The following is a 57,671-nucleotide window of genomic DNA, read 5'->3' on the forward strand; positions in this document are numbered from 1 at the left end:
ATTGCATATTTAGAAATTAGTAATAAAGGTGTGTGCAAATTATATTGGAGTTCGGCTTATACAAGTAATTATATATATGGAATAATATCATATGTAATTTAGTGCGTACTTGATTAAAAGTGCGCACAAAAAAATAATAGATATAGAATGCATAAATCTGGTGTGTATATTTTTTCTATATCTATTATTCGTACTGGTAAGATGCAGAAGGAGTATACAAACTACATCTTGTTTAGTATAAGTTTTAAATAAATGATAATTATGACAGAGCAAACTATCATATATAATAAAGGAATGTACCTTAATTATATATTGTGTGAAATGTTAAAAAATATTCATAACTTAGAGAATTAGTCTAAATTATTTTAATACAAAAAAATAAAAGGAATGTGTAACATGATTTATATGAGAAATTAGTTAAGATGATTAATGATAAAAAAGAAATGTAGGAAGCAAGTTTATAAAAAATTGATTCCTACATAACATTAGTAGGTGTATAATTGTGGAACATCCATACAATTATTAAAGTAATTGGATGAATATTATAAGATGAACATTATACTATGAAACTTTAATATGAAAATACTAATATTATTGGGAGAATATTGGTTATATAATTAATGTACTCTGGAGAGGAAAAAAGTTTCTCAGGATATATAATAAAAATAGAATTTATTTTAAAATTATCTTTTTAATATGCATTAACTTAGCTTAAAGTTAACTATGATAGGTTGCAATAGTAACTCCTGATCCTATCCATGCAACCCATCGTATATACAAGAGGAATTTAAAGAACCTCGCAAGTATTTTATGAAAAAAGCAAAAATATTATTCAAAAGCTAGATTTTTATAATCTAGCTTATTTTTATACAAAAAAATAAAAGGAAGGTGTAAAAATGGAAAACATATTAAATTATTTTAAAGTAATTGTAGCAACAATAGGAACAGGATTAACGTGGTTATTTGGGAGTTGGGACACTGCATTAGTAGTTTTAATTGCATTTATGGTACTAGATTATATTACAGGGCTCTTAAGAGCTTGGATAAACAAAGAAGTTTCTAGTGATGTAGGACTTAAGGGAATAGCAAGAAAAACAGTTATATTTATAGTTCTTATAGTAGCAGTATTACTGGATAGATTATTAAATACAGGCACATGGGTATTTAGAACTTTAATTTGTTATTTCTACATAGCTAATGAGGGAATAAGTTTATTAGAGAATTGTGCTGGATTAGGATTACCTATACCAGATAAACTAAAAGATGCATTAGCACAGCTTAAAGATGGAGAAAAGAAGGAATTAAATAAAGGTAATTATGAGGGCCAGTAGGCTCTCTTTTTCATAAAATAAATTTAAAAGAAAGAAGGAATGTAAAATGAGTAATAGTAATTTAGTGAATTTTGTAAAATTATCACCAAACTTTACAAGGAGAACAGGTACTATCAAAAAGATAACTATACACCATATGGCCGGCAATCTTTCAGTAGAGACTTGTGGAAATGTTTTTTCAAATCCGCAAAGAGAGGCTAGCTCTAATTATGGAATAGGTACTGATGGAAGAGTTGGTTTATATGTAGAAGAAAGTAATAGAGCGTGGACAAGTTCAAATTATGAAAATGACAATCAAGCTGTAACTATAGAAGTTGCAAATGATGAAATAGGTGGTAATTGGCATGTTTCTGATATAGCTTTAAATAAGTTAATTGAACTTTGTGTAGATATATGCAGAAGAAATGGAATTAGTAAACTAAGCTTTACTGGAGATAAAAATGGGAATTTAACAATGCACAGATATTTTGCTAATACAAATTGTCCTGGACCTTATTTAGAAAGTAGATTTAATTATATTGCTAATGAGGTAAATAAAATATTGAACTGTAGTACTGGAGAAAGTGCTCCTCCAATATCTAAACCAGAAAAGCCACAAGGAAATAAAGAGTATTTATTTTTAAAAGGACATATGACTAAATGGAATGTATATCCTACTAATGTTGCCCCTGTTATTGGTAATCAATGTGGAACATTAAACCCATCTTTATTCGGTGGAATTGAATATGAAATTTTAGGTAAACCACAAAAAGATGTATATACAATTTCAACTAGAGACTATGGGAGAGTAAATGTATATGTTCCTAAAGATAATGACAGTGAGTTTTACACAAAAGGTGGATCAGAAGAACCTAATATTGAAATTCCAAGTCAATCTAATAAAGAATATTTAAATTTAAAATCTCATGTATCAAGTTGGAGAGTATATCCTACTAATGTTGCTCCAGTTATAGCAAATGCTTGTGGAAGTTTAGCACCTAAAACATATGGTGGCCTAAGCTATGAAATTCTAGGTAACCCACAAACTGATGTGTATACTATTCAAACACAAAGTTTTGGAAGAGTTAATATATACGCTCCAAGAGATAATGATTCATCAATAACAAATAATCCAATATATTAAATTTAAGGCTAGGGTTCCGTAATTGGAGCTCTAGCCTTTTTTGTTTTATGATATTGATTAAAGTAGCAATTAGTGGTATTCACAATTAAATATAAATAATATATAATAAGGTAAAAGTATTAAATAGAAAGAGGTGATATAGTATGTTGAATGCAATTTATGTAGCAAATTATGTTATTAATAAGTGTATTGATTTAGGTAGGCCTGTAACTAATTTGCAGTTACAGAAAATACTATATTATGTTCAAGGAGAGTATATAAAGAAAACTAATGGTGAGCCTTTATTTGAGGAAGAGATCGTAGCATGGCCTTATGGACCTGTTGTTCCAGAAGTTTATTTTGAATTTAATGGATATTCATCTAGTGATATTAATATGAAATGTATAGAGGCAGAGCTGCCAGATAATATAAAAGATATAATTGATCCAGTTATAGAGAGAAAAAGTCTTTTAACAGCATGGAAGCTAGTTGAGGATACTCATAATGAGAGTCCGTGGCGAGAGTCATATGTAGAGGGGAGAAAAAATAAAATAACAATAGACGTTATGAAAAGATATTTTGTAAATGGGTAGAGGATGAGATTTGAGCAAAGATGTACAATTAAAAGAATTAATTTCTAAATTAGCAAATGACAATAAATTAGACAAGCAAAAACTTGAAGAATATAAATTAGAGTTTGAAAAGATATATACTGATAATTATAGGCATGAGTATTCACAAGTGACAAAGGTTCTTTTTTCGATAGGTGATGATGAGGGAAGAGCTTTTTTAGCATCGAAAATTAGAGATATAGGCAATTCAATAGATAATATAAATGTTAAAAAAAGAGTTATTAAACTATGGGATCATGTAAACTTAGAAAATATTAGATTAGAAGAACTTAAAAAAATTTCAGTAGAAGCCAATAAAGCCTTTACAGAAGTTAATGATGTGAAAAATAAATATGCTGAAATAGAAGAGAGATGGGAAGTTATAAATGAACAAGCAGCAAAAGTTGATGATAAATTAAAAGAAATGAATAAAGATATTGATAATAGTACAGCAAAATCAATAACAATATTAGGTATTTTTTCAGGTATTGTAATGGCATTTACTGGAGGTCTATCATTTATTGCAAGTTCATTAGAGAAAGTTAATGAAGTAAGTATATATAGGTTAGTTCTAGTTATTATATTATTATCTATGGCTATTTTTAATATAATATTTATGTTGATGTATACAATTGGAAGATTTACTGGTTCATATCTAGGAGGTAATTGCAATTGTGAAAATGTATTTGAAGGATGTGCTGATAAAAAAATAAAGTGTACAGTGGTTAGGTATCCATTAGCGAGTTATTTTAATATAGCATGCTCTTTAGTAATTATGACATTGATATTTCTTTATACAATAGATAGATTTAATTTAATAACAAAACTAATAAGTTATAATATATTTTTAGGAATAATTTCTTTAACATTAATATTTGGGATATATTTATTAGTATTAGTTTTTATTATATTGAAGCTAAGTAAAATTGAATGTGAATATGAATATTTTGAACCAGCAATAGCTAACATTAAATATATTACACAAAGCTTTAGAGGTGGATATAGAAAGAAGGATAAATATAAGAAATAAAATTAATTGATGATTAAACAAGCTAGATACTTTAATTAGTACCTAGCTTTCTTTTATGCAGAAATTAAAGTTTAACCACGCACTCATCTCTCCCAAGAGCTTTAACTTCTACACAGTTAGATTTTTTATTTAATATCAATATATTTACAAAATATGATATAATTAACGTATAAATTTATATACTTAAATCAAGGAGAGGATTTTTATGGAAAGTGTAACAGGAGTATTAGTGACTATTAAAATATCACCGTTATTTGTTGGAATAGGAATAATCTTTGTTATAGGATTAGGGTTATTATTATATATGAAAAAAAGAAATAAGTAATAGTATTAAATGGTTCGTATTTAGGAGGGGTAATATGAGAAAATGTTTGAGATGTGATGAAGTTATGATTGAAGATTATATGCTTAAAACTGAAAATCTTACTGCCGTAGCATCAGTAGTATTAGGTAAAGGTGGCGGTATTTTTTCATCAAACACTAAAGGAAAGGTAAAGGCTGCTGTGTGTCCAAGGTGTGGAGAAATTTCAATATTTTTTGATGAATTAGATAAAATCAAGTAGTGAGTAACTTTAAATTTTAGAGTTAAAATGTAGTATTAAGTTTATGAGTAAAATAGGAGGTTAATTAATGAAATGTCCATATTGTAATGAAGAAATGCAAACTGGAGCAATACATTTTGATGGTATATATCAACCTAAATGGATACCTAATAAGAAAAATACACTATCAATTTTATATCCATTTGTGAATGGAATTAAGTTAGTTGATGACTTACTAGATAGCAAAATAGAGTGTTATTTATGTACTAATTGCAAAAAATTAATTATAGATTTACCTGAACAATCGTACTAGAAAAAGGCTAGGGTTCCGTAATTGGATCTCTAGCCTTTTTTATTAGGGGGATTATGTATAATAGAAAGACACTTTAGATTATGTGCATAAATAAAGATATTTATACACAAATAAAAAAGAGAGCTAAATACGAAATTAAAGTATTTGGCTCTCTTTTTTATGTAAAGGTTAAAGGTATATTAAGCAGTCATCTCTCCGAAGTTCTTTAACGGCTACATTATTAAATTTTAATAAGTCAATAAACTTATCAATACTATTAAAACAGTTCGTAATTTGTCGGAAAGTGTAATAATACTAGATGCTTTGTCGAAAATATTGATAATAGAATGTATATCGTCTAATATTATAATGCGAATATTTGAAGAAGGGGAGTTGTCGAATGGCAAAGATGACACAATGTAAAAGTTGCTCGAAAGAAATAGCGGCTAAGGCTAAGTTTTGTCCAGGCTGCGGAGCAAAAAATAAAAAACCAATATATAAAAGAGTTTGGTTTTGGATAGTAATGTTTTTTATATTAGTTGGAGCGATAGGAGGAGCTGGTGATAATAATTCTATTGCAACTAGTAGTGGGACTAGTAATTCTAATGTAGAATTAAGTCAAAACCAAAAGCCAGAAGAAAAGGTAGAGGATAAAATAGATGATAACGTTCCAAGCGAATACAAGTCTGCTTTAAAGAAAGCTAAGTCATATTCTAGCACTATGAATATGTCTAAGGCAGGAGTATATGACCAGTTGACATCAGAGTATGGAGAGAAGTTTACTGTTGAAGCCGCTCAATATGCTATAGATAATTTAGAAGTAGATTGGAATGAAAATGCATTAAAGAAAGCAGAGTCATACAGTAAGACTATGGATATGTCTAAAGCAGGTGTATATGATCAATTAATATCAGAATATGGAGAAAAGTTTACGGCTGAAGAAGCACAATATGCTGTAGATAATGTACAAGCCGATTGGAACGAGAACGCTTTAAAAAAGGCAAAATCATATCAAGAGACTATGGCTATGTCTCCAAGTGCAATATACGACCAACTAATTTCAGAATATGGAGAAAAGTTTACAGAGGAAGAAGCACAATATGCTATAGATAACTTAAATTAATAAGTTATAGTATTATATAAAAATTAAATATTAAATAAAAAAGCTCTGTATAAACACAGAGCTTTTTAGATTGTACTCCAAGCTAAAATAGCTTAGGGAGAATTAATGAAGAAAGTAAATAAGAAATACTATTTAGAGTATAGCCTGAAAATAAATAGTGTATTCAAATTAAAAATTATTTATTTACCACGTCAAAAATTCGTCAAAAAAATTATAGTGTTTTATATAGAATTATATATAGTGAAAAATGATTAAAGTTAGTATTAATGCGATTTATAGGCAAATATATTTATAAATTTTTATGATTTTATATTTGCTAGAGAAAACAATATAAAACTTTAGAATAGCTAAGAGTTAAGTGTAAAAAAGCAGCGATGGCTGCTTTTTTTATGAGTAATTATATATAATGTTTATAAATTGTTTAGATAAATTATAAAAGAAAAAAGTCCATTATTAACTTTTACTAAAGATATTGAAAAAATGATAAAAAATATACAAATATACATATTATGTTATATAATAAAGACGAGATATGAGTATAAAAGGTATTAATGAATTTAAAGGAGGACATAGTATGAAGTATGTAATAACAGCATTAATCGCAATATTAATAGTTTTAATTTTTTCTTTTACTTTAACAGCATTTATAAACAAGGGAAAGTCTTTCAAAGAGAAGCTGAAAATAACATTTATGTTTAGTTTAGTAATGTTGCCTATAGTATTATTACTTCCAGTAAGTTTATTTGCTACATTTAAAGCATCAGCAGTAATACTTTCTTTAGAAGTAAGTAATTATCAGCTTTTCTTACTATCAATTTTAGGATTATTTATAATATTTATTTGTGATTTTGTAAGTAAGCAAGCTGTAACAAGTATTGGTTCTAATATGCTTTCTAAAAAGTATGGCGATCAAGATTTATCAGAAGAACAGATGCTAGAGATAATAGGTAAAAAGCAAGCTAATATAAAGATATGCAATATTGTTATAATATTCTTAGCTAGTTTAGTTTTGTATATGGCTAGTATGGCTATTATATCAATTGAGTTTACAGGATTATTCTTAGTTATAATATCAATCATTAATATTTTAAATTATCAAGTATTCTTTAGAAGCAGCTATAAAACCGTTAAATAGAAATTAATTAACAATATGTAATTATAGATAATAATTTGTCTAATAATTGCATATTGTATTTTTTTGAGTTTTAGACAAAATTTCTAATATATTTACCTTATAATTATGGAGTGTGAAAAAAGTCTAAAAAAGTCGCTTAAAAAATTATTAAAAACAGAAAATTTTATTGGAATATATTAGAAAATAATTTATAATAACATTAAGTAGTAATTACCAGTTTGGGAGATAAAGATGAAAAGTATTGATAAAAATTTAAAAACACCACTATATTTGCAATTGGTAAATATATTAATAGAAAAAATAGAAAAGAATATGGAAGAGCATGAACAGATTCTTTCTGAAAGAGAGATATGTGATATATATGATGTTAGCAGGACTACAGTTCGTCAGGCACTAGATCAGCTAGAAAAAGAGGGGTATATATATAAAGTTCATGGGAAAGGTACTTTTGTATCACCTAAAAGGTTAAATCAAGATTTAAGTTCTTTTTATTCATTTACAGAAGAAATGAAGAAGTTAGGAAAGAAGCCTAATTCAGAAGTTATAGGATTTGAAATAGTTAATGTTGATGAAAGGATTAGTCGTATATTTAATTTAAATGATGATGAGCTTGTATATAAAATTACTAGAGTAAGAAAAGCTGATGATATACCGATGATGTATGAAATAACCTACTTACCATATAGCTTGTTTGCTGGATTAAGTAAAGATAAATTAGAAACTATTCCTATGTATGAAATATTGGTAGATGAGTTTAATGCAAAACTTACATCAGCTGAGGAGTATTTTGAGCCTATAATCACTAGAAGATTAGAAAGTATATATTTAGAGATACCTGAAGGGGCTCCAAGCTTAAGAATAGAAAGACTTACTTATGATCACGATGTTTTAATAGAATATACAATAGGGGTAGCTCGTGGAGATAAATTTAAATATAGAGTTCAATTACTAAATAAATAAGAATATAAGTTTTATTTGAATAATAAGATTTATTATATACGTTGCAAAAATTAATAAATATTTATTAATGAGTTACAAAGGAGATGATTAAATAAAATAGTGATTTTATGAAACAACTGGTAATTACCTGTTGAAGAGTGGTATTGAGAAAATAAATATTTAATAAATATGAGAGGTGGTTATATTATGCATCCGATTAAAGAATTAGTTTCAAGGTATAAAAGTGGAGAAAAGGCAGGAATATTTTCAGTATGTTCTTCTAATAAATATGTTATAGAAGCAGCTATGGATAGATTAAGAGATAAAGACATGCATCTGCTGATAGAATCTACAGCAAATCAAGTTGATCAGTTTGGTGGATATACAGGAATGACTCCTAAGGATTTTATGAAATATATTCACAATTTAGCAGAGGAAAATAATTTTCCTGTGGATAGAATTATTTTAGGTGGAGATCATCTAGGACCTTTAACATGGACTAAATTAGGTGAAGAAAAAGCTATGGAGAACTCTAAAACGTTAATTAGAGAATATGTATTAGCTGGATTTACAAAAATTCATATAGATACAAGTATGCCTATAATAGGTGATTTTGAAAATGGGGTGTTTGGAGATGAATTGATATCAGAAAGGGCTGCAACTTTATGTAAGGTAGCAGAAGATGCATTTGTAGAACTTTTAAGTGAAAATCCAGAAAGTGTACATCCTGTTTATGTTATAGGTAGTGAAGTTCCAATACCAGGTGGAGCACAAGCTGAAGAAGAGGAAGAAGGGATACCAGTCACTAAGGTAGAAAATTTAGTGAATACAATAGAGACATTTAAGAATGCTTTCGCAAGACATGGAGTAGCAGATGCTTGGCAATATGTTGTTGGAGTTGTAGTTCAACCAGGAGTTGAATTTGGTAGTGAACAAGTATGGCAATATGATAGAGAAAAGGCTATTAAATTATCAGAAGCTTTAAGAGATTATCCAGAACTAATATTTGAAGCTCACTCAACAGATTATCAAACAGATGAATCTTTAAATGAAATGGTTGAAGATGGATTTATAATTTTAAAAGTTGGACCAGCATTAACTTATGGATTTAGAGAAGCTGCTTTTGAATTAAACTTAATGGAAAATGAACTATTAAAATATAATGCTAATCTTGAACTTTCAAAATTTAGAGAAATATTAGAGTTTAATATGGTAAAAAATAATGGATATTGGAAAAATCACTATTCTGGAACTCAAGAAAAGATTAAGTTTGATAGAATATATGGTTTATCAGATAGATGTAGATATTACTTACCAATAGAAGAAGTTAACTATAGTTTAGAAAAAATGATAGATAACTTAAAACAAGTTGATATTCCATTAACTTTGGTAAGTCAGTATATGCATAATCAATATAAGAAGATTAGAAGTGGGAAAATGGAGCTAACAGTAGAAAATTTACTAAAAGATAGAATTGGTGAATATATAGACGATTATATTTATGCTGTTGAAAATCATAAAGTATTGCAAATGAATTAGTTTATATCTTAAAAAACCTTGATTATCAAGGTTTTTTATTGTTAAGAGAAAGTTATCAGAAAATTTAAAATAGTAGTAAAAATAGGTAAATATTGTATAATAGAGTTATAATAATTTATGAAGGGATGTGATTTTATGTTTCAATTTGAAACTCAGCTAAAAAAACTTAAACATGAAGTATTAACCGAAGTAGCTAAACTTGCCAAAAAAGATGAAATATCTTTAGAAAGTATCGAAAAAGTTCCTTATGAGGTTATAAAAGGCGATAAAGCCCAGTATAGATGTTGTGTTTATAAAGAAAGAGCCATTGTTCTAGAGAGAGCAAAACTTGCAGCTGGTTATTTAGCAAATGGAGACAACTTTGATACAGAACTTATAGACATAAGACCGGATGAACAAATTATATATATTATAGAAGCGGCTTGTGACAGATGTCCAATAGATAAATTTAATGTTACAGATTCTTGTAGAAACTGTCTTGCTCATAGATGCAAAGAAGCTTGCAATTTTGGAGCAATAACTATAGTTGGAGGAAGAGCTTATATAAATCAAGAGCTATGTAAAGAATGTGGTATGTGTAAGAGAGCGTGTCCTTATGATGCTATTTCAGAAGTTATGAGACCATGTAAGAGATCATGTCCTACAGGGGCCTTAGATATAAATGAAGAAGATAGAAGAGCAATGATAAAGGAAGAGATATGTGTTAACTGTGGTTCTTGCATGAGATCATGTCCTTTTGGAGCTATATCAGATAAGAGCTTAATAGTTCCTGTAGCTAAGAGACTTGGAAGACATAGAAAGATGTATGCAGTAGTTGCACCAGCTATTACAGGGCAATTTGGACCTACTATGAATTATGGTAAGATAAGAAATGCATTTAAAGCATTAGGGTTTGAGGATATGGTCGAAGCTGCATTAGGAGCCGATGTTGTAACAGTCCATGAAAGTAATGAATTTGTAGAGAGGATGGAAAGAGGAGATAAGTATATGACTAACTCTTGCTGCCCAGGATTCTTAAGCTTTATAGAAAAGACTAATTCAACTGAAAAGGATAGAATATCAGGAACTGTATCTCCAATGGTAGCTACAGCGAGATATATAAAGAGTAAGGAGCCAGATGCTAAAGTAGTATTCGTTGGACCATGTACTGCTAAAAAAGGAGAAGCTGTTAGGTTAGGAGTAAGTGAAGCAGTAGATTATGTTTTAACTTTTGAAGAATTATTAGCTTTATTTGAAGCCTTTGATGTAAATCCTTTTGAAATGGAAGATGAAAATGTAAATGATGCTTCAATATTTGGAAGAGGTTTTGGTATGGCTGGAGGGCTTACAGCAGCAATAAAGAATTATGTATCTGATAGCGGATGTAAAGTTGAGTTTAAACCAGTTCAAGTTTCAGGATTAGATTGTAAAAAGACTATGAATCTTGCTAAGATGGGCAAACTTCCAGGAAACTTTATAGAAGGTATGATGTGTGAAGGTGGATGTATAAATGGTGCAGGAACAATAGTACCACCACTTAGAGCTAGAGGTGCATTTACTAAGATTAATAATGGAACTACAATAAAAGCTGTTCTTAAAAATAACATATTAAATGATTTTGAAGATATAAATCTTGAAAGAGAGTAATAATATAAGAGGGATTGAAAATTCAGTTCCTCTTATATTTTTGCAATAATTTGAAAAATTAAAAAAATGAGTGAAAAAATGAGTTATAATAAAATAAATAGTTCTAACTGGTAATAATTAACCATATTAAGGTAATAATATAAAAAGTAATTGTTGAAAGATTCAGACTAAAAAGATATATTATAAATATAAAGTATTAGCACTCGTTTATAGTGAGTGCTAAAAACAGAATGATATTTTAGGAGGAAATAAAATGAATATAAAACCATTAGGCGATAGAGTAGTAATTAAAAAGTTAGAAGCTGAAACTACAACAAAGAGTGGAATAGTTTTATCAGGATCAGCTAAAGAAAAACCACAAGAAGCAGAAGTTATGGCTGTAGGCCCTGGCGCTATACATGAAGGTAAGAGAATAGATATGGAAGTTAAAGTTGGAGATAAAGTATTATATTCTAAATATGCAGGAACAGAAGTTAAGGTTGGCGGAGAAGAATATACAATATTAAAACAAGACGATATTTTAGCTATAGTTGAATAAGGAGGTATTTGAGAGATGGCAAAGATGATTCAATTTGGAGAAGAAGCAAGAAGAGCAATGCAAGCTGGTGTTGATAAACTAGCTGATACAGTAAAGGTTACTTTAGGACCTAAAGGTAGAAATGTAATATTAGATAAGAAATTTGGTTCACCACTTATAACTAACGATGGTGTATCAATTGCAAGAGAAATAGAATTAGAAGATCCATATGAAAATATGGGAGCTCAATTAGTTAAAGAAGTTGCAACTAAGACTAATGATGTTGCAGGAGATGGTACTACTACAGCTACTCTTTTAGCTCAAGCTATTATAAGAGAAGGGCTAAAGAACGTAACTGCAGGAGCAAATCCAATATTACTTAGAAATGGTATAAGAAAAGCTGTAGAAGTTGCAGTAGAAGAAATTAAGAATAGTTCTAAGCCTGTAAATGGTAAAGAAGATATTGCTAGAGTTGCTGCTATATCTGCTGCAGATAATGAAATAGGTAAGCTTATAGCAGATGCTATGGAAACAGTAGGTAACGAAGGTGTTATAACTGTTGAAGAATCTAAGTCAATGGGTACTGAGCTAGAAGTAGTTGAAGGTATGCAATTTGATAGAGGATATGTATCAGCTTATATGGTAACTGATACAGAAAAGATGGAAGCTGTTTTAGATAATCCACTTATTTTAATAACTGATAAGAAGATTTCTAACATACAAGAAATACTTCCAATATTAGAGCAAATAGTTCAATCAGGAAGAAAGCTTTTAATTATAGCTGAAGATATTGAAGGGGAAGCTATGACTACTTTAGTAGTTAATAAGCTAAGAGGAACTTTCAACTGTGTAGCTGTTAAAGCACCTGGATTTGGAGATAGAAGAAAAGAAATGCTTCAAGATATAGCTACACTTACTGGTGGAGAAGTTATTTCTGAAGAATTAGGAAGAGACTTAAAGGAAGTTACTTTAGAAATGCTTGGAGAAGCAGAAAGTGTTAAAGTATCAAAAGAAAACACTACTGTAGTTAATGGTAGAGGAAGTAAAGATGCTATAAAAGATAGAGTTAATCAAATAAAAACTCAAATCGAAGAAACAACTTCAGAATTTGATAGAGAAAAATTACAAGAGAGATTAGCTAAGCTTGCTGGTGGAGTTGCTGTAATAAAAGTTGGTGCAGCTACAGAAACTGAATTAAAAGAAAGAAAGCTTAGAATTGAAGATGCTTTAGCAGCTACAAAGGCAGCTGTTGAAGAAGGTATAGTATCAGGTGGAGGAACTGCTTATGTTAGCATAATTAACAAAGTAGCTGAATTAACTTCAGATGTTGCAGATACTCAAGTTGGTATAAATATAATCTTAAGAGCTTTAGAAGAGCCAATGAGACAAATAGCTACAAATGCAGGAGATGAAGCTTCTGTTATAGTAGATAAAGTTAAGAATAGCGAAAATGGAATTGGATACGATGCTTTACATGGTGAATATGTAAATATGATTAAAGCTGGTATAGTTGATCCAACTAAGGTTACAAGATCAGCACTTCAAAATGCTGCGTCAGTAGCATCTACATTCCTAACAACTGAAGCTGCAGTTGTTGATATTCCAGCAAAAGAACCTGCAATGCCAGCACCAGGAATGGGTGGAATGGACGGAATGTACTAAAATTAGTTAATAATTAAAAGTTTATAGTTAAGAGTTTTTAAAGAAACTGCCGTAAAGCAGTTTCTTTTTTTATACTATTTTCCATTTAAAGCCTAAAAAGTGTTAATAAATCCATTGTTTGATATAAAGTTTAATATAAAGTTTAATATAAATAAAATAAACTTAGAAAAGAATTTTTGTAGAAAAAAGTTATCGACAAATAATAATTTTACGTAGAAGTAATGTTTTTTTACGTGTATAATCTTAGGGGAACTTAGGGAAAAAATAACTTTTGTGGAAAAGGTGATAAATTTTGGAGTTATTCTTTGTTGTATTATTTGGATTGTGCATAGGAAGTTTTTTGAATGTTTGTATATATAGAATTGCAAGGGAAGAATCTATATCCTTTCCACCGTCACATTGCACAAAGTGTGGATATGAACTTAAAGTCAAGGATTTAGTTCCAGTTTTAAGTTATGTTTTTTTAGGTGGAAAATGTAGAGCTTGTAAAGAAAAAATAAGTATTAAATATCCATTAGTAGAAATATTAAATGCTTTATTATATGTAGTAATTTACTTGAACTATGGATTGAACTTTGAGTTTTTTAAGTTTATAATTTTTGCTTCATTAATGATAGTAATAGGATTTATTGATTTTGAAACAAAATATGTATTCAATTCAACAGTTGTTTTTGGAGTAGTAAGTGGAATTATATTTCTAATAGCTGAATGGATAATTACTAAAAATATTCCTTGGACCAATCTTGCAGGAGCAGCTATAGGATTTGGTGTCATATGGGCTATAGTTACTTTAACTGGAGGAATGGGTGAAGGTGATATAGATATAGCACTTATATGTGGATTATTTGTAGGTATTAAAGGAATAATAGTTACTATATTTTTAGCTTTCATATTTGGAGGATTAGTAGGGGCAATTATATTAATATTAAAACTGAAAGATAGAAAAGCCGAGATAGCTTTTGGACCATATTTAGCTATAGGGGGAATAATAGCTTCAGCTTATGGAAGTAGATTAATAGAGTATTACTTGGCGTTATTTTAGTAATTAATAATAACAGTTAAATATAAATAGAAGTGAAATAAGTATTTAGGAGGTATTTGATGGCGTTAGGTGAAAAACGTAGGTTAGGTGATATATTAGTTGATGCCGGGAAAATAACAATATATCAATTACAAGAGGCTTTAAAATCTCAAAGAGTTTTAGGGAAGAAGCTTGGAGAGGTATTAGTAGAGAGTAGGATAATTAGTGAAGAAGATATAATTGAAGCTATCGAAACTCAAACAGGAATAGAAAAGATAGATTTGAATAGTATTAAATTTGATAATAAAACGTTAAATTTAGTTACAGAAAATTTATGTAGAAGACATGTATTAATACCTTTTGGTTTTAAGAATAATAAAATTCAAATAGCTATGTTTGATCCATTAAACATATTTGCTATAGATGATGTAAATATATCAACAGGTATAGAACCAGAAATTTATATATCATCAAAAAGTGATATACAAAAATTTATAGACCTTAACTATAGCACAGAGCAAGTTTTTAAGGCAGCTCAAGAGCTTACTAAAGAAACATTAGAATCTAAGAATGCAGTTGATAATATTGAGGAAATTGATGATGTTAAGAATGCTCCAGTTGTTAAAATGATAGATTATATGTTTAAAAACTCTATAGAGATGAGAGCATCAGATATACATATAGAACCTTTTGAAAAGGAAATCAGAATAAGATATAGAATAGATGGTGAACTCCAAACTGTTAATACATTAGGAATAGAGAGTTTAGCTTCATTAGTAGCTAGAATTAAAATACTAGCTGGGCTTAATATAGCTGAAAAGAGAATACCACAAGATGGAAGAATTATTACTAGAGTAGGTAATAATGATGTTGACCTGAGAGTTTCTATTTTACCAGTAGTTAGTGGAGAAAAAATAGTTATAAGAATACTTAATAGAAGTAGTTATAAATTAGGAAAAGAACGTTTAGGTATGAATGAAAATAATCTTAATAAACTTAAGAATATAATTTCTAATCCTCATGGTATTGTTTTAGTTACTGGACCAACAGGAAGTGGTAAATCAACTACACTTTATACTGTGCTAAATGAGTTAAATTCAGATGATGTTAATATTGTTACAATTGAAGATCCTGTTGAGTATACATTGGATGGTATAAATCAAGTTAATGTTAATTCAAAATCAGGTATGACATTTGCCTCAGGACTTAGAAGTATTCTTAGGCAAGACCCAGATATTGTAATGATAGGTGAAATCAGAGATGAAGAGACTGCTCAAATAGCAGTAAAGGCAGCTATAACAGGTCACTTAGTTTTAAGTACATTACATACAAATGATTCAGCATCATCTATAACAAGACTTATTGAGATGGGGATTGAACCATACTTAGTATCAACATCTATATGTGGGGTTATTGCGCAAAGACTTGTAAGAAGAATTTGTCCTTACTGTAAGCAAGCTTATGAAGCTACTGATTATGAAAAGAAGATTTTAATAGGTGATATAAAAGAAAATCTTACTTTACATGAAGGACAAGGTTGCGGACATTGCAATGGGACAGGCTATTTAGATAGAATTGGTGTCTATGAGATTATGGATATAACTAGAAAACATAGGGATTTAATAAATGAAACTAAAAATCCAAATGTTCTTAAAGACTTATCTTTAGAAAATGGAATGACTACACTAGGGCAAGAGTGTAGAGATTTAGTTTTAAAAGGAATAACTACGATAAATGAACTTGCTACGATTACTTTATTAAGTGATATATAAAGGTGGTAATGAATAATGGCAAAGTTTAAATATAGAGCCATGAGTGGTAATGGTAAAAAGATTGAAGGAAATCATGTTGCCAATTCAAGAGATGAAGTTATTCAAATGATAACTTCTAATGGATATTATCCACTTATGATAGAAGAAGTAGTAGAAAGTACTAATATCGAATTAGGATTTGGTGAGAAAGTAACAACTAAAGATATTGCCATATTCTGTAGACAACTATATACAATGATTGATGCAGGAGTATCTATAAATAGATCTTTAAATATTATGGCAAACCAGCTTACTAATAAAAAACTTAGAAAAGTGACAGTTCAAATAGAAGAAGATGTTAAAAAAGGGGAGATGTTATCAGCGGCAATAAAAAAGCATGATGATGTATTTCCACAGCTTCTTATAAGTATGGTTGAGTCAGGAGAAATAAGTGGTAACCTTGATACTATGATGTTAAGAATGTCTACTCACTTTGAAAAAGAAAATAAGTTAAATAATAAAATAAAAACTGCAATGACATATCCAACTGTATTAGGGATTGTAGCAGTATGTGCTGTAATGTTTATTATGACATTTGTAATGCCTACATTTATAGAGATGTTTGAAAGTGAAGGAGTAGTTTTGCCACTTTCAACTCAAATACTAATTAATTTAAGTAGTATATTACAGAAAAATATATTATTCATAATAGTTATAATTATATGCTTCTTTGTAGCATTTAAATTTTACAGTAGAACAAATCATGGAATATATACAATAAGTAAATTGAAATTACATTTACCTATAATAGGAGAATTAAATAAAAAGATAATAGTTTCAAGATTTACAAGAACATTATCTACACTAATTGCCAGTGGGGTATCATTAGTCCACTCGTTACCTGTAGTTGCAGGAGTTCTTGAAAATAAGATTGCAGAAGATGCAATTAATAAAGTAAGAGAAGAAGTTACAAAAGGTGAAGGGTTAAGTGAACCAATAAAAGAAGCAGGAATATTCCCAGAAATGTTATCTTCAATGATAAATATAGGAGAAGAAACGGGACAACTTGATGAAATACTAAACAAAACAGCAGACTTCTATGATGATGAAGTAGAACAAGCAATTCAAACAACAACAGCATTAATAGAGCCATTACTTATAGTTGTAATGGGACTTGTAATAGGATTTATAGTAATTTCAATAATGCTACCAATGTTTGATATGTACACACAAATGTAGATTTTAATTAAAAGTTAAAATAAATAAAAAAATACATAATAGGAGGGTTTTTATAATGATTAAAAACTTAAAAAACAAGAAAAAAGGATTTACTCTTATCGAGTTAATAATTGTTATTGCTATTATAGGCATTTTGGCTGCAATAGCATTACCAAAGTTCGGTGAAGTTAGAAAGAATGCTAATATTAAGGCTGATATAGCAAATGGTAAAACTATTGCGGGAGCTGTAACAACTTTAATGGCAGAAGAAAAAATAATTATTGGAAGTAAGGAGTTTGTAATAGGTAATGGAACAGTAACTGATGGATCAGTTGCACCTGCTACAGGTGAATCAACAACATTACTAGGGTATCTACAATCAGCTCCAACACCAAAAGTAAGTAAGACAAATAATAGATTTGTTGTTAAGGTAACTGCTGATGGAAATGTAACTGTTCATGCGGCACCAGAAGCAACCACAGGAAATGGATTAGATACAAGTAATCAAGTTTATCCAGAGGTAACACCAGCCTCAGGACATCCATATTATCCAAACAATTAATAATATCTAATTATGAAAGTGTAAAAAGTACTTTACACTTTCATATTATTAACATTATCAATACTTAAGATATTCATAATATTAATAATATGAAAGCAATAATTGATTTAAAGACGGTAGGAGAATAGGTATGTGTAAAGATAAAAAAAGGGCATTTACTCTTGTTGAATTAATAATAGTTATAGCTATTATAGGAATACTAGCAGCGATAGCATTGCCTAAGTTTGGAGAAGTAAGAAAAAATGCTAATATCAATGCAGATATAGCTAATGCAAAGATAATAGCTGAGGCAACTAATGTGTTGTTAGCAGAAGATAAAATAACTCCGTTTAATGAAGATGGAGATTATACTGGTAATTTATTTGTTGGAGATAGTGATGGAGATAGTGGAGCCTTGACAAGCTATTTACAATCGGATATCAAAGGTAAATATACAAAGGATGGAGACTTTGTAGTTCAAATTTTTCCTGACTTATCAGTGCAGGTATATATTTATCCTATAGAAGGTAATTCTAATTTAATTAATATATATCCAAGACCAACAAAGGCTCAGCAACCTAATAATCCATATGCAGAATAAAGAGGTGAAAAAATGTCAGAAGAAAAGAAAAAAGTCTTTAATTTTTCTAAGTTGAAAGAAATAGGACAAATGGATATTAAGGATTTAACTAAAGGCTTAAAAGTCAAAAAGGTAGATGTTAAGATTCCTGTTAAAAGAGAAAAGTCTAGAAATGTTATAAGCTTTGATATAGGTGCATCATCTATAAAGATGGTCACAGGAAAGTATAGTAGAGAAAAGTTAGTTATAAATAAATGTATTGATATAATAACTCCAGATGGTGTTATTAATGATGGGAGAATAGTAAACCAAGATACATTAAAAGATATAATTAAGTTTTCTTTAAATGAAAATAAAATAAAAGCTCAAGATGTGATTATAACTACAAATTCATCTCTTGTAATCAACAGAGAAATAGTTATTCCTAAAGTTGAAGCTGATGAGATAGATACTGTTATAAGATATGAGATTCAGCAATACTTACCCATAAATCTAGATGATTATATACTTCAATTTATAATTTTAGAGGAATTAGAAGATGAATCTGGTCAAAAACTTAAGGTTAATGTTATTGCTTATCCGGATAAGATAGCACGAGGATATTATGATTTAATAAATTCTCTAGGGTTAACTCCATATGTATTAGATGTAACTTATAACTCAATTAATAAGATAGCTAATTATTCGGAATTATCAAAGGTAGGAGATAAAGGTACTGTTGCTTTTGTTGATATGGGTGGAAACTCTGTTAATGTAACTGTATTGAAAGATGGTAAATTAGACTTTACAAGAATGATAAAAATTGGTGGAGATAATATCGATTTTGCATTAAGTCAAAAGTTAAATATGTCAGTAAAATCAACAGAATCTATTAAGATTGAAAAGGGAAAGTTACTTGATATAAAAGACGATGATGTTATAAATAATGCATTAAAAATATGCATAGATGAGATAGTGATGGATTTAGAGAGAATAATAAAATTCTATTCGAATAAGTCTGTAGGAAATAAGATAGACAAAATATTTGTTTATGGTGGTACTTCCAATATAAAAGGAATAGATAATTATCTAGAAGAGAAGTTCGATATAAAAACAGAAAAAATAGATAAATTAAACAATATAGAATTTGCATCTAAAGAATTAAAGGAACTTTCTATGGAACAATACTTAAATGCCATTGGTGCAATTATAAGATTATAAGGAGGAGTTATGAGAAGAGATATTAACTTTTTTAGTCCTTATCAAGGAAAGAAAAAAGAACGAAAAAACCAAAATATATATACATACTCCTTATTAGGTTTTATGGCAGTATTTATAGGAGGAACTTTAGCTTTAAATACATTCAACTTATTAAGAGTAGAGAAAAGTATTAAAGGTTATCAAGCTAAATTAAATGATCCAACTATTCAAGAAAAAGTTCAAGAAGCTGATAAAGTAGCAACGGAATTAGATATATTAAGTAGATATGAAAAAGATCTTACTAGTATATATAAAGGTGTTGAAAGTAGAGATGTAGTATCTAATGAGATATTAAATATGATAAGTTCAACTTTGCCTACAGAAGTAAGCTTTAATAGTCTTAATGTAACAAATACAGAAATTACAATACAGGCTACTTCAAGCAATAGAACTGCTATTGCTGAAGTTCAATATAATTTAAAACAGCTTAATAATATCCAAGAAGTATATATTGGAGCTATATCAGGAGATACAAAATATACTTTTGATATAAGATGTACGTTAAAGGATGGTGAATAATATGAAGGTTAGTAAGAAGGAAAAATTTCTATTAGGTATATTACTAACAATATTAATAAGTGTTGTTTACTATCAATTTATTTATACAAGTCAAGTTGAAAAGTTAAATACCAAGAAGCAAGAGCTAGTAGAAATAGAAAATAAATATAATGAAACTATGCAGGTTATAGCAAACTTAGAAAATAAGAAATCACAAATTAAAGTTATAAATTCAAATATATCTGAAAAGTCAGCTATATTTTATCCAACTTTATTACAAGAGAAAATTATATTAGAGATAGATACTTTAATTACAGCAAGTGGATTAAAAGCTAATATATCATTTAGTCCAATAGAAGTTGCTACTATTGAAACATTATCAGCACCAGAAGTTAAGAAGCAAGATAGTTCTCTGCAAGCTATAGCAGATGATTATAACAATAAAGATGGGCAAACTATGGTAGTGGATAACAAAGAAGTAGAAAACAATGTTATATTAAGCAATGGTGAAAATGAGTCACAAGATACAACTACTGAAAGCTCAGAAACTCTATCAGAAGGTGGAGCTACAGCTGAGCAATTAAAGTTAGGAATAAGCTTTAATGGAACTTATGATTCCTTAAAAAGATTTATTGGTTTAATTGAGGAATATGGCAAGAAGATTAATATAACTAACATTGCGATTACTCCAAGTTCTCAAACTGATATTACAGGAAGTATGAACTTAGAATTCTATGGAATTCCAAAGCTTGGAGAAGCGGATATGGAATACTTGAAGTGGGAACTAGATAACACTTATGGAAAAGATACACCTTTTTCAGTAGCAGCAGCAAGTGGTGCATATAACTCAACTATTGAGCAATTAGGTGAAAATGCAGATATTAATGACTTTGTAATGTTATTAAGATCAGCAGCTTCAGATTTACCAACATTAACTTTAGGAAAAGCTAACGATACAGATAGAAAAACATATCTTTATTCTGATAACGTAAAAGTAGAAGAAGTGGAAATAGAATTTAATGAGTTAGATGGAAAGATATATTACAAGTACAAAACTACAGCAGGATATTATCCTAAAGATAATACTTCTACTGGAGAAGAGTTTAATGCAAAGTCAGATAACATAGTATTAAATATATTAAGTGAAGCAAGAGTTGGAACTGAAGATAATTCACAAGTAAAGCTAAAAGTTATCAACAATACAAACAAAAAAGTTGAAGTAGTTGTTGAAAAAGATGATACATCTAATCCTAGAATTGAGATTCAAGCTGAAGGTAACTCAGTTAATGTTACGAAGAAGTAGGTGTTACAAATGAAGATAATAAGATTAAAGAAAAAAGGGATGACATTAATAGAGGCAATCATTAGTGTTGCCCTTTTATCAATTTTAATTGTCCCAGTATCGACAATGGTAATAAATTTTGTTAATACTACTAAAAATGCAGCTATGAAACAGGAGGCTACATTTATAGGGCAAAAACTTTTAGAAGAAATTAAGGCCTATGAGGAAATTAATTTAAAAGGAACTGATAAATTTCAGTTATTAGATGGAGAATTTATAAAAAAAGAAAATGATGTTTCAAAGGGATATGATTATTATGGAAGCTTTAAAAGAAGTGGATTTAATGTTGAAATAAAACTAATTAAAAATAATAGCTTTGACTATGAGGTTATAGATAAAACAAGATATGAATTTAAGATAAATGATAATGAAATAATAAATAACTTAGGTACTGTTTATAATTTAGATCCTTCAAAAGAGTTATATCTAGAAATAAATGGAGAAATAGCAACTGTTTCAAATGAAGAAGTAGGAAATACTCCTGTAACTCAAAGTTTTGAAAATAATAAAGTTATCATAGAGTTAGATAAAGAATTTAGTAAGAATATTAGATTAAATATAAATAATAATTCGGCGACTGATATTAGTGTATATGTAAAAAAGTTTAACACTACATTAGGGGATATAGTATTTAATAAAATTACAGGAATTGGAGGAGTAAAAAGTATTATAAATACTATTGATGAATCAGAAAATGGTAAATTAGATGTAGTTCTAGGGGATTTATATGAAATAAATGTATTAGTTTCAAATGGCGGAGACAAAAAGTTTAGGGGGCAATCAATGTCTAATATTGTTTTTAAAAGATAGGTGGTGGATATAATTGAGCAATAAAAAGAGTGGGTCAAGTTTAATAGTTGTTACTATTGTGATGGGAATATTGTTCACAACGGGAACAGCATTGCTAGGGTTAACTGCTAGTGATTATAAAGTTAGAATAAATGAAAGTAAAAGGGTAGAAAATTTATATGCATCAGACTCAGGATTAGATGTAACATATAATATAATAGCTAAAGCATCCCAAGCTGCAATAAAAAACTCAACAGTAAAGTTAAGTGAGCAAATAAATATTAAGTTAAAAAATGAAGAAGGAGTTAAAAATGAAATTAATGAGAGGTTTAAAGAGAGTTTTATAAACTTCTTAGGAGAAGATGAAACAGGAGTGTTAGGACAAGCTATTATTCATAATCAAATACCAAATTTAAGAGATGATTTAAAAGCTATTGATAGTTGGGAGCAAATAGATAAAAAGTCAACTATAAGTATTGAGGAGTATAGATGTGAAGATAATACAATTACAGTAGTTATAGAGTCGGCATTTAAAACAGAGTCAATAGATAATACAAAATTAAAAAATGAAAAGAAAATTAAAACAACTTACGTTGTTAGTGCACCAGATTATAAAGATAATATTATGACAGAAAGTGAAGTAGTAACTGTTAATATATACCCAGTTTTTAATGAAAAAATAATTACAGCAGATGGAAATCTAAAGATAAATGGGAATATTGATTTTAAAGGTGATATATGGGTAAAGGGTAATGATGATGAGCCTATAGTAGATTTATCATACGATAAGTATAAAGAAGGTATTTTAATTAATAATGGACAAGTTGAACTTGATGGAAATATATATACTTCAAAGACTTTAAATTTAACTGATAAATCTAAGTTGAATCTAAATGAGGACATATATGCTTTTAATACTTATTTAGGAAGAACAGCAAGAGGAACACTTGATGGTACAAATATAAAATTAAAAGCTGATGATATGGTATTAATAAATGATTTAACTCTTAATACAAATTTTAATAATGAAGATAGTTTAGATAAGTCACAAGTTGATTTAAATAACTTTTATGGAATTGATAAGGTTGTTGAAAATCCAACAACGGCTAATATGGCTTTAGAGTCAAGTAGTATTATAGTTAATGATTTTGGAGCAACATTAAATATAAAAGATTCAGCATATATTTCAGGGGTTGCTTATATCGATACCAATAAAGGGGCAGAAAATGGTGATAAATATCAAACAGGAGAGTCTGTGGCAGTTAAAGGAAACTATAAAGCGTACACGGAGGTTCTACCAGGATATGAGGATAAAGTAACTATAAATTATTACAATCCACTACAGCTTATTGAGACAATAGAAAATGATGGGTCGGTTAGCGCAAAAGGAGAGTATTTTATAAAGTATTATGAAAAAAATAGTACTTTAAATTCAGCTGGAATAACTTTACCTAAGAACACATATGCATCAGGTGTTTACGTAAGTAATGGAGAAGTTGGTAAAAATTCTATATCTGCTGAAGATCAAAAATTATTAAATGATAAAAAAGATGATTATGATAAATATGTAGTTCATATGGGACTAAAAGATGAAGAAAATAAAAACGTTATAAATAAAATTAATTGGGCAGAAATTGAAAGGGTTAATACTGAGTTGTTAAACTATCAATATGGAAAAGTAATTTTAAATAATAATGAAAATGAGAAGATTGTTATTAGAAATAACATATATAAAGGTGAAACTTTAGACAAAGTATTAATAGTATCTAAGGGAGATGTGGTTTTAGAAGGAAATATAAATTTAACAGGAAATATAATTTCAGCAAAGAATGTTGAGATTAAAGCTTCTAAAAATGAAAATTTCTTAAATTACAATTATGAAGATACATTGAAGATGATTGCAGCTAATTATGATGCTTTAAAAAATTTATTTGTAGGTGTTACTATAAATAGTCAAACCGTAAATGTAGGGGATAAAGTTGTTATTAATAGTGATTCTAATGGATATGAAGTTAAAAGTTATTTAACTACAAAAAATTGGAGAATATTAAAGTAAAGAGGTGAAGTATTTGAAAACAAAAGCAAGTGGTTTTACAGTTATTGAATTAATAATAACTTTAGCTATTACAGTAATGGTTTTAGGAGTAGCATATACATTTTTCTTTTCAAATAGCAAAACTCTTTCAACAACAGAAATTAAATTACAATTACAAACAGAAGCAGAAGAATTAGAAAAGCTATTAATTAACTTGGGTACTCATGCTAATGGAATAAATAGCATTGATGGTCAACTAGCGGACCATGTGAGTAATAAATATAATTCACTTCCACAAGGGTCAAATGAAAAAGATAAATATAAAAGAGATATTACGGAAATTAGACTTACCTATGATGATGGTAAAAAAGTTGCCTTTAAAATAAATAACAGTAATTTAACTGTATCAATTGAAGATGAAAATGGGCAAATAATTGATGATATAGGAGTTATATCTAGAAATATTGAAGAATTTAAAATAAGACCGTTAGATGTGAGAATGGTAGGGAATTTGGAAGTTGCAACCTATAAAGATGCTCCTGGGTTAGAATTTGATATAACCTTGAGTAAGAAAAAAGGTTACTCTGATGTTGAGTATAACGTAAGTACAATAGTTAAATTTAGAAATAAATAGGGGGTGGGATTTTTGAAAAAGTTAATGAGAAAAACTAGTGTCATATTAAGTTTAATTATTATGATAGGATATATTAATATAAATTATTTAAATGTAAGTGCTGATACTATTTATAACAATGTAAAAAAACCAGACATAAAGGTTGAAGGACCTGAAATATTACCAAGGCAACCTATGGAAGGACAAGAGATAGAAATAAAATATACATTAATTCCTCAACCTTTTCAGCATAATGTACCAAAATCTAAAGAGATTGTATTGGTACTAGATAAGTCAGGAAGTATGAAAAATGATAATAAAATGACAAATTTAAAAATTGCTGCTGAAAAATTTATAGAATCATTAAGTAAAATTGATGAAAAAACAGGAAAACCTAAGGTTAGCGACTTAAAAATTGGTATTATAGCTTATGATAAAAATGGTAAAATAATTCAAGATTTAATTCAAGTAACAACTGCAGACGAAAGTTTAATTAGTAATATAGATAAATTAAAGAAAAAAATTGATGGAATAAATGCAGATGGTGGAACAAACACAGGTGATGATTTAAGAAAAGGAGCATATGTTTTGGATAAGTCAGATCCAAATGCAGATAAAACAATAATATTTATGGGAGATGGAGAACCAACTTATTATACTTATACTGGTTGGCTTCAACAAAAATACTATACTACTTTAGATGACACAAATAAGAGTGTTGGAGGTAGTGGAAGTAGCGATACAAATGGTAAATGTCTTGAATACGCGACAACTATAGGAGGTATTATAAAAAGTGAAAATTATAATGTTTTTTCTATAGGATATGGATTAGGAAATGAGAATAGTTCTGGTAATATAAAAATGAAAGAAATTCATAAATCTATGGGTGGAGCTATTGGTGGAGACAATAATACATTTTTTGCAACTGATTCGGGAGCTATAGAACAAATATTTTCTCAGATAGCAGATACGTTAGCAAAAAGTTATACATTTTCAGATGCTAATCTTGATATAGGCTTAGATGATAAATTTACAGCTGTAGATGGATTTGATATAAATGGTGTGAAAGTTGATCCGATAGTTTATGAACTAAAAGATAATTATTGGTATAAAGCAGAACCTGTTGAAGTTATTTTTAAAGTAAAGACTAATGGTAGTGGCGATATTCTTTTATTTAGTGACAATTATAATAATTCGCTTGAATATAAAGATATTAATGGAAATATAGTTAAAGTTACTATACCGAATCCGATTATTAATATAAAACCATATAATGTGGAAGAGGAGAAAAAATTATTAATATCTACTCCAGAACAAATAAATTGCTTAATAGGTGATAATATATCTTACGATATAAATGTAAAACATCCAAATGTTGATAAAATTATTTATGAGAATGTAAAGTTCGATATAAGTGAAGGGTTACCAACTATATTAGAGTCAAAAAATAATGAACTAGTTAAAGAGTTTGGCAGAATTATCAAAGGTGATGATAAAAAAAGTTCATACAGTTTAAAGGTACTTGATGAAGAAAGTATAACTGTTGACAACGGAATGACATATGAGCTAAAAGGAAAGTATTCTTACTTGGCTAAAGAAAATTCTGCGCAAAAAGAAGTAAATGATGAAATATCAAGTAATATTAATATTAAAAGAGGACAAGTGCGAGTGAAGATAATAGATAGTCAAGGTAATAATATAGACAGTAATGTTACAGTTAAATTAAAGAGTAGAAATATTGATATTAGCTCTACTGATATTGAAGATGGCTATATTATATTTGACACTTTGCCAACAGATAATTACGAGGTGATTTTATCATCAATACCTAATGGATATGAGATGCCAGAAATAAATAATACTATAGTTAGATTAGATTATAGTAATAATAGTATTGGGTGTGAGTTTGTACTTAAAGGAGAAGGTATAACGAGTGTTGATGTTCCTAGTATAACAGCAAATTTAGAAAGTGATAAATATATAGATGTTACCTTAGGTGAAGAGGTAGAATTAGTATATGCTATAGATGCGAAACCGTTTGAATACGATAAAATGTCAAATGAAAGTAAGGATGTTGTTTTGCTTATTGATAAAACTACTGGTAAAAAAGATAATAAATTTAAAGATATTAAAGAATCTATTAAAGATGAGTTAATAGAGGATTTTGTTAGTAATAATAATGTTAAAATGGGGATAGTCTCCTTTGATGGAAGTGGCAATAACGAATCATTAGAATTAACTCCTAATGTTGGATTGTTAGAAAACTTTATAGACGACATAGCCTCTGATGAAAATGCGGAACAGGGAAATATTACAAATGCACTTTTAGAAGCTAATAGGTTATTAAATGAAGGGTATAGTTCCAATAAAAGTATAATAATGATCACTTTTGAAGATATAAAATATTATGAAAGCAAAATAGATGAAGTAATAAAAAATAATTATAATATATTTTCAGTATGTATAAAACAAAATAAACATACAGGAGAAGAAAGTATAAGTAAACTTCACACTTTGCTTAAAGGAGAAAAAGAAAATTATATAATTAGTGAAAATAATGGGAATGATATAAAAGAGGAGGTTATTAAAAGACTAAAATTAAGATTAGAGTCTCAGTTGGTAAATAGATATATAATAAAAGATTTAAAGCTTAAAATTGATTTAGGAAATGATTTAGAATATATACAAAATAAAGACAGTAAAGTTATAGAAATTAATATTCCGGATTTAATATATAATCTTAATAAGTCAGAAAAAATGTATTATCCAGATCCTATAAGTGACATAAAGATAAAAATGAAGCCTAAAAAAATTGGAAATATAGAATTTGGAAAAGAAAGAATTATAACATATATAAATATATATAATGACGTTATAAAGAAAAAAATAGAAGTTCCTAAAATAACTGTTAATGAAAGTATAACTGATTTATATCATGGTTTATATGGTGGAATTAAAGATAGTACTGTTAATATTATGGAGAATGAATCAGGCTTTGAAATGTTACCAGAAAAGAAGGTAACATTTGGGGCTAAATTTTTAGTTGGTGGAAATAGTACTAAGTTTAATTTGAATGTAGACAAAGATTTAGAGAATGTATTATTAGAAAACATAAAGATATATAAAACTGTAAAGAATGGATCGAGTACAACGTTGCAAGAATTAACTAGGGAAAATGGCACTGTTATAAGAGCAACTAATAGAGGTGGAAAGAACTTTGATATATCTATAGATAACATAAAAAATAGTAATAGTACTTCATCAGAAAAAACAGAGATAGTTGTAATATATACAGGTACAACTAATAAGGGGAGCGGGACAATTAAATATAAAAATACTATTGAATTTTCCAATGATAATAAAAAAGACGTAATTATTAAAACAGAAATGAACAATAGCGAGCCTCCGGACTTATTTTAAATCTATAAAATAGTGATGTTAATTTCATGAAAAAACAAATGTTGACAAGCTATAACCTATAAATTATAATAGTAACAATAATAAAATACGAACAATAAAGACTGCTTATATATCCCCCTAATATGGAGGGGAGTATCTACCGGAAACCGTAAAATTCCGACTATAAGTGAAGTTTGATATAGCTTGCTTTGCAAGGATTTTTTAGCACAGGCATATTATCTTCACTTAATGGAGATAGTATGTCTGTTTTTTTATAATAAAATGTTTAAGGGGATGAAGGATTATGGCAAGAATACTAAAAACAGCTTATACATTCGATGATGTATTATTAGTACCAAATAAATCAGAAGTTTTACCTAATCAGGTTAGTTTAAAAACTAAGTTAACTAAGACTATTACTCTTAATATGCCTTTAATGAGTGCTAGTATGGATACAGTTACTGAATCTAAGATGGCAATTGCTATGGCTAGAGAAGGTGGAATCGGAATTATCCATAAGAACATGACTATTGAAGATCAAGCAAGAGAAGTTGATAGAGTTAAGAGACAAGAAAATGGTGTAATAACTGATCCTATCTTCTTAAATGAAGATCATACAGTAAGAGAAGCTTTAGAGTTAATGGCTAGATATAGAATATCAGGTGTTCCTGTTACAAGAGGAACTCAATTAGTTGGAATAATAACTAACAGAGATATAGTATTTGAAACAAATTATGATAGATTAGTTTCTGAAGTTATGACTAAGAGTCCATTAATTACTGCTTGTGAAGGAACAACTTTAGATCAAGCTTTAGAAATATTAAAGACTCATAAAATTGAAAAGTTACCTTTAGTTGATTCTGAAAATAACTTAAAGGGGCTTATAACAATAAAAGATATAGAAAAGGTTAGAGCATTCCCAAATGCGGCTAAGGATTCAAGAGGTAGACTTCTTTGTGGAGCATCTGTTGGAATTACTGCTGATATGATGGATAGAGTTGATGCTTTAGTTAAAGCTCAAGTTGACGTTATTACTTTAGATACAGCTCATGGGCATTCAAAAGGTGTTATTGAAGGTGTTAAGAGAATAAAGGCTAAATATCCTGAACTTCAAATAATAGCTGGTAACATAGCTACAGCAGAAGCTACAAGAGATTTAATTGAAGCTGGTGCTGATTGTGTTAAGGTTGGTATAGGACCTGGTTCAATCTGTACTACAAGAGTAGTTGCAGGTGTTGGTGTTCCTCAATTAACTGCAGTTATGGATTGTGTTGAAGAAGCTGTTAAACATGGCGTGCCAATAATAGCTGATGGTGGATTAAAGTATTCAGGAGATATAGTTAAGGCTTTAGCAGCTGGAGCATCTGTTTGTATGATGGGTTCAATGCTTGCAGGTTGTGAAGAATCTCCAGGTGAAAGTGAAATATATCAAGGAAGACAATACAAAGTTTACAGAGGAATGGGTTCTCTAGGGGCTATGGAGAAAGGTTCATCTGATAGATACTTCCAAAATGGAACTAAGAAGTTCGTTCCAGAAGGAATTGAAGGAAGAGTTGCTTACAAAGGGTACGTAGCAGATACTTTATATCAATTAATAGGTGGAATAAGATCAGGGATGGGTTACCTTGGAGCACCTACATTAGTTGATTTATATGAAAATGCAACATTTGTTATCCAAACCGCATCAGGAATAAGAGAAAGTCATCCGCATGATGTAAAGATAACTAAAGAAGCACCAAACTACAGCGTAAGCGAGTAGAATTTTAGTGACAAGTGACAAGTGACAAGTGACAAGTGATAAGTCTCAAGTTAAAAGTTTATAATTAATACTTAAAATAGAATTTTAGAGATAATTTATATTTAAAATTAATAGATTTGGAATTGGGGAGGAAAGATATATAGACTTATAAATAAGGTTTTTATATTTTTGCTCCCTTTTATTTTAGGAATACGAATTATATTTATTGATTTTAAAATAATATTCATATTTTTGTTGAAAAATGTATAATTTTACGAGATAATAAAGAAAAATACATTAGGGGGATTCTTAATGAATAGAGAATTAGTATTAGTACTTGACTTTGGAGGTCAATACAATCAATTAATAGCAAGAAGAGTAAGAGAATGTAACGTATATTGTGAAGTTCATCCATATAATTTAAGTGTTGAAAAAATAAGAGAAATGAATCCAAAGGGAATAATATTTACTGGTGGACCTAATAGTGTTTATGGCGAGGATTCACCACTTTGTGATAAGGCTATATTTGAATTAGGGATACCTGTACTTGGTATTTGCTATGGATCACAACTTATGTCTCATGTTTTAGGAGGAAGTGTTGCAACTGCTCCTGTAAGTGAATATGGGAAGACAGAAGTTTCAGTAGATAATTCATCTAAATTATTTGATGGAGTACAATCTTCAACTATCTGTTGGATGAGTCATACAGACTATATAGAAAGAGCTCCAGAAAACTTTAAAATAATAGGTCACACTCCAGTATGTCCAGTAGCAGCTATGGAATGTGAAGAAAAGAACCTTTATGCTGTTCAATTCCATCCAGAAGTTATGCACACTCAAGAAGGTACTAAGATGTTATCTAACTTCGTTAAGAATATCTGTAACTGTTCTGGAGATTGGACAATGGATTCTTTCGTTGAAAAGACAATCCAAGAAGTTAGAGAAAAAGTTGGAAATGGTAAAGTATTATGTGCATTATCAGGTGGAGTTGACTCATCTGTTGCTGCAGTACTTTTATCAAAAGCTGTTGGTAAGCAATTAACTTGTGTATTTGTTGACCATGGTCTACTTAGAAAGAATGAAGGCGATGAAGTAGAAGCTATATTTGGACCAGAAGGTCAATATGACCTAAACTTCATAAGAGTAAATGCTCAAGAGAGATTCTATGAAGCTTTAGCTGGAGTAGAAGAGCCAGAAGCTAAGAGAAAAATTATCGGTGAAGAGTTTATAAGAGTGTTTGAAGAAGAAGCTAAGAAGATTGGCACAGTTGATTTCCTTGTTCAAGGTACAATCTACCCAGATATAATTGAAAGTGGACTTGGAGAATCAGCAGTTATTAAGTCTCACCATAATGTTGGAGGACTTCCTGACTACGTTGATTTCAAAGAGATAATCGAACCATTAAGATTATTATTCAAGGATGAGGTTAGAAAAGCTGGATTAGAACTTAACATTCCAGAACATTTAGTGTTCAGACAACCATTCCCAGGACCAGGACTTGGAATAAGAATAATAGGGGAAGTAACAGCTGAAAAAGTTAAAATAGTTCAAGAAGCTGATTATATTTATAGAGAAGAAATAGTTAAAGCGGGAATTGATAAAGAGATTGGTCAATACTTTGCAGCATTAACTAACATGAGATCAGTTGGAGTTATGGGTGATGAGAGAACTTATGACTATGCTATAGCTTTAAGAGCTGTAACAACTAGTGATTTCATGACTGCAGAGTCAGCAGATCTTCCATGGGAAGTACTTGGAAAAGTAACAACAAGAATAGTAAATGAAGTTAAAGGTGTTAACAGAGTAATGTACGATTGTACAGGAAAGCCACCAGCAACTATTGAATTCGAATAAAAAATATTTTACTAAAGAAAAGCCATTGAAATTATTTCAGTGGCTTTTTATTATCTTGAAATGTAGTATTTTGTTGGAAAAGGATATATGGTAATAATTGACATGATATGTCTTGTGTTTTATAGTATAAATGTGGGAAATTTGAGGTATGAGGTGAGAGAATGGATAAAGACGATAAAATAATTGATGTAAATGAGAGTGAAGAATTAGATTTAGCACAAGAGGTACCACAAAATAATATTAATGATGTTGAGAGTGCTAGTAATAATGATGATTGGAAAGTTGTTGAAAAAGCAGAACATAAAGGTTCAGATGTACTTAAGGCAGTTGGAATGGTAGTAGCTATAATTGTTATTTTAGGTGGAATGGCTTGGAGTGGAATGAAGCTTTATGATTTAACTCAAGCACCTTCATATAACAAACCAGAAGGCGAAGTTAATCAAGTTGTAGGAAGCGGTGAAGAGAAGCCTGAAGAAGAGTCTTCAGAAGTTGAAGATACTACAATTAATGTTGATGAGCAAAGAATGGTAGAGATAAATGAGTATGTTCATCATATGGCAAATACTATAATATTAGCTGTTGATGGTAAAATAAATGGGACAAAGCAAATCACTATGGAAACTATAGATGAAGCTTTGGGTATGGTAAAAGATGTTGATTTGTATTTATATAAGGAGATAAGTAAGTGGAAAGAGGGAGATTTCAGTAATGGTGTAGATGTACATAATTATGTATGGAAGAACCTTGATGGAGAAATTGGTAAAGCAAGTAAGTTGGATGAGGAAGCTATACAAGCTGTAAAAACTAATTTAGGGCTATAATATGAATTTATAAAAAAGCTGTTTTTGTAAACAGCTTTTTTGTTATGTTAATAACTAAATTATTTTTACGCATAATATATTTATTGAATATAAAAGTATATATAATTTGCATAGAGTTAATTTACTTTATTAGGTAACAAAATATTAGAAAAAAATATTAGGTTTTAATAATTTATGATATAATTAACATGGTAATTATTCCAGAAAATTTGGAGGTAAAAAAATGAATAAAGGTTTAAACTTAGATTTATCAAAAGTTCAACCATATGCTAATCTTTCAGAATTAGATATGATGGAAGGTATGGTTAAATATGCTCATGATACAGTTCATGAAAAGACAGGAGCAGGTAACGACTTCTTAGGTTGGTTAGACCTACCTGTAAATTATGATAAAGAGGAATTTGCAAGAATTAAAGTTGCTGCTGAGAAAATAAAGTCAAATTCAGATGTTTTAATAGTTATTGGTATCGGTGGATCTTACTTAGGAGCTAGAGCTGCTATAGAAATGTTAACTAACAACTTCTATAATATGTTACCAAGCGATAAGAGAAAGACTCCAAAGGTATTCTTCGTTGGAAATAACATAAGTTCAACATATATAACTGATTTATTTGAAGCTATAGAAGGATTAGATGTTTCAGTTAATGTTATATCTAAATCAGGTACTACTACAGAACCTGCAATAGCGTTCAGAATGTTCAAAGACTTCATGGAAAAGAAATATGGAGTTGATGGAGCTAAGGAAAGAATATTTGCTACAACTGATAAAGCTAAAGGAGCTTTAAAAGGATTAGCAGATACTATGGGTTACGAAACTTTCGTTGTTCCAGATGACGTAGGTGGAAGATTCTCAGTTTTAACAGCAGTTGGTTTATTACCAATAGCAGTTGCTGGAATTAACATAGATGAAATGATGCAAGGGGCTGCTGATGCTAGAGAAGTATACTCAAACCCATCATTAAAAGAAAATGAATGTTATCAATATGCTGCAATGAGAAATGCTTTATATAATAAAGGTAAAAAGGTTGAAGTTATGGTTAACTATGAGCCTTGCTTACATTATTTCAATGAATGGTGGAAGCAATTATATGGAGAATCAGAAGGTAAAGACCAAAAAGGTATATTCCCAGCTGCAGTAGATTTCTCAACAGATTTACATTCAATGGGACAATTTATCCAAGATGGTTCAAGAATAATGTTTGAAACAGTTCTTAATGTAGGAAAGGCTACTAAAGAAGTTGTTATAGAAGAAGCAGAAGGAAATGTTGATGGATTAAACTTCTTAGCTGGAAAAACTGTTGACTTCGTTAACAAACAAGCTTTCAATGGAACATTATTAGCTCATTGCGATGGTGGAGTTCCAAATATGATATTAAACATTCCAGAACTTAGTCCATACTACTTTGGACAAATGGTTTACTTCTTTGAAAAAGCATGTGCTATAAGCGGATACTTACTAGGAGTTAACCCATTCGATCAACCAGGAGTTGAAGCATACAAGAAGAACATGTTTGCTTTACTTGGTAAGCCAGGATACGAAGAGTTAAAGGCTGAATTAGAAGCAAGACTTAAGTAGTTAAGAGTTAAAAGTGAATAGTTAAAAGTTATGGATGAAACTGCTTAGACAGTTTCTAAAAGTATACTTTTTTTATAAAGTCGGCTTTAGCCGACTTTATTCATTAGCTTGTCACTAAGCATTTGGATTTGATTTTGGTATTTTATTAGTACTAAATCAAAGATAGGAGCATATTATGAGAATAATTGTTGATGGAGATGCATGTCCTGGAATTTCTATAATTGAAAGGTGTGCAAAAGATAATAACTTAGATCTTATTGTATATTGTGATATACATCATTATATAGTTTTGGACTATGGTGATGTTAAGATTGTTGATAGTGGATTTCAAAGCGTAGACATGAAGGTATCTAATGAATGTAAGGAAAATGATATTGTAGTATCTCAAGATTATGGGATAGCTGCTATATGCCTTGGAAAAAGAGCTCATGTTATAAATCCAAGAGGAACTATTTATACAAATGATAATATAGGTGGTATGCTAGAACAGAGACATATATCCCAAAAGATTAGAAAAGCTGGGGGAAGAACACATAACGCTAGAAAAAGAACATCAGAAGATGATGAAAGATTGAAAAAAAACTTATTATTTTTAATAAAAAGTAATTTTAAGGAATAACCTGTAGAAATATATCTAAAGGTTATTCCTTTTTTTTATCTCTAATAGACAAATTTCAATTTTTATTGCAAGTAATAAAGAGTATAATTAAATTAGAAAAATATGTTAAATGGTGTAAAGTGTAATGAGGAAATTTGGTGGGGTGAGATATTGATGAAGGAGATAATATTAGATTTTGATAATAAAGGACCTATTTATGTAAATAATGATGTGAATATCGAGGCAAATTTAAATATAAAAGACGAAATAGAATACAAATTTATTGAAGGATACAATAAAGTATGGACTCCTATACAAGACTTTTCAGAAAAAAAGATATGTAGATGGACTCCTAAGAATCCAGGGAAGTATATGATTCTTGTTCAAGGAAAGGTAAAAGGATCAACAAAACCATATGATTATAGTACTAGATTAGAGTTTGACATTGTTGAGGATAATAAACTAATAAACAATGTTAATATAGATAAAAATAAAGTAACGGTTGGAGATAAGGTTCTAATAAACGTTGAAGGAAGGGAAGAATTACTTTTATATAGATTTTGGGTGAAAAGTAAAGAGGATTGGGAGCTTTTGAATGATTATTCAACAGATAATAAGTATATATTTACTGCTACAGAGCCTGGTAGCAAGGAGATCTTAGTTGAGTGTAAGAAGGTTGAGTCAACTAACAATGTAGATGATTATATAAGATTAAAAATAGATATTAGAGGGTTAGAGGTTATAGAAATAACTGATTTTAAGGTATTATCTCATAAGATGGTAGTAAATGAAGAACTTATATTTAAGGTTGAAACCAATCATGAAGAGAATAGGCCATTACTTTATAAGTTTGTAAAGATAAATAAAGAAGGAAAATATACTTGTGTTCAAGATTTCTCTTCTAAATCAATAGTATCATTTAAAGAAGAGATTGAAGGCGAATATAAATTATTATGCTATGTAAGAGATATTTTTTCAAATAAGGAATATGATGATAGAGCTCTTATAGTTTATGATATAATTCCTTATGAAAAAATTAAAATAAGAAGTTTTAAGACTGATATTGAGTCACCACAAGTTACTGGAACAAGAATAAATTTAGAGTCATTAGTTGAAGGTGGAAGAGAACTTATATATAGATACATTATTGAAGGACCTGTTTCTGAGGATAGTGGATATATAAGAAGCAATAAATATTTATGGGAACCATCAGAAGAAGGAAAGTATAATATTACTTTAAAAGTTAAGGATATTTCTTTTAAAGGCGATTATGAGAGTATAAGTTCTATAGTATATCAAATTGATAAAAAAGGAGATAAGCCTGTACGTATAGTTGAAGTAAAATGCGATAAAGGAAGAGCTGCGCTTATAAATCAACCATTTAATATAAATGTTAAGTGTGAAGGTGGATGTAAGGTTCTTTATAAGTTTATAGTATATAAAGATGGAATTCAAAAAGAAGAGATGGATTATGTAAAAAATAATTGGATTAATTTTGTGCCAAAAGAAAAGGGCGAGTATGAAGTTGAAGTTAGAGTAAAGGATTTATATTCAATTAAGGATTTTGATTCATCAACATCTATATATATTAAATGTAATGATTTTATTCCTGCCAATATAGATTATGTTTTAACTAACAATAAGGAAATATATCTAGTAAATGATACTATAGAGATGGAAGCTATAATGCAAAACACAACAGATACTGTAGTGAAGTTTGTAACTAAAATTAATGGACAGGAAGTTGAAGATACGGGGTATGTTGCAAATAAGGCTATTAGAGTGAAACCAAAATGTCCAGGAAAGTATGCTTTTAATATCTATGCTAAAAATATTAAGTCTACTGAGGAATATGATTCTAAGAGGGAAATAATAATTTATGTTAAAGATGTAATGCCTGTAAATTCCACTAAGGTTGTAGCTAATAAAAAAGAAATTAAAGTTGGAGAAGAAGTAACTTTTGAGGTTAGCAGTAAAGGTGGAAAAGATGTATGCTATGAATTCTATATGATGAAGGAAAAGAATTGGGTTTTAGTTCAAGAATATAGTAGAAAAAATTACTACACGTTTTTACCATTTTCAGAAGGGCAATATAGACTCTTAGTATTAAGTAAGAGTTTTTATAAGAAGGTAAACTATGAAGATTATGAGAGTATTACATTTAATATAGTATAATTTAATATAGTATAGTTGATTATAAAAACCTATCAACATTTGTTGATAGGTTTTTTTATTGCAATTTAACTACTATAATAATAAAATATATGTTAAACATGATAAAACATTAGGAGGTCTTTAGATGGAAAGACTAGATAAGATATTAGCTAATTTGGGCTACGGAACTAGAAAAGAACTAAAGAAAATAGTTAGAAACGGAATAGTAGAGGTAAATGGAGTAGTTGCTAAGGATAGTGGTATGCAAGTTGACCCAGAGAAAGATAAGATAGTTATAAATGGAGAAGAGATATACTATAGAGAGTTTATATATTTAATGATGAATAAACCAGATGGGGTTATTTCGGCTACATATGATAATAGAGATGAGACTGTTATAGATTTATTAGAAGTAGAGCATCAAGTATTTGAACCATTCCCTGTAGGAAGATTAGACAAGGATACAGTTGGTTTATTATTATTAACTAATGATGGTGAATTAAATCATAGATTAATAGCTCCTAAGTGGAAAGTAGACAAAGTTTACTTTGCTAAAATTGATAAGGAAGTTACAGAGTCAGATATAAAGGCTTTCGAAAAAGGGATAACACTTGATGATGGATATGTTTGTAAGGAAGCAAAACTTGAAATACAAAGCGCTTCAGAAGAAGGTTCAGATGTACTTGTAACTATACAGGAAGGAAAATTCCACCAAGTTAAGAGAATGTTTGAAGCTGTTGGAAAGAAAGTTGTTTATCTTAAAAGAATAGAATTCGGAACATTAAAGTTAGATGAAGAACTAGAGGAAGGCGAATATAGAGAGTTGACTGAAGAAGAAATTGCAATTTTAAAAAGTTTTTAACGAATGAAAAACGCGATTACTTCTATAATATTCATAATGCTCGGAATTTGTCAAGATTTTAATTTAAACTTCTTGCATTTATGAATTTGTTTTAATATAATATTATTGCAAGGATAAATAAAAGGAATTAAATAGCCCCCTTTTTATTTATTGCTTATTGCTAAAGCGCAACCTGGCCCCAAGGGTTGCGTTTTTTTGTTGTCTAAAAAGCATATTTAATTAAGAAATAATTAATAATAATGAATGAAACTGCTTAGGCAGTTTCTTTGATTTTTACTAAAAAAGTAGCAATTATTTTATTGTAATATAACTTTTTTATTTTACACAGTTTTGGTAATAATATATATTAGTTATGTTATAATATGTTAAGTTAAGTGTATTGAAGGGAGGATGTTTCGTGGACTTAAAAGCGTTATTAAATAAAGAGCAATATGAAGGTGCTATAACTATAGATGGACCAGTATTAATATTAGCAGGTGCAGGATCAGGTAAGACTAGAGTTTTAACGTATAGAATGGCGCATATGATAGAAGATTTAAGAGTGCAGCCATATAAAATACTAGCAATAACATTTACCAATAAGGCTGCTAAAGAAATGCAAGAAAGAGTAAAAGCTATTATAGGTGATAGAGCTGATGATATGTGGATTTCTACATTCCACTCTACTTGTGTAAAAATTTTAAGAAGAGAAATAGAAAAGATAGGGTATAAGAAAAACTTTACTATATATGATACATCTGATCAAAAGGTTCTTTTAAAGGAATGTATAAAGGCTCTTCAAGTAAATGATAAAGAAATTACAGAGCAAGAGATAATGGGTAAGATAGGTAGAGCTAAGGATAATATGCAAAGCCCAGATAGCTATTATAGAGAAAATGAACATAATTATAGAGAAAAGAAGATAGCAGAAGTTTATAAGATGTACCAAAAGAGATTAAAGGAAAATAATGCTCTAGATTTTGACGATCTTATAATGAAAACTGTTGAACTCTTCAAAAAAGACCCAGAGACATTAGAGTTTTATCAAAGAAAATTCCAATATATAATGGTAGATGAATATCAAGATACCAATGGTGTTCAATATGAGTTTGTAAGATTACTTGCTGAAAAACACAGAAATATCTGCGTTGTTGGAGATGATGACCAATGTATTTATCAATGGAGAGGTGCAGATATAAAAAATATTTTAGGATTTGAGAAAGATTATCCAGATGCTAAGGTAATAAAGCTTGAACAAAATTATCGTTCTAAAGGTAATATTTTAGATGCAGCTAATGTTGTTATAGTTAATAATGCTAACAGAAAAAGTAAGGCATTAAGAACTGAACAAGAGGCTGGAGGAAAGATAAAGATTTATAGAGCTTATTCAGATGGTGATGAAGGAGCTTTTGTTGCAAATCAGATTAAGAAGATTAGCGATGATGATGGTAGAAGATATGATGAATTTGCAATACTGTATAGAACTAATGCTCAATCGCGTATTTTCGAAGAAAGTTTAAGAAGAGCAGCTATTCCTTATAAAATAATTGGTGGAACTAAGTTCTATGATAGAAAAGAAATTAAGGATATGTTAGCTTATCTTAAAGCGTTAGTTAATCCAGAAGATAGTGTTTCTTTAAAGAGAATAATAAATGTTCCTAAGAGAGGAATAGGAGATGCAACAATTCAAAAAATAATGGATTTTGCTAATGATTACGAAATAGGACTTTATGATGCGTTAAGTCAAGTAAGAACTATTCCTACATTAACTGCTAGAAATTGTGGCGGAATAGAAAAGTTCATGGAAATGATGGATAACTTAATGGTATTAAGTGAAACTATACCTGTTTCTACATTAATAGAAACAATCTTAAAAGAAACTGGATATATGAAAGAACTTGAAAGTTCAAAAGAAATTGAAGATAAGAGTAGAATTGAAAACTTAAAGGAACTTGTATCTGATGCTGTTGACTTTGAAAGAACAAGTGAAGATAAATCTTTATCAGCATATTTAGAGAAGGTTTCTCTTGTTCAAGATACAGATAAGTTAGAAGATATAGATAATGACGGGGGAACAGTTGTACTTATGACTGTTCATAGTGCTAAAGGGTTAGAGTTCCCAGTAGTATTTATGGTTGGTATGGAAAATGGTATATTCCCAGGCCCATCATCATTTGATTCAGAATCAGAAATGGAAGAGTCAAGAAGACTTTGCTATGTTGGAATAACAAGAGCAAAAGAAAATTTATATATGACTTCAGCTGAAGTAAGAAGAGTTTTTGGTAGAACTGTGGCATATCCTCAATCAGATTTTATTTCTGAAATAAAGTCAGACTTAAGGGAATATGTTAGTGCTAGTGGAGATGTTAAAGGTGAAGGAAGTACTGGATCAAGACCAGGGTATGGAGCTGGATACAATAATAATCCACATAGTTTAAAGGGAAGCTATGTTCCATTCCAAAATAATAGATTTGCACCTAAACCAGCAACTTCTGGAGTAAGTACAGTATCATCTTCTTCAAGTCCTGCAGGTACATCAGAATTAACTTTAGGAAGAAAAGTTAAGCATGAAAAATTTGGAGTTGGAACTATAGTTTCTGCATCAGATATTGATGGTAAAAAGAAATTAACAATAGCATTCAACAACCAAGGAGTTAAAATGCTAATGGTCCCACCAGCAAACCTTGAACTATTATAGGAGGATATATGGATAAGAAGTTACGTATAGAAGAATTAGTAGAAATATTAAATAGATATGCTTATGAATATTATTCATTAGATAAGCCTAGTGTAACAGATAAAGAATATGATGTTTTATATGATGAGTTAAAAGCTTTAGAATTAGAAATGGGATATGTACTTCCTTATTCACCAACTCAAAGAGTTGGAGACGTTGTGTTAGAAGGCTTTAGTAAATATACTCATAAGGCTAGATTATGGAGTTTAGATAAAGCTCAAAGCTTTGATGAGATAGTAGATTGGCACAATAGAAATTTGAAGTTTGTTCAAGAAATGAATTCTAGGGGAGAAAATTTATCTCCTTTAAAATATATAGTTACAAAGAAGTTTGATGGATTAACTATTAATCTTACTTATAATGAAGATGGAATACTTGATGTAGCAGCTACTAGAGGTACTGGGGAAACAGGAGAAAATGTAACTGCTCAAGTTAAGACTATAAAATCTATTCCTTTAAAGATAGACAGCAGCTCGGTGTTTGAAATACATGGGGAAGCTATAATGACTCAAGAAGCTTTTGATAGATATAATGAGGTATCTGAAGTCCCATTAAAAAATCTTAGAAATGGTGCTGCAGGTGCATTAAGAAATTTAAATGTAAAAGAGACTGCTAGAAGAAATTTATCAGCATTTTTCTATGATGTAGGATATAAAGAAGGAGAAGGCTTTAGAACATATGAAGAAATGCTTTCTTTTATAAAAGAAAAAGGGTTCCCAATGGATGATTATATCAAAGCATGCACAACATTAGAAGAGCTTCAAAATGAAATAAAGTATATTGAAGAAATAAGATTTGACCTTAATTATGATATTGATGGAGTTGTAATAGCTATTGATGATATGAGAACTAGAGAACTTTTAGGATATACTGTTAAGTTCCCTAAGTGGGCAATAGCTTATAAGTTTGAAGCACAAGAAGCAACTACTAAGCTTTTAGACGTTGAGTGGAATGTAGGAAGAAGCGGAAGAGTTGGGCCTACAGCTATATTAGATCCTGTTGAATTAGCAGGAGTAACTGTAAAAAGAGCTACTCTTAATAATATGGATGATATAAGAAGAAAAGGCGTTAAAATAGGTGCTGACGTATTTGTAAGAAGAAGTAATGATGTTATTCCTGAGATAATGGGTGTTGTTGAGTCTACATTAGAAGGTGCAGTAGATATAAATGTACCAGAAAATTGTCCTTCATGTGGAAGTCATTTAGTGTTAGATGGAGCTCATTACTTCTGTGAAAATACTTTATCATGTAAACCTCAAATGGTAAAAAGTATAGTTCATTTTGCTTCAAGAGAAGCTATGAATATAGAAGGTTTTTCAGAAAAAACAGCAGAACAATTATTTGAAAAATTAGAGATAAGATCAATAGCAGATCTATATAAATTGAATAAAGACGATTTAATCACTTTAGAAAAGTTTGGACCTAAGAAGGCTCAAAATCTTTTAGATGCAGTTGAAAGAAGTAAAAATCCAGAACTATATAGATTTATATATGCTTTAGGAATTCCTAATGTAGGGGTTAAAACGGCAAAAGATTTAGTAAATACATTTAAATCTTTAGATGGATTAAAAGAAGCTACATTTGAAAGATTAGTTGGAGTTAATGATGTCGGTGATATAGTGGCTAAATGTGTCTTAGAATTCTTTAAAGAAGAAAAAGTTCTTAGTACTATAGATGAACTTTTAAATCTAGGAGTTAATCCATGGTATGAAGAAAAGGAGGTTAAAGAAAGTGCTTTTAGTGGGAAGACTGTAGTTGTTACAGGAACTTTAACTAAGTACTCTAGAGGAGAAATAAAGGAAAAACTAGAAAGCTTAGGAGCTAAAGTATCAGGTAGTGTTAGTAAAAAAACTGATTATGTTATAGCAGGGGAAGAAGCAGGTTCAAAGCTTACAAAAGCAAATGAACTTGGAATAACTGTACTAAGCGAAGATGATTTCGAATCTATGATTTAAAATAATTATAAATTAAAAAATGGCAAATGGAGAATTAAGGATTAGACTAAAACTAGTTACTTAACTTTCCGTTTGCCATTATACATTTTATTAAGCATTATCCATTTTAATAACATTATTTGTTGAGTCTAAATTATTATTATCCAAAAAAGAATCATCAAAATCGAAATCTAATGAATCTACTACACTCTCGTTGTTATTTAAGTTTAGTGAGGATATACTTTTATTTATTTTGTCTAATAAATAATTATTAACCCTTTGATTTTTATATATTTTTAGGAAAATAATAAATGACCATATTCCAATAAACATAAATGATAACATAAATAAAATTCCTACAATATAAAATATCATTTGAATTATTTGTAAAGCTACAGACATATTCTCACACCTCCTAAAATAATTATACCATATAAATATACCCTTTATTAATAATAAAAATTCCTAAACAATATATAAAATACATAAAATGATTATATTTCATAATATTGGATATAATTATGTGTATATAAATATTGAAAGGAGAGTAAATTTGAAGAGGATTTTTGTAGTATTAGGACTATTTGTAGTATCTATAATATTTTTATTAGGGTTTGTAGATCAAAATCCATCAAAACAAGTTAAAAGTGAAGCAGATATAGTTTACTCTATTAATAATATAACAAGTAATTTAGAGACTGTTGGATCATTAAGTAAAAGGGAACAAGATATTATATGTGCTGTTAGTAAAGGACTAGTGGAATTAGATACAAATGGAGAATTGGTACCGGCATTAGCAGAGAGTGTTGACATAAGAGATAATGGAATTGAATATGATTTTAAAATAAGAGATGATGTCTATTGGAGTGATGGTAATAAGATAACTCCTTCTGAGATAGTTGAATTTTTTAGAGAAGTTGTTACGTTAGAAGCAGAAGATGATATAGAGCCACTATTAAATATTTTCGGAGTTTCTGAATATAGAAATGGAAATAAATCCTTTAATAATGGAGTAGGTATCACAGCAACAGATACTAATTTGATAATTAGATTGAACTCACAAGATTCAAATTTCTTAAACGAATTAACTAAACCACAATATAGGTTAAGAAAAAGTGTAATACTTTGGGAAGAACTGGCTAGTAACTACACAACTATTCCTTACAGTGGGAATTATTCTATTGCGGATATAAATTCGTTAAATGAAATAACATTAAAAAGAAATAGCACAGCAGATCCAAGTTTAGCAAAAACAATTCATATGATTAAGGATGATGGTGAAGATTTAGCTTTAGCTGCTTTTGAAATTGGAGAAAGAGACATAGTTTTAAATCCACCAAAAAGTCAATTAAGTAGATTATCTAAAGAAGATAAGTTGGTAAGTATTCCTTCAAATAAGTCTACATATTTGGCATTTAATAAAAATAATATCTTATCAATTGATGATAGAAAAGAAATATATAGATTGATAACTAGAGCTTTAGAAGATTATGAAGCAAATAATCAATCGTTAATTAAATTAGCAGATGGAAGTTACTTTAGAGATGAAGAACAAGATTTATCTAAGCTTCAAGATAGGAAGGTAATGAGTAGTGTAGGGGAAGAAAGCGAAATCCCTGAGGTTGTATATTTAGCTTGTGAAGAAAGTTTATTAAATAAAGAGATAGTAGATTATATATCTAATTGGTTTGCGGATAATACAGATATAACATTAGTTGGATCTTTATTAAGAGAAGAAATTACAAGTGATATTTCATATTATGATATGGCTATAATAAATTTGGATGCTGATTATAGTGATAAAGCGGAATTTTATGAGGTTATATCACCATATATTTCAGAAGAGTTAATAAATAAGGTTAGTATTTCAAAAACTGTAGAAGAGCAGAAAGAAATATTAACACAAATAGAAGATAACCTATTTGAAAACTACTCTGTATTACCATTGATTTTTTATAATGATAATATTGCTGTTAATAGTAGTATTGAAAATATAAATTTAGATGGAAACGGAAATTTAAAATTTGAGTTAACAAAAAAATAAGACCTTGGCGGTCTTATTTTTTGTTAATTATATTAATTATCAGTTATTTCAAGATTTTCTGAGAGAGTCTCATTTTCCTCAGATGGAATATTAGTGTTTGTATTTATAGATGCTTCTTCAATAGTAGTATTTGAATTAGTAGTTGATGTTGGAGAAACACTGGCTATATAATTAACATCCATATCTGAAGCTTTAGAAGTAGAAGCTTGCAATATCTCAGGAATTGATTCGGGTTCATTGCTTAAATTAACTCTATCTAATGCTAAGCTTTTTATAAAATTGTCTTTGAATAGATAGATATATAGGTAGAATATTAAAAAGTTTTTACTGCTTTCAAAAGAACTCTTATTTACTGTAAAGGAATTTTTCCTTTTATTATAAGTAACGTATTTATTAAACACTGGAGCCATACCAGAACTACTAGGAGTTATTACGTTTGGCATTCTAAAATAGCTTTCATCTAACATATCTTTAGATACTAAAGAAAGACCTCTATAGCGCTCGTAGTCATCTAATGTAGGAGCTTCTGGCCAACTTGTAACTAAGCCAGAATTTATTAGATATTTCTTATAGACTGAAGATATCAGATTCTTATACTCACTTCTAGTATTATCATTTAAAATAAAGGCTAATAAGTAGAATGTTATATCTAATGAGGAATATTTAATTTCCTTCTTTGAGGAAAGCTTATAAAAACATTCATTTTCTTCATCATATAAAGAATATAGTTTATCAATAATGGCTTTAGATTTATCCTTAAAAGCTATTATATTAGTATTTTTATAGGATAATGTTAGAACTATAGCGCATAATGCAGCTGTATCTAGAGAAGTCACATAATAGTCCTTATCATCAAATTTGTTCATAGTGTAATCAGAAATATCTGCTATTAAAGTTTGAAGATTTTCTAGATGACAATAGCTATATAATATGTTGAATGCTAATAATATTTTACAAAGTTCATCTAAAGAACATTCATATATGTTTTCTTTAAAATCTAAAAACATTTGAAGAATTTCTAAAGAAAATGTTTCATAATCCTTAGAGGCCGCATCATTTTTATTTTTATAAGAATATAGATAATAAGCTAACATCATAAAAGCTTGATCTGAGAATTTGAATTTTTTATCTTTATCTACTAAATTATAGTTTTTAGAATTATTCTCAAACATATTCTTTTTGTCGGCAAATACACCCTCAGAATTTCTAAGATTTTCTGAATAAAATTGTAATTGCTCTTTTGTAAGAGAATTATATATTTCGTATATAGAATAAGTACTTCTTTCTATGTTTTCAAAACAGCGATAATAATCAAGTAATTCTAATAAGCATAATGTCATTAGAGCATTTGTTGAGGGATTTATTTCTTTCTTAAAACTATCTTCATCGAAGCCGTTAGAATTCTTGCTGTGGATAAAGTTTGGAGATGCTTTTCTATACACACATAATAGTGGAGAAAAGTTATTCATTGTGTTAATATCAAATGAGGGACTTAAATTTTTAAAGTTCTTTATTGATGAAACTAAACCACATTTCGATTCTAAAACAATAGTTTTTACAGCTTCTTTAGATAAATAGAATAGTTGTGCGTTTATTTCTTCTTGACTTAGACTATTCATTCTAAAAAATGGACCAATATATTTCAAAATTTTCACCTCTTATAATAATCCTTATATTAATAATATGAGATAGAATTTAAAATAGTTCACTTTTTTTGAAAAAGCAATAATTTTAAAAAGTATAAGAGTTGAAAATAACTTGTATTAATAGAAATATATAAAGTTATATAGTTAAATTTTGTATTTATAGGATATATATTAAGCTTGGAGGAGATATTATGAGAAGTGATAATCGTAAGAATAATAGTGTTAGACACACAAAAATAACTAGAAATTATATAAAGCATGCAGAGGGATCAGTGTTAATAGAAGTGGGAGATACTAAGGTTATATGTACTGCATCAATTGAGGATAAAGTACCTCCATTTTTAAAAGGCACTGGAGAAGGATGGATAACAGCTGAATACAACATGCTACCTAGATCTACAGCGACCAGAAAAGTAAGAGATATTGCAAGATTAAAACAAGATGGAAGAACTATGGAGATACAAAGATTAATAGGAAGAGCATTAAGATCAGTAGTTGATTTAAAGGCCTTAGGAGAAAAGACAATTTGGCTAGATTGTGATGTAATTCAAGCAGATGGAGGAACCAGAACTACATCTATTACAGGAGCATTTGTAGCTTTAGTAGATGCTATAAACAAAATTCATAGACATAAACCTTTTAAAGTATATCCAATAAGAGAGTTTGTTTGCGCAACTAGTGTAGGAATAGTAAATGGAGAAAAGATGATTGATTTATGCTATGAAGAAGATTCAAGTGCACAAGTTGATATGAACATAGTTGGAACTGGAAATGGAGAATTTGTAGAAATACAAGGTACAGGTGAAGAGGCACCATTCTCAAGAAAAGACTTAAATGAACTTTTAGATTTAGGGGAAAGAGGGATAAAGCAGATAATCCAAATTCAAAAAGATATTTTAAAAATGGATGCTTTATGGATAGGAACAGGAGAATCAAAGTAATGAAGAAATTAATTATAGCTAGTAACAATAAGAAAAAAATAAAAGAGTTAAAATCTATAGTAGAAAATTTAGGGTGGGACGTAAAGTCTTTAGCTGATGAAAATATAGATATAGAAGTAGAAGAAGATGGATTAACATTTGAAGAAAATGCAGAAAAAAAAGCAAGAGAAATATATGACTTTTTAATTCGAAGAGGTGATAAGAACTTTGCTGTTTTATCTGATGATTCAGGATTGGAAGTAGATTACTTAAATGGTGCACCAGGAGTATACTCAGCAAGATATGCAGGAGAGCATGGAAATGATGATGCTAATAATAAAAAGCTATTAGAAGAGCTAAAAGAAGCAACAGGTGAAGATAGAAGAGGTAGATTCGTTTGTGCTATAGCTTTAATAGGAGCAGATGGAAATAGTAATATTGTTAGAGGAACTGTTGAAGGGTTAATAATGGAAGAATTAAATGGAGAAGGTGGATTTGGATATGATCCATTATTCTACTACGAACCTGCAGGTCAAACATTTGGTGAATTAGAAGCAATTGAGAAGAATAAGATTTCTCATAGAGCAAATGCACTTAGAAAGATAGAAGAGTACTTAAAATAAAGTGCGAAGCACTTTGGGGAAAAGTTCACTTCGTGACGGGGAAAACATTGCCTTCGGCAATAGTAAAAATTATTTATCTGTTGATACTTTTTCTGCTATGATAGTAGCCTTTTCCCATTAACTTTAGTTAACTTTTCCCCGCTGCCTTAGCAGCCTTTTCATCTCGACGAAGTCGAGTTTTCACTTGTGAGCTTTGCTCGCACTTTTTTTCAATTGTAATTATATAAGTTTAAAATTAGAGAGGTGTTTATATGTTAATTGCTGTTGTTAGTGATTCTCATAATAATGATAGAGCTATAAAGGAAGTTAAAAATTATATAAAGAATGCTGATGTTTTATTATTCTTAGGTGATGGAGAAAATGATATATCTAAAATAACTGAGGATTTTAGTGGGGAAGTGTATTCAGTAAGTGGAAATTGTGATTTCTTAGGAAAGAGTCCTAATGAAAGAATAGTTGAGTTAGGCGGAAAAAAGATATTTATGTGTCATGGTCATGCTTATAATGTTAAGTATGGATACGATAATATATATTACAGAGGCTTATCATTAGGTGTTGATATAGTTTTATTTGGGCATTCACATATACCTATTGTAGAGAAGCATAATGATATATGTTTAATGAACCCAGGGAGTATTTCTCACGGAGCATGTATGGCAAAGAGATCTTTAGGGTATATTGAAATTAAAGAGGGAAAAATAGCACAAATATATACTAAAGAAATAAAAATGATATAAAAATAAAAAAAATGAAAAAAAGGTATTGACGTTTTAAAAATCATATTGTAGAATAATCCTTGTCGTCGCGAGATGATAAAACTCTTCGGGGTGTAGCGCAGATGGGAGCGCGCGTGGTTTGGGACCATGAGGTCGCAGGTTCGATCCCTGTCACCCCGACCAATTTAGTTTTTTAAATTGAAAAAAGTTATTGACTAAATAAGAGTTTTGAGTTAAGATATAACTCGGTTCTGAGTGAGATTTCAATCAGAATAGGTTGTTTGTCAAATATGCGGGTATCGTATATCGGTAATACTCCAGCCTTCCAAGCTGGAAAGGTGGGTTCGATTCCCACTACCCGCTCCATAAAAGCTTTGAAAAAAGCTTGACAAATTAAGGCGAATGTTTTAAAATAATAGACGTTCTCTGAAAAAAAGTATGCGTGTTTAGCTCAGCTGGATAGAGCAACGCCCTTCTAAGGCGTGGGCCAGGAGTTCGAATCTCTTAACACGCACCATACTTCGGGGTGTAGCGCAGATGGGAGCGCGCGTGGTTTGGGACCATGAGGTCGCAGGTTCGATCCCTGTCACCCCGACCAGTTTTAAAAAAACAAAACTTAATAAATATTAAGTAAATGCAAATATGCGGGTATCGTATATCGGTAATACTCCAGCCTTCCAAGCTGGAAAGGTGGGTTCGATTCCCACTACCCGCTCCATTATGCGTGTTTAGCTCAGCTGGATAGAGCAACGCCCTTCTAAGGCGTGGGCCAGGAGTTCGAATCTCTTAACACGCACCAATTATTTGCGGGTATCGTATATCGGTAATACTCCAGCCTTCCAAGCTGGAAAGGTGGGTTCGATTCCCACTACCCGCTCCATTATGGTGAACGTAGTTCAGTTGGTAGAGCGCCAGTTTGTGGCACTGGTTGTCGTGGGTTCGAGTCCCATCGTTCACCCCATATAGGGATATCGCCAAGCGGTAAGGCACCACACTTTGACTGTGGTATTCGTAGGTTCGAATCCTGCTATCCCTGCCATTTATACGGTTTACTAGCTCAGTCGGTAGAGCACTTGACTTTTAATCAAGGTGTCCGGGGTTCGATTCCCCGGTAAGCCACCAAATGCAGATGTGGCGAAATTGGCAGACGCACTAGACTTAGGATCTAGCGCCTTTGGCGTGGGGGTTCGACTCCCTTCATCTGCACCATATGCGAAAGTGGCTCAATGGTAGAGCGCCACCTTGCCAAGGTGGATGTTGCGGGTTCGAGTCCCGTCTTTCGCTCCAACAAATATGCGGGTATCGTATATCGGTAATACTCCAGCCTTCCAAGCTGGAAAGGTGGGTTCGATTCCCACTACCCGCTCCATTATGCGTGTTTAGCTCAGCTGGATAGAGCAACGCCCTTCTAAGGCGTGGGCCAGGAGTTCGAATCTCTTAACACGCACCATTTATTTGCGGGTATCGTATATCGGTAATACTCCAGCCTTCCAAGCTGGAAAGGTGGGATCGATTCCCACTACCCGCTCCATTATGGTGAACGTAGTTCAGTTGGTAGAGCGCCAGTTTGTGGCACTGGTTGTCGTGGGTTCGAGTCCCATCGTTCACCCCATATAGGGATATCGCCAAGCGGTAAGGCACCACACTTTGACTGTGGTATTCGTAGGTTCGAATCCTGCTATCCCTGCCATTTATACGGTTTACTAGCTCAGTCGGTAGAGCACTTGACTTTTAATCAAGGTGTCCGGGGTTCGATTCCCCGGTAAGCCACCAAATGCAGATGTGGCGAAATTGGCAGACGCACTAGACTTAGGATCTAGCGCCTTTGGCGTGGGGGTTCGACTCCCTTCATCTGCACCATATGCGAAAGTGGCTCAATGGTAGAGCGCCACCTTGCCAAGGTGGATGTTGCGGGTTCGAGTCCCGTCTTTCGCTCCAATAAGTATGCGGGTATCGTATATCGGTAATACTCCAGCCTTCCAAGCTGGAAAGGTGGGTTCGATTCCCACTACCCGCTCCATAAAAAAGCAATCATTTATATGATTGCTTTTTTTTATTTGTTTTAAAATAAAATTGTAGGATATATATTTATCTTAAAAGGGAAGTATATTATCTATAAATAATGAAAGACAAACATCTAATCAAAATAGCTAGATGCTTGTCTTTTTTTATAATATAAAATATTTGTTTATTATGCTAATTTATTTTCAGTTTTATTTTTAGAGTTATTTGAACGAAAATCTTTAGGTGATATTCCGGTTATCTTTTTAAACATTTGACTAAAGTAAGATGAATTTGAAAACCCAACTATAGACGAAATATCTCTAATTGAATAGTTAGTAGTACTTAATAAGTTTTTTGATTCATCTATTCTTTTGTTAATCAGATAGTTGATAGGTGAAATTCCCATTTCTTTAGTGAATAGATGTACAAGATGAAACTTATTAACGTAAGTTAAGTTTGATAAAAAATCTAAAGTTATATTCTCTGAATAATGAGAATCTATATAATTTTTAATCTTCATACATTCTATATTTATTTTTTCAAAATTCTCTGTAATAAATATGTCTGAGCTAGTATTTCTCATAACTTGTATAAGAAATAAAGTTAATATACTCTTACATGCTAATTCATAGTTTAAGTTCTTTTCTTCTAATTCTCTTATAAGCGTATTTAAGTTGTATAAGATTTCACTTTTTTTCTTATTAAAATTTAATATTTTATATGTATTCAAAGTATCTTTAGTATCATCATTAGTCAAATTTGAAGGTAATGTACCAATAGCAAGATTATTAATTGCAAATACTATATATTCTAGAGGGTTAGAAGAACTAACTGATCGCTCTGTATGTGAACAATTTGGATTAATAAGGATTAGATCTGATTCCTTAACTGAAACTATTTCGTCTCCTATTTGAAATGTACCTTGTCCACTAGTTATAAAAAATATTTCTGTAAATGGATGCATGTGAAGTGTACTATGCCAATCATTTTCAAATTTCGATTTACTTATATATATAAGTTCAAAATCTAAATCATATACATTATTTTTTGTTAATAAATATCTTGTGTTTCCCATAAAAAATACCTCTTGCACGCAATATATTATAATTATATCACAAAAAATATAAAAAATATAAAAATATGAAAAATATAGTAAAGTTAGATTAAGACATATTGTTTATTATAACAATATAGTTAAATAAATAAGCAATAATATTGTTGTGAAAACAATTACTAAAAACTAAACTAGAAGTAAAGAATATAGGAATCATAGGATTGATAATAGTAGAATAGAGTTTAAAACAGGTGTTAATGATTCTATATACTTTAATATAGGGAGATTAAATGAAAATAATAATTTATGTATAAGAGGATAGGAGAGGTGCAGGATGAACAAAGGGAGAGTAACTATTCCAACAGACGATAATTTTATAAAGGAAACTTTAGAGATTGCAGAAAAATGGGGAGCTGATGGAATAAGAGATTGCGATGGATTTAAGTTACCAAGAGAAATAAAGGGGTTAGCTGAAAGAATATATTCAACATATTTTGTTGCTCGTGGAGATAATGAGTGGGCTGAAGCTAATAGAGAAGAATTACAACAAACATATTTAATGACAAAACATCATGTTGCTGTAGAAAACAAGCTAACTATAAAAATAATGGATGGTTATTTTGCAGAACAAGTAGAACCAGATACTTATCATGATATAAAAACTTGGTGGGAAGTTATTGATAGAACTACTAATGAAGTAGTACCTACAGAAAATTGGACATACAGTGAAGAGAGTGGAGAAGTAACAATAAATAATGTTAGTAAGTGGCATGAATATACCGTATCTTTCTTGGCTTATTGTATTTGGGATCCAACACAAATGTATAACCATATAACTAACAATTGGGGAGACAAGCCTCATGAAATGCCATTTGATGCAAGAAAGCCAAAAACTAATAAACACATAATAGAAGCTATGTATAATTGGCTAGATGAACATCCAGAATCTAATGTAGTAAGATTTACAACTTTCTTCTATCACTTTACTTTAGTATTTAATGATTTAGCTAAAGAAAAATTTGTTGATTGGTTTGGATATAGTTCAAGTGTTAGTCCAGAAGCTTTAGATGAATTTGAAAAAGTAAAAGGATATAGATTAAGACCAGAAGATATTATAGACCAAGGTTATTATAATTCTCCATTTAGAGTTCCTTCTAAGGCATTTTTAGATTATATAGATTTTCAACAACAATTCGTAGCTGAAAATGTTAAGAAGCTAGTTGACGTAGTTCATGAAGCTGGAAGAGAAGCTATGATGTTCTTAGGAGATAACTGGATTGGAACTGAGCCATATGGAAAGTACTTTGAAAGTATAGGGCTAGATGGAGTAGTTGGTTCTGTTGGTGGTGGAGCTACTTTAAGAATGATTTCAGATATTCCTGGAGTTAAGTATACTGAAGGAAGATTCTTACCATATTTCTTCCCTGATACATTCTATGAAGGAAATGATCCAACTATAGAGGCTAGAGATAACTGGATAACTGCTCGTAGAGCTATTATGAGAAAACCAGTAGATAGAATTGGATATGGTGGATATTTATCTTTAGCTTATAAATTCCCTAAATTTGTTGAGTACATTGAATCTGTATGTGATGAGTTTAGAGAAATATATGATAATATAGATAATTCTAAACCATACTGTGGATTAAAAGTTGGAGTGTTAAATTGTTTTGGTAAATTAAGAAGCTGGCAAACTCATATGGTTGCACATGCATTATGGTATAAGCAAATATATACTTATCTTGGAATTATAGAATCACTAAGTGGAATGAGCTTAGATGTGGAATTTATAAGCTTTGATGATATAAAACAAAATGGTGTTCCAAGTGATATAGACGTAATTATAAATGCTGGTGATGCAGGTACATCATTCAGTGGTGGAGAAAAGTGGTTAGATAAAGAAATCGTAACTACTTTAAGAGGATGGATTTATAATGGAGGAGGATTTGTTGGAGTTGGTGAACCTTCAGCAGTATTAGAGGGAGGACACTTCTTCCAACTTGCAGAAGCATTAGGTGTTGATAAAGAATTAGGATTCTCATTAAGCACAGATAAATACTTCAAGACTCCTGTAGAGAAACACTTTATAACTGAAGATGTAGTTGAACCATTTGATTTTGGAGAAAGTCAAAAGAATGTTTACTCTAAGAGTAAGGATACAGAAATTATATGCTATGAAAATGGAGATCTTTTAATGTCTGCTAACAGATATGGAAAAGGTAGAGCTGTTTATATAGCAGGATTACCATACTCAATTCAAAATACACGTATTCTTATGAGAAGTTGCTTCTATGCTGCAGGAAAAGAAGATGAAATGAAAAAATGGTATGCAGATAACTTAAATTGTGAAGTATCAGCTTACTTAGAAACTAAAAAATATGCAGTTGTTAATAACTCAAATGAGGAGCAAACTACTTTAGTTTACGATGGAAATGGAAATTCAGTTCAAATGACATTAGATCCATGTGAAATAAAATGGATTAATATGGTATAATTATTTAAGTAAACCTCTGGGGAAAAATCTCCAGAGGTTAAATTAAAATATAGAGAGGTGAACATATGAAACCAGTATTAGTCGTGATGGCGGCGGGGTTAGGTAGCAGATATGGTGGATTAAAACAATTAGATAAAATAGGGCCAAATGGAGAGATTATATTAGAATTATCTTCTTATGATGCTATAAAGGCAGGTTTTGAGAAGATAGTATTTATTTTAAGAAAAGAAATTGTGGAAGAATTTAAAGAGCTTATAGGAAATAAATTATCTAGATTTGCAGAAATAGAATATGTAATACAAGATATAAATAACATACCAGAAGGATTTGAAGTACCAGAGGAGAGGGTAAAACCATGGGGAACAGGACATGCAATTTTATGTGCAAGAGATGTTGTTAAGTCCTCATTTTTAGTTATAAATGCTGATGATTATTATGGACAAGAATCCTTTAAATTAATGTATGAATATTTAAGTAGTAATACTGAAGAAAATAATCATGCTATGGTTGGATATGAGCTAAAGAATACTTTATCTGAAAATGGACATGTTGCAAGAGGAATATGTACTGTAGAAAATGGTGAGTTAAAAGAAGTTGTAGAAAGAACTAAGATTATTAAAAAAGGTGAATCTGCTTATTATACAGAAAATGAGCAAGATTGGATTGAAGTAGATTATAATTCGATTGTTTCAATGAATATGTGGGGATTTATGAATTCTATATTTGAAATTACTGAGAAAGGATTTAAAGATTTCTTGCGAAATGACTTAAAGAATAATCCACTAAAAGCTGAATACTATATACCTTTAGTTGTTAGTAATTTAATAAATAGTGGAGAAGGTAAAGTTAAGGTTATGAATTCGAAAGATAAGTGGTATGGGGTAACATATCAAGAAGATAAAGTATTTGTTAAAGAAGCTATTGAGAAAATGATAAATGAAGGTAAGTATAAGAAAAACTTATGGGAGGGAATAAAGGGAAATGGAAAGTAATTTTTTAGAGTTAACAAAACAAGCTTTGGATTTAATAAATATTGAGGGTGATGTATTAGAGGTAGTTCCATTCGGAGGAGGTCTTATAAATGCTACTTTTTTAGTCAGAACAAAATTAGAAGGTGGAGAAGAAAGAAAATATATACTTCAAAGAATAAACCACTATATATTTAAAGAAGTTGAAAAGTTAATGGATAACTATTGTAGGGTTTGTGATTATTTAAAAGATATAGTAGCTAAAAATAATGGAGATATTGATAGAGAGACAATAACAGTGGTAAATGCTAAGGATGGAAGAAGCTTTACACAAGACTCGGAAGGAAACTATTGGAGGGCTATAAAATTCATACCAGATACAATAACATATGAAACAATAAGTTGCGAAGATGATTTTTATAAGGCTGGAAAAGCTTTTGGTAACTTTCAAAATATGTTAGCTGATTATAATGCAGAATTACTTTATGAATCTATTCCTAACTTCCATAATACAAAAGAACGTTTAAAAACTTTTATTAATGCAATAAAAGAAAATAAATCAGGGAGAAAAGATAAGGTAGTTGATGAAATAAACTTTATATTAGAAAGACAAGAACAAGCATCATCATTAGTAGATATGCTTGAAAGAGGTGAATTGCCTTTAAGAGTTACTCATAATGATACTAAAATAAGTAACGTATTATTAGATAAAGATACTAAGGAAGGTATTTGTGTCATAGATTTAGATACAATAATGCCAGGACTATCCTTATATGATTTTGGAGATGCAATAAGAAGTGGAGCAACATTTGCAAGGGAAGATGAAGAAGACTTAAGTAAGGTATTTGTTGATTTAGGATTATTTGAAGCATTTACTAAAGGGTTTATAGAAGGTGTGGATAATGGACTTACACCAAAAGAAATTGAGATGTTACCAATGGGAGCTAAGATAATTACTTTAGAGCAAGGTATGAGATTCCTAACTGATTACTTAGACGGAGATTTATATTACAAGACAAGTTATGATGACCATAACTTAGTAAGAACTAGAACTCAATTAAAACTTGTAAAAGATTTAGAGGATAAATGGGAAGAAGTAAATAATATCGTAAAAAAATATAGCTAATAAATATAAAAGGGGGGACTAAATATGATAAAGTTTGGGACCGGAGGATTTAGAGCGATAATTGGTGATGAGTTTACTAAAAATAATGTACAACAATTAGCTAGAGCAGTTGCTAGAATGATGAAAGATGAAAAGGTAGAAAAAGAGACAGTGGTAATAGGGTATGATAGACGTTTTCTTTCAAAAGAAGCAATGATATGGATTTCTGAAGTTTTAGCTTATGAAGGAATAAAGGTGATGATGATAAATAGGTCAATGCCTACACCTTTAATGATGTTTGAAGTTAAGAAACAAGGCTTAGATTATGGTATGGCGGTAACTGCAAGTCATAACCCTGCAATTTATAATGGTGTAAAGTTATTCACAAAAGGTGGAAAAGACGCAGATGAAGTTGTGACTAAAAATGTGGAAAAGTATATAGAAAGCTTAGAAAAGGAACCAGTAAATTGGATTGATTATGAGGATGCTGTTAATAATGGCTTAATAGTACCATATAATCCGTTTAATGATTATATTGATAGTATACTTTCGCAAATTGATTTAGAGAGTATTAAAAATGCTAATTTAAGGGTAGTTCTAGATCCAATGTATGGCGTTAGCCAAACTTCTTTAAGAACTATATTATCCACAGCAAGATGCGATTTAGATGTTATAAATGAGAGACATGATACTTTATTTGGAGGAAAGCTACCAAGTCCTAATGTTGATACTTTAAGAGCATTACAACAACATGTACTTGATAGGCATTATGATATTGGAATTGCCACAGACGGAGATGCTGATAGATTAGGAGTTATAGATAATAACGGAAGATTCTTACATCCAAATGATATATTAGTTGTTCTGTATTATTATCTTGTAAAGTATAAGGGGTGGAATGGCCCTGTAGTTAGAAATATAGCTACGACACATTTACTTGATAAAGTTGCAGAAAGCTTTGGACAAAAATGCCATGAAGTTCCAGTTGGATTTAAGCATATATCAGCTAAAATGATAGAAACTGATGCTATTATAGGTGGAGAATCAAGTGGAGGATTAACTGTAAAAGGTCATATTCAAGGTAAAGATGGAGTATATGCAGCATCATTACTTATAGAGATGATTGCAGTAACAGGAAAATCATTATCACAAATATATGAAGATATATGTCAAGAATATGGCGAGCTATTTATGACTGAAAGTGATTATGGAATGACTCATAAGAGAAAAGAAGAACTTATAAAACAAATAATGATAGATAAGAATCCTATAGAGTTCCCATATGAAATAGAAAAGGTCTCATATCTTGATGGGTATAAGGTATATTTCAAAAATGGTGGATGGGTAATAATACGTTTCTCAGGAACAG

46 protein-coding genes, 21 tRNA genes and 1 riboswitch (1 of these 68 running past the window's edge) are annotated in these 57,671 nt (G+C 29.9%); of the genes, 64 read left to right on the plus strand and 3 right to left on the minus strand.

All coding sequences use genetic code 11. The features are described 5' to 3' along the window. Nucleotides 1–896: 896 nt before the first annotated feature. From H8S20_RS18155 to ligA, 35 genes are all read left to right on the plus strand, one after another. On the plus strand, nucleotides 897–1,331 hold the full coding sequence (locus H8S20_RS18155) for a phage holin family protein (protein WP_186861012.1): 435 nt from the start codon (nucleotides 897–899) through the stop codon (nucleotides 1,329–1,331). Between the two features lie 46 nt (nucleotides 1,332–1,377). After that, nucleotides 1,378–2,454, plus strand: coding sequence for a peptidoglycan recognition protein family protein (locus tag H8S20_RS20575; RefSeq protein WP_243177778.1), 1,077 nt, complete (start codon nucleotides 1,378–1,380; stop codon nucleotides 2,452–2,454). 143 nt (nucleotides 2,455–2,597) lie between these two features. Next, entirely contained in the window at nucleotides 2,598–3,026 is a 429-nt protein-coding gene (locus tag H8S20_RS18165; RefSeq protein WP_186861013.1) for a Panacea domain-containing protein, read from the plus strand. Between the two features lie 10 nt (nucleotides 3,027–3,036). After that, nucleotides 3,037–4,074 carry a hypothetical protein gene (locus tag H8S20_RS18170; RefSeq protein WP_186861014.1) on the plus strand — a complete coding sequence of 346 codons (1,038 nt, stop codon included), beginning with the start codon at nucleotides 3,037–3,039 and terminating at the stop codon, nucleotides 4,072–4,074. Between the two features lie 205 nt (nucleotides 4,075–4,279). Beyond that, nucleotides 4,280–4,399: an LPXTG cell wall anchor domain-containing protein gene (locus tag H8S20_RS18175; protein WP_186861015.1), complete on the plus strand. Its 120-nt coding sequence runs from the start codon at nucleotides 4,280–4,282 to the stop codon at nucleotides 4,397–4,399. 34 nt (nucleotides 4,400–4,433) lie between these two features. Further along, the gene (locus tag H8S20_RS18180) at nucleotides 4,434–4,637 is read left to right on the plus strand and encodes a hypothetical protein (protein WP_186861016.1); all 204 of its coding nucleotides are present in this window, start codon (nucleotides 4,434–4,436) and stop codon (nucleotides 4,635–4,637) included. Between the two features lie 67 nt (nucleotides 4,638–4,704). Continuing rightward, nucleotides 4,705–4,929, plus strand: a complete 225-nt coding sequence (locus tag H8S20_RS18185) for a PF20097 family protein (protein WP_186861017.1) — start codon at nucleotides 4,705–4,707, stop codon at nucleotides 4,927–4,929. 379 nt (nucleotides 4,930–5,308) lie between these two features. Then, nucleotides 5,309–6,031: an Ltp family lipoprotein gene (locus tag H8S20_RS18190; protein WP_186861018.1), complete on the plus strand. Its 723-nt coding sequence runs from the start codon at nucleotides 5,309–5,311 to the stop codon at nucleotides 6,029–6,031. Nucleotides 6,032–6,605: 574 nt separating this feature from the next. Next, nucleotides 6,606–7,166, plus strand: coding sequence for a hypothetical protein (locus H8S20_RS18195; protein WP_186861019.1), 561 nt, complete (start codon nucleotides 6,606–6,608; stop codon nucleotides 7,164–7,166). 231 nt (nucleotides 7,167–7,397) lie between these two features. Beyond that, nucleotides 7,398–8,126, plus strand: coding sequence for a GntR family transcriptional regulator (locus H8S20_RS18200; protein ID WP_186861020.1), 729 nt, complete (start codon nucleotides 7,398–7,400; stop codon nucleotides 8,124–8,126). 186 nt (nucleotides 8,127–8,312) lie between these two features. Next, the gene (locus H8S20_RS18205) at nucleotides 8,313–9,644 is read left to right on the plus strand and encodes a class II D-tagatose-bisphosphate aldolase, non-catalytic subunit (RefSeq protein WP_186861021.1); all 1,332 of its coding nucleotides are present in this window, start codon (nucleotides 8,313–8,315) and stop codon (nucleotides 9,642–9,644) included. 135 nt (nucleotides 9,645–9,779) lie between these two features. Next, entirely contained in the window at nucleotides 9,780–11,270 is a 1,491-nt protein-coding gene (locus tag H8S20_RS18210; RefSeq protein ID WP_186861022.1) for a 4Fe-4S dicluster domain-containing protein, read from the plus strand. A gap of 253 nt (nucleotides 11,271–11,523) precedes the next feature. Beyond that, nucleotides 11,524–11,808 (plus strand): co-chaperone GroES, encoded by a 285-nt coding sequence (gene groES / locus H8S20_RS18215; RefSeq protein ID WP_032117154.1) that lies wholly within the window; start codon nucleotides 11,524–11,526, stop codon nucleotides 11,806–11,808. Nucleotides 11,809–11,823: 15 nt separating this feature from the next. Beyond that, a complete protein-coding gene (groL, locus tag H8S20_RS18220; RefSeq protein WP_186861023.1) occupies nucleotides 11,824–13,449 on the plus strand; it encodes a chaperonin GroEL in 1,626 nt (541 codons plus the stop codon). A 292-nt stretch (nucleotides 13,450–13,741) separates the two neighbouring features. Continuing rightward, nucleotides 13,742–14,491, plus strand: a complete 750-nt coding sequence (locus H8S20_RS18225; protein ID WP_186861024.1) for a prepilin peptidase — start codon at nucleotides 13,742–13,744, stop codon at nucleotides 14,489–14,491. 59 nt (nucleotides 14,492–14,550) lie between these two features. Beyond that, nucleotides 14,551–16,242, plus strand: a complete 1,692-nt coding sequence (locus H8S20_RS18230; RefSeq protein ID WP_186861025.1) for a GspE/PulE family protein — start codon at nucleotides 14,551–14,553, stop codon at nucleotides 16,240–16,242. A gap of 15 nt (nucleotides 16,243–16,257) precedes the next feature. Next, complete coding sequence (locus tag H8S20_RS18235) at nucleotides 16,258–17,460, plus strand: type II secretion system F family protein (protein ID WP_186861026.1); 1,203 nt, start codon at nucleotides 16,258–16,260, stop codon at nucleotides 17,458–17,460. A 55-nt stretch (nucleotides 17,461–17,515) separates the two neighbouring features. Next, nucleotides 17,516–18,001 carry a prepilin-type N-terminal cleavage/methylation domain-containing protein gene (locus H8S20_RS20750; RefSeq protein ID WP_186861027.1) on the plus strand — a complete coding sequence of 162 codons (486 nt, stop codon included), beginning with the start codon at nucleotides 17,516–17,518 and terminating at the stop codon, nucleotides 17,999–18,001. Between the two features lie 130 nt (nucleotides 18,002–18,131). Beyond that, nucleotides 18,132–18,581, plus strand: a complete 450-nt coding sequence (locus H8S20_RS20755; RefSeq protein ID WP_186861028.1) for a prepilin-type N-terminal cleavage/methylation domain-containing protein — start codon at nucleotides 18,132–18,134, stop codon at nucleotides 18,579–18,581. Between the two features lie 12 nt (nucleotides 18,582–18,593). Continuing rightward, a complete protein-coding gene (pilM, locus tag H8S20_RS18250; RefSeq protein WP_186861029.1) occupies nucleotides 18,594–19,760 on the plus strand; it encodes a type IV pilus assembly protein PilM in 1,167 nt (388 codons plus the stop codon). A 9-nt stretch (nucleotides 19,761–19,769) separates the two neighbouring features. Further along, nucleotides 19,770–20,318: a PilN domain-containing protein gene (locus H8S20_RS18255; RefSeq protein ID WP_186861030.1), complete on the plus strand. Its 549-nt coding sequence runs from the start codon at nucleotides 19,770–19,772 to the stop codon at nucleotides 20,316–20,318. A 1-nt stretch (nucleotide 20,319) separates the two neighbouring features. Further along, nucleotides 20,320–21,600, plus strand: coding sequence for a hypothetical protein (locus H8S20_RS18260; RefSeq protein WP_186861031.1), 1,281 nt, complete (start codon nucleotides 20,320–20,322; stop codon nucleotides 21,598–21,600). A 9-nt stretch (nucleotides 21,601–21,609) separates the two neighbouring features. After that, the gene (locus H8S20_RS18265) at nucleotides 21,610–22,449 is read left to right on the plus strand and encodes a type IV pilus modification PilV family protein (protein WP_186861032.1); all 840 of its coding nucleotides are present in this window, start codon (nucleotides 21,610–21,612) and stop codon (nucleotides 22,447–22,449) included. Nucleotides 22,450–22,462: 13 nt separating this feature from the next. Continuing rightward, a complete protein-coding gene (locus H8S20_RS18270; protein WP_186861033.1) occupies nucleotides 22,463–24,484 on the plus strand; it encodes a hypothetical protein in 2,022 nt (673 codons plus the stop codon). 4 nt (nucleotides 24,485–24,488) lie between these two features. Beyond that, on the plus strand, nucleotides 24,489–25,097 hold the full coding sequence (locus H8S20_RS18275; RefSeq protein ID WP_436231605.1) for a PilW family protein: 609 nt from the start codon (nucleotides 24,489–24,491) through the stop codon (nucleotides 25,095–25,097). Nucleotides 25,098–25,109: 12 nt separating this feature from the next. Next, nucleotides 25,110–28,496, plus strand: coding sequence for a vWA domain-containing protein (locus H8S20_RS18280; RefSeq protein ID WP_186861035.1), 3,387 nt, complete (start codon nucleotides 25,110–25,112; stop codon nucleotides 28,494–28,496). An 85-nt stretch (nucleotides 28,497–28,581) separates the two neighbouring features. Then, nucleotides 28,582–28,679: riboswitch (purine riboswitch) on the plus strand. A gap of 100 nt (nucleotides 28,680–28,779) precedes the next feature. Continuing rightward, nucleotides 28,780–30,234: an IMP dehydrogenase gene (gene guaB, locus H8S20_RS18285; protein WP_186861036.1), complete on the plus strand. Its 1,455-nt coding sequence runs from the start codon at nucleotides 28,780–28,782 to the stop codon at nucleotides 30,232–30,234. A 291-nt stretch (nucleotides 30,235–30,525) separates the two neighbouring features. Then, nucleotides 30,526–32,067 (plus strand): glutamine-hydrolyzing GMP synthase, encoded by a 1,542-nt coding sequence (gene guaA, locus H8S20_RS18290; RefSeq protein WP_186861037.1) that lies wholly within the window; start codon nucleotides 30,526–30,528, stop codon nucleotides 32,065–32,067. A gap of 161 nt (nucleotides 32,068–32,228) precedes the next feature. Beyond that, nucleotides 32,229–32,888, plus strand: coding sequence for a DUF6241 domain-containing protein (locus H8S20_RS18295; protein ID WP_186861038.1), 660 nt, complete (start codon nucleotides 32,229–32,231; stop codon nucleotides 32,886–32,888). A gap of 223 nt (nucleotides 32,889–33,111) precedes the next feature. Next, complete coding sequence (locus H8S20_RS18300; protein WP_186861039.1) at nucleotides 33,112–34,464, plus strand: glucose-6-phosphate isomerase; 1,353 nt, start codon at nucleotides 33,112–33,114, stop codon at nucleotides 34,462–34,464. Between the two features lie 175 nt (nucleotides 34,465–34,639). Then, on the plus strand, nucleotides 34,640–35,083 hold the full coding sequence (locus H8S20_RS18305; RefSeq protein WP_186861040.1) for a YaiI/YqxD family protein: 444 nt from the start codon (nucleotides 34,640–34,642) through the stop codon (nucleotides 35,081–35,083). Nucleotides 35,084–35,236: 153 nt separating this feature from the next. Continuing rightward, nucleotides 35,237–37,237 (plus strand): triple tyrosine motif-containing protein, encoded by a 2,001-nt coding sequence (locus H8S20_RS18310; protein WP_186861041.1) that lies wholly within the window; start codon nucleotides 35,237–35,239, stop codon nucleotides 37,235–37,237. Nucleotides 37,238–37,361: 124 nt separating this feature from the next. Further along, on the plus strand, nucleotides 37,362–38,078 hold the full coding sequence (locus tag H8S20_RS18315) for a pseudouridine synthase (RefSeq protein WP_032117168.1): 717 nt from the start codon (nucleotides 37,362–37,364) through the stop codon (nucleotides 38,076–38,078). 397 nt (nucleotides 38,079–38,475) lie between these two features. Then, complete coding sequence (gene pcrA, locus H8S20_RS18320; protein WP_032117169.1) at nucleotides 38,476–40,755, plus strand: DNA helicase PcrA; 2,280 nt, start codon at nucleotides 38,476–38,478, stop codon at nucleotides 40,753–40,755. 8 nt (nucleotides 40,756–40,763) lie between these two features. Beyond that, entirely contained in the window at nucleotides 40,764–42,749 is a 1,986-nt protein-coding gene (gene ligA, locus H8S20_RS18325) for an NAD-dependent DNA ligase LigA (protein WP_186861042.1), read from the plus strand. Nucleotides 42,750–42,839: 90 nt separating this feature from the next. Here the strand turns inward: ligA and H8S20_RS18330 are convergent, their stop codons facing one another. Beyond that, nucleotides 42,840–43,130 carry a hypothetical protein gene (locus H8S20_RS18330; RefSeq protein WP_042281140.1) on the minus strand — a complete coding sequence of 97 codons (291 nt, stop codon included), beginning with the start codon at nucleotides 43,128–43,130 and terminating at the stop codon, nucleotides 42,840–42,842. 151 nt (nucleotides 43,131–43,281) lie between these two features. Here H8S20_RS18330 and H8S20_RS18335 point away from each other — a divergent pair, with 151 nt between their 5' ends. Then, nucleotides 43,282–44,772: an ABC transporter substrate-binding protein gene (locus H8S20_RS18335; protein WP_186861043.1), complete on the plus strand. Its 1,491-nt coding sequence runs from the start codon at nucleotides 43,282–43,284 to the stop codon at nucleotides 44,770–44,772. A 32-nt stretch (nucleotides 44,773–44,804) separates the two neighbouring features. Here the strand turns inward: H8S20_RS18335 and H8S20_RS18340 are convergent, their stop codons facing one another. Then, nucleotides 44,805–46,391, minus strand: a complete 1,587-nt coding sequence (locus H8S20_RS18340) for a hypothetical protein (RefSeq protein WP_186861044.1) — start codon at nucleotides 46,389–46,391, stop codon at nucleotides 44,805–44,807. Between the two features lie 218 nt (nucleotides 46,392–46,609). Between H8S20_RS18340 and rph the strand changes: the two genes are divergently transcribed. The 24 genes from rph to H8S20_RS18460 all read left to right on the plus strand — a co-directional run bounded on the left by rph (nucleotide 46,610) and on the right by H8S20_RS18460 (nucleotide 50,697). Continuing rightward, nucleotides 46,610–47,359 carry a ribonuclease PH gene (rph, locus tag H8S20_RS18345; protein WP_032117172.1) on the plus strand — a complete coding sequence of 250 codons (750 nt, stop codon included), beginning with the start codon at nucleotides 46,610–46,612 and terminating at the stop codon, nucleotides 47,357–47,359. After that, the gene (locus tag H8S20_RS18350; protein WP_186861045.1) at nucleotides 47,359–47,961 is read left to right on the plus strand and encodes an XTP/dITP diphosphatase; all 603 of its coding nucleotides are present in this window, start codon (nucleotides 47,359–47,361) and stop codon (nucleotides 47,959–47,961) included. Before rph ends, H8S20_RS18350 begins: the two co-directional genes overlap by 1 nt. A 251-nt stretch (nucleotides 47,962–48,212) precedes the next feature. Beyond that, a complete protein-coding gene (locus H8S20_RS18355; RefSeq protein WP_186861046.1) occupies nucleotides 48,213–48,698 on the plus strand; it encodes a YfcE family phosphodiesterase in 486 nt (161 codons plus the stop codon). Between the two features lie 86 nt (nucleotides 48,699–48,784). Further along, nucleotides 48,785–48,860, plus strand: a tRNA-Pro gene (locus tag H8S20_RS18360). Nucleotides 48,861–48,969: 109 nt separating this feature from the next. After that, nucleotides 48,970–49,043: transfer RNA gene (locus H8S20_RS18365), tRNA-Gly, on the plus strand. A 74-nt stretch (nucleotides 49,044–49,117) separates the two neighbouring features. Continuing rightward, nucleotides 49,118–49,194: transfer RNA gene (locus H8S20_RS18370), tRNA-Arg, on the plus strand. A gap of 5 nt (nucleotides 49,195–49,199) precedes the next feature. Beyond that, nucleotides 49,200–49,275 (plus strand) — tRNA-Pro (locus tag H8S20_RS18375). Nucleotides 49,276–49,321: 46 nt separating this feature from the next. Then, nucleotides 49,322–49,395 (plus strand) — tRNA-Gly (locus H8S20_RS18380). A gap of 4 nt (nucleotides 49,396–49,399) precedes the next feature. Continuing rightward, nucleotides 49,400–49,476: transfer RNA gene (locus H8S20_RS18385), tRNA-Arg, on the plus strand. 7 nt (nucleotides 49,477–49,483) lie between these two features. Next, a tRNA-Gly gene (locus tag H8S20_RS18390) sits at nucleotides 49,484–49,557 on the plus strand. 5 nt (nucleotides 49,558–49,562) lie between these two features. Continuing rightward, a tRNA-His gene (locus H8S20_RS18395) sits at nucleotides 49,563–49,638 on the plus strand. A gap of 3 nt (nucleotides 49,639–49,641) precedes the next feature. After that, nucleotides 49,642–49,716: transfer RNA gene (locus tag H8S20_RS18400), tRNA-Gln, on the plus strand. 7 nt (nucleotides 49,717–49,723) lie between these two features. After that, nucleotides 49,724–49,799 (plus strand) — tRNA-Lys (locus H8S20_RS18405). 3 nt (nucleotides 49,800–49,802) lie between these two features. Next, nucleotides 49,803–49,886: transfer RNA gene (locus tag H8S20_RS18410), tRNA-Leu, on the plus strand. Nucleotides 49,887–49,889: 3 nt separating this feature from the next. After that, nucleotides 49,890–49,964 (plus strand) — tRNA-Gly (locus H8S20_RS18415). An 8-nt stretch (nucleotides 49,965–49,972) separates the two neighbouring features. Next, nucleotides 49,973–50,046, plus strand: a tRNA-Gly gene (locus H8S20_RS18420). A 4-nt stretch (nucleotides 50,047–50,050) separates the two neighbouring features. Beyond that, nucleotides 50,051–50,127 (plus strand) — tRNA-Arg (locus H8S20_RS18425). Between the two features lie 7 nt (nucleotides 50,128–50,134). Further along, nucleotides 50,135–50,208, plus strand: a tRNA-Gly gene (locus tag H8S20_RS18430). A gap of 5 nt (nucleotides 50,209–50,213) precedes the next feature. Then, nucleotides 50,214–50,289: transfer RNA gene (locus tag H8S20_RS18435), tRNA-His, on the plus strand. A gap of 3 nt (nucleotides 50,290–50,292) precedes the next feature. Then, nucleotides 50,293–50,367 (plus strand) — tRNA-Gln (locus H8S20_RS18440). Nucleotides 50,368–50,374: 7 nt separating this feature from the next. Next, nucleotides 50,375–50,450 (plus strand) — tRNA-Lys (locus H8S20_RS18445). A 3-nt stretch (nucleotides 50,451–50,453) separates the two neighbouring features. Then, nucleotides 50,454–50,537 (plus strand) — tRNA-Leu (locus H8S20_RS18450). Nucleotides 50,538–50,540: 3 nt separating this feature from the next. Continuing rightward, a tRNA-Gly gene (locus H8S20_RS18455) sits at nucleotides 50,541–50,615 on the plus strand. Nucleotides 50,616–50,623: 8 nt separating this feature from the next. Further along, nucleotides 50,624–50,697, plus strand: a tRNA-Gly gene (locus tag H8S20_RS18460). Nucleotides 50,698–50,868: 171 nt separating this feature from the next. Here H8S20_RS18460 and H8S20_RS18465 read toward each other — a convergent pair. Further along, nucleotides 50,869–51,756, minus strand: a complete 888-nt coding sequence (locus tag H8S20_RS18465; RefSeq protein ID WP_032117196.1) for an AraC family transcriptional regulator — start codon at nucleotides 51,754–51,756, stop codon at nucleotides 50,869–50,871. Between the two features lie 313 nt (nucleotides 51,757–52,069). On the opposite strand from H8S20_RS18465, the gene gnpA reads away from it, so the two are divergent. The 4 genes from gnpA to H8S20_RS18485 all read left to right on the plus strand — a co-directional run. Beyond that, the gene (gene gnpA, locus H8S20_RS18470) at nucleotides 52,070–54,229 is read left to right on the plus strand and encodes a 1,3-beta-galactosyl-N-acetylhexosamine phosphorylase (RefSeq protein WP_032117197.1); all 2,160 of its coding nucleotides are present in this window, start codon (nucleotides 52,070–52,072) and stop codon (nucleotides 54,227–54,229) included. A 65-nt stretch (nucleotides 54,230–54,294) separates the two neighbouring features. Next, nucleotides 54,295–55,221 (plus strand): nucleotidyltransferase family protein, encoded by a 927-nt coding sequence (locus tag H8S20_RS18475; RefSeq protein ID WP_186861047.1) that lies wholly within the window; start codon nucleotides 54,295–54,297, stop codon nucleotides 55,219–55,221. Further along, nucleotides 55,211–56,323 (plus strand): phosphotransferase enzyme family protein, encoded by a 1,113-nt coding sequence (locus H8S20_RS18480; RefSeq protein ID WP_186861048.1) that lies wholly within the window; start codon nucleotides 55,211–55,213, stop codon nucleotides 56,321–56,323. Before H8S20_RS18475 ends, H8S20_RS18480 begins: the two co-directional genes overlap by 11 nt. Before the next feature lie 24 nt (nucleotides 56,324–56,347). Continuing rightward, a protein-coding gene (locus H8S20_RS18485; protein WP_186861049.1) for a phosphoglucomutase/phosphomannomutase family protein crosses the window boundary here: on the plus strand, nucleotides 56,348–57,671 show its 5' portion. 89 nt of this gene lie beyond the right edge of the window; 1,324 of the gene's 1,413 nt are visible here — the first part of the coding sequence; the start codon lies at nucleotides 56,348–56,350; the stop codon falls past the right edge of the window.

The sequence above is a fragment of the Clostridium hominis genome (assembly GCF_014287825.1).
GTDB lineage: Bacteria > Bacillota > Clostridia > Clostridiales > Clostridiaceae > Clostridium > Clostridium hominis.

What these genes read in the sequence shown, in the direction of transcription:
- H8S20_RS18205 (WP_186861021.1), top strand. Translation starts at nt 8,313, where the DNA reads ATGCATCCGATTAAAGAATTAGTTTCAAGGTATAAAAGTGGAGAAAAG.
- H8S20_RS18480 (WP_186861048.1), top strand. Translation starts at nt 55,211, where the DNA reads ATGGAAAGTAATTTTTTAGAGTTAACAAAACAAGCTTTGGATTTAATA.
- guaB (WP_186861036.1), top strand. Translation starts at nt 28,780, where the DNA reads ATGGCAAGAATACTAAAAACAGCTTATACATTCGATGATGTATTATTA.
- H8S20_RS18265 (WP_186861032.1), top strand. Translation starts at nt 21,610, where the DNA reads ATGAAGATAATAAGATTAAAGAAAAAAGGGATGACATTAATAGAGGCA.
- H8S20_RS20750 (WP_186861027.1), top strand. Translation starts at nt 17,516, where the DNA reads ATGATTAAAAACTTAAAAAACAAGAAAAAAGGATTTACTCTTATCGAG.
- groL (WP_186861023.1), top strand. Translation starts at nt 11,824, where the DNA reads ATGGCAAAGATGATTCAATTTGGAGAAGAAGCAAGAAGAGCAATGCAA.
- H8S20_RS18315 (WP_032117168.1), top strand. Translation starts at nt 37,362, where the DNA reads ATGGAAAGACTAGATAAGATATTAGCTAATTTGGGCTACGGAACTAGA.
- H8S20_RS18300 (WP_186861039.1), top strand. Translation starts at nt 33,112, where the DNA reads ATGAATAAAGGTTTAAACTTAGATTTATCAAAAGTTCAACCATATGCT.
- H8S20_RS18475 (WP_186861047.1), top strand. Translation starts at nt 54,295, where the DNA reads ATGAAACCAGTATTAGTCGTGATGGCGGCGGGGTTAGGTAGCAGATAT.
- H8S20_RS18260 (WP_186861031.1), top strand. Translation starts at nt 20,320, where the DNA reads ATGAAGGTTAGTAAGAAGGAAAAATTTCTATTAGGTATATTACTAACA.
- H8S20_RS18350 (WP_186861045.1), top strand. Translation starts at nt 47,359, where the DNA reads ATGAAGAAATTAATTATAGCTAGTAACAATAAGAAAAAAATAAAAGAG.
- H8S20_RS18340 (WP_186861044.1), bottom strand. Translation starts at nt 46,391, where the DNA reads ATGAATAGTCTAAGTCAAGAAGAAATAAACGCACAACTATTCTATTTA.
- H8S20_RS18330 (WP_042281140.1), bottom strand. Translation starts at nt 43,130, where the DNA reads ATGTCTGTAGCTTTACAAATAATTCAAATGATATTTTATATTGTAGGA.
- ligA (WP_186861042.1), top strand. Translation starts at nt 40,764, where the DNA reads ATGGATAAGAAGTTACGTATAGAAGAATTAGTAGAAATATTAAATAGA.
- H8S20_RS20575 (WP_243177778.1), top strand. Translation starts at nt 1,378, where the DNA reads ATGAGTAATAGTAATTTAGTGAATTTTGTAAAATTATCACCAAACTTT.
- H8S20_RS18310 (WP_186861041.1), top strand. Translation starts at nt 35,237, where the DNA reads ATGAAGGAGATAATATTAGATTTTGATAATAAAGGACCTATTTATGTA.
- H8S20_RS18230 (WP_186861025.1), top strand. Translation starts at nt 14,551, where the DNA reads ATGGCGTTAGGTGAAAAACGTAGGTTAGGTGATATATTAGTTGATGCC.
- H8S20_RS18305 (WP_186861040.1), top strand. Translation starts at nt 34,640, where the DNA reads ATGAGAATAATTGTTGATGGAGATGCATGTCCTGGAATTTCTATAATT.
- H8S20_RS18210 (WP_186861022.1), top strand. Translation starts at nt 9,780, where the DNA reads ATGTTTCAATTTGAAACTCAGCTAAAAAAACTTAAACATGAAGTATTA.
- pilM (WP_186861029.1), top strand. Translation starts at nt 18,594, where the DNA reads ATGTCAGAAGAAAAGAAAAAAGTCTTTAATTTTTCTAAGTTGAAAGAA.
- H8S20_RS18465 (WP_032117196.1), bottom strand. Translation starts at nt 51,756, where the DNA reads ATGGGAAACACAAGATATTTATTAACAAAAAATAATGTATATGATTTA.
- H8S20_RS20755 (WP_186861028.1), top strand. Translation starts at nt 18,132, where the DNA reads ATGTGTAAAGATAAAAAAAGGGCATTTACTCTTGTTGAATTAATAATA.
- guaA (WP_186861037.1), top strand. Translation starts at nt 30,526, where the DNA reads ATGAATAGAGAATTAGTATTAGTACTTGACTTTGGAGGTCAATACAAT.
- groES (WP_032117154.1), top strand. Translation starts at nt 11,524, where the DNA reads ATGAATATAAAACCATTAGGCGATAGAGTAGTAATTAAAAAGTTAGAA.
- H8S20_RS18185 (WP_186861017.1), top strand. Translation starts at nt 4,705, where the DNA reads ATGAAATGTCCATATTGTAATGAAGAAATGCAAACTGGAGCAATACAT.
- H8S20_RS18235 (WP_186861026.1), top strand. Translation starts at nt 16,258, where the DNA reads ATGGCAAAGTTTAAATATAGAGCCATGAGTGGTAATGGTAAAAAGATT.
- H8S20_RS18165 (WP_186861013.1), top strand. Translation starts at nt 2,598, where the DNA reads ATGTTGAATGCAATTTATGTAGCAAATTATGTTATTAATAAGTGTATT.
- H8S20_RS18190 (WP_186861018.1), top strand. Translation starts at nt 5,309, where the DNA reads ATGGCAAAGATGACACAATGTAAAAGTTGCTCGAAAGAAATAGCGGCT.
- H8S20_RS18200 (WP_186861020.1), top strand. Translation starts at nt 7,398, where the DNA reads ATGAAAAGTATTGATAAAAATTTAAAAACACCACTATATTTGCAATTG.
- H8S20_RS18155 (WP_186861012.1), top strand. Translation starts at nt 897, where the DNA reads ATGGAAAACATATTAAATTATTTTAAAGTAATTGTAGCAACAATAGGA.
- H8S20_RS18255 (WP_186861030.1), top strand. Translation starts at nt 19,770, where the DNA reads ATGAGAAGAGATATTAACTTTTTTAGTCCTTATCAAGGAAAGAAAAAA.
- H8S20_RS18295 (WP_186861038.1), top strand. Translation starts at nt 32,229, where the DNA reads ATGGATAAAGACGATAAAATAATTGATGTAAATGAGAGTGAAGAATTA.
- H8S20_RS18195 (WP_186861019.1), top strand. Translation starts at nt 6,606, where the DNA reads ATGAAGTATGTAATAACAGCATTAATCGCAATATTAATAGTTTTAATT.
- gnpA (WP_032117197.1), top strand. Translation starts at nt 52,070, where the DNA reads ATGAACAAAGGGAGAGTAACTATTCCAACAGACGATAATTTTATAAAG.
- H8S20_RS18180 (WP_186861016.1), top strand. Translation starts at nt 4,434, where the DNA reads ATGAGAAAATGTTTGAGATGTGATGAAGTTATGATTGAAGATTATATG.
- rph (WP_032117172.1), top strand. Translation starts at nt 46,610, where the DNA reads ATGAGAAGTGATAATCGTAAGAATAATAGTGTTAGACACACAAAAATA.
- H8S20_RS18355 (WP_186861046.1), top strand. Translation starts at nt 48,213, where the DNA reads ATGTTAATTGCTGTTGTTAGTGATTCTCATAATAATGATAGAGCTATA.
- H8S20_RS18175 (WP_186861015.1), top strand. Translation starts at nt 4,280, where the DNA reads ATGGAAAGTGTAACAGGAGTATTAGTGACTATTAAAATATCACCGTTA.